Origin of the sequence: Mesorhizobium neociceri, assembly GCF_013520985.1 — a bacterium.
Classification (GTDB): domain Bacteria; phylum Pseudomonadota; class Alphaproteobacteria; order Rhizobiales; family Rhizobiaceae; genus Mesorhizobium; species Mesorhizobium neociceri.
Window position 1 is genome coordinate 55,044 of the sequence record NZ_JACDTY010000005.1, and the last position, 56,798, is coordinate 111,841.

48 protein-coding genes, 1 pseudogene and 1 riboswitch (2 of these 50 cut by a window edge) are annotated in these 56,798 nt (G+C 63.2%); of the genes and pseudogenes, 28 read left to right on the plus strand and 21 right to left on the minus strand.

Translation table 11 applies throughout. The features are described from left to right. Both H0241_RS12565 and serA read left to right on the plus strand, forming a co-directional pair. Positions 1-356, plus strand: the 3' portion of a protein-coding gene (locus tag H0241_RS12565) for a phosphoserine transaminase (RefSeq protein ID WP_181057811.1). The gene continues 820 nt to the left of window position 1, outside the view; the window shows 356 of its 1,176 coding nt (coding positions 821-1,176); its start codon lies off the left edge, out of view; the stop codon is at positions 354-356. 59 nt (positions 357-415) lie between these two features. Beyond that, positions 416-2,017, plus strand: a complete 1,602-nt coding sequence (serA, locus tag H0241_RS12570; protein ID WP_181057813.1) for a phosphoglycerate dehydrogenase — start codon at positions 416-418, stop codon at positions 2,015-2,017. Positions 2,018-2,064: 47 nt separating this feature from the next. Here the strand turns inward: serA and H0241_RS12575 are convergent. Next, positions 2,065-2,962, minus strand: a pseudogene (locus tag H0241_RS12575) (DMT family transporter). 209 nt (positions 2,963-3,171) lie between these two features. Between H0241_RS12575 and H0241_RS12580 the strand changes: the two are divergent. Both H0241_RS12580 and H0241_RS12585 read left to right on the plus strand, forming a co-directional pair. After that, positions 3,172-4,470, plus strand: a complete 1,299-nt coding sequence (locus H0241_RS12580; protein ID WP_181057815.1) for an adenylosuccinate synthase — start codon at positions 3,172-3,174, stop codon at positions 4,468-4,470. A 78-nt stretch (positions 4,471-4,548) separates the two neighbouring features. After that, positions 4,549-6,234: a hypothetical protein gene (locus tag H0241_RS12585; protein ID WP_181057817.1), complete on the plus strand. Its 1,686-nt coding sequence runs from the start codon at positions 4,549-4,551 to the stop codon at positions 6,232-6,234. A gap of 28 nt (positions 6,235-6,262) precedes the next feature. Here the strand turns inward: H0241_RS12585 and H0241_RS12590 are convergent, their stop codons facing one another. From H0241_RS12590 to H0241_RS12605, 4 genes are all read right to left on the minus strand, one after another. Next, positions 6,263-6,562 carry a CcdB family protein gene (locus tag H0241_RS12590; RefSeq protein ID WP_181057820.1) on the minus strand — a complete coding sequence of 100 codons (300 nt, stop codon included), beginning with the start codon at positions 6,560-6,562 and terminating at the stop codon, positions 6,263-6,265. Then, the gene (locus tag H0241_RS12595) at positions 6,562-6,804 is read right to left on the minus strand and encodes a type II toxin-antitoxin system CcdA family antitoxin (protein WP_181057822.1); all 243 of its coding nucleotides are present in this window, start codon (positions 6,802-6,804) and stop codon (positions 6,562-6,564) included. The genes H0241_RS12590 and H0241_RS12595 overlap by 1 nt, the downstream gene beginning before the upstream one ends. Positions 6,805-7,037: 233 nt before the next feature. Continuing rightward, entirely contained in the window at positions 7,038-8,858 is a 1,821-nt protein-coding gene (locus H0241_RS12600; RefSeq protein WP_181057824.1) for an ABC-F family ATP-binding cassette domain-containing protein, read from the minus strand. Position 8,859: 1 nt separating this feature from the next. After that, a complete protein-coding gene (locus H0241_RS12605; protein ID WP_181057826.1) occupies positions 8,860-9,519 on the minus strand; it encodes a thiamine diphosphokinase in 660 nt (219 codons plus the stop codon). 229 nt (positions 9,520-9,748) lie between these two features. Further along, positions 9,749-9,862: riboswitch (TPP riboswitch) on the plus strand. Between the two features lie 43 nt (positions 9,863-9,905). On the opposite strand from H0241_RS12605, the gene thiB reads away from it, so the two are divergent. The 4 genes from thiB (at position 9,906) to H0241_RS12625 (ending at position 15,342) form a co-directional block, all read left to right on the plus strand. Further along, positions 9,906-10,913, plus strand: coding sequence for a thiamine ABC transporter substrate binding subunit (thiB, locus tag H0241_RS12610; RefSeq protein ID WP_181057828.1), 1,008 nt, complete (start codon positions 9,906-9,908; stop codon positions 10,911-10,913). A gap of 323 nt (positions 10,914-11,236) precedes the next feature. Further along, positions 11,237-12,838, plus strand: a complete 1,602-nt coding sequence (gene thiP, locus H0241_RS12615) for a thiamine/thiamine pyrophosphate ABC transporter permease (RefSeq protein WP_181057830.1) — start codon at positions 11,237-11,239, stop codon at positions 12,836-12,838. 8 nt (positions 12,839-12,846) lie between these two features. Continuing rightward, on the plus strand, positions 12,847-13,599 hold the full coding sequence (gene thiQ, locus H0241_RS12620; RefSeq protein ID WP_181058225.1) for a thiamine ABC transporter ATP-binding protein: 753 nt from the start codon (positions 12,847-12,849) through the stop codon (positions 13,597-13,599). 336 nt (positions 13,600-13,935) lie between these two features. Continuing rightward, complete coding sequence (locus H0241_RS12625; protein WP_235984270.1) at positions 13,936-15,342, plus strand: M48 family metalloprotease; 1,407 nt, start codon at positions 13,936-13,938, stop codon at positions 15,340-15,342. 61 nt (positions 15,343-15,403) lie between these two features. Here the strand turns inward: H0241_RS12625 and H0241_RS12630 are convergent, their stop codons facing one another. Beyond that, positions 15,404-17,776, minus strand: a complete 2,373-nt coding sequence (locus H0241_RS12630) for a caspase family protein (RefSeq protein WP_181057835.1) — start codon at positions 17,774-17,776, stop codon at positions 15,404-15,406. A gap of 164 nt (positions 17,777-17,940) precedes the next feature. Beyond that, a complete protein-coding gene (locus H0241_RS12635) occupies positions 17,941-18,804 on the minus strand; it encodes an RNA polymerase factor sigma-32 (RefSeq protein ID WP_181057837.1) in 864 nt (287 codons plus the stop codon). A 446-nt stretch (positions 18,805-19,250) separates the two neighbouring features. On the opposite strand from H0241_RS12635, the gene H0241_RS12640 reads away from it, so the two are divergent. The 3 genes from H0241_RS12640 to H0241_RS12650 all read left to right on the plus strand — a co-directional run bounded on the left by H0241_RS12640 (position 19,251) and on the right by H0241_RS12650 (position 21,607). Further along, positions 19,251-20,024 carry an amino acid ABC transporter substrate-binding protein gene (locus H0241_RS12640; RefSeq protein ID WP_181057839.1) on the plus strand — a complete coding sequence of 258 codons (774 nt, stop codon included), beginning with the start codon at positions 19,251-19,253 and terminating at the stop codon, positions 20,022-20,024. A 144-nt stretch (positions 20,025-20,168) separates the two neighbouring features. After that, on the plus strand, positions 20,169-20,849 hold the full coding sequence (locus H0241_RS12645) for an amino acid ABC transporter permease (protein ID WP_181057841.1): 681 nt from the start codon (positions 20,169-20,171) through the stop codon (positions 20,847-20,849). Next, positions 20,846-21,607, plus strand: a complete 762-nt coding sequence (locus H0241_RS12650) for an amino acid ABC transporter ATP-binding protein (RefSeq protein ID WP_181057843.1) — start codon at positions 20,846-20,848, stop codon at positions 21,605-21,607. Before H0241_RS12645 ends, H0241_RS12650 begins: the two co-directional genes overlap by 4 nt. 75 nt (positions 21,608-21,682) lie before the next feature. On the opposite strand, the gene H0241_RS12655 is transcribed toward H0241_RS12650, so the two are convergent. From H0241_RS12655 to H0241_RS12680, 6 genes are all read right to left on the minus strand, one after another. Then, on the minus strand, positions 21,683-22,264 hold the full coding sequence (locus H0241_RS12655) for a CarD family transcriptional regulator (protein WP_023673664.1): 582 nt from the start codon (positions 22,262-22,264) through the stop codon (positions 21,683-21,685). Between the two features lie 371 nt (positions 22,265-22,635). Continuing rightward, entirely contained in the window at positions 22,636-22,974 is a 339-nt protein-coding gene (gene fdxA / locus H0241_RS12660) for a ferredoxin FdxA (protein WP_027031582.1), read from the minus strand. A 149-nt stretch (positions 22,975-23,123) separates the two neighbouring features. Then, on the minus strand, positions 23,124-23,510 hold the full coding sequence (locus H0241_RS12665; RefSeq protein ID WP_181057845.1) for an RNA-binding S4 domain-containing protein: 387 nt from the start codon (positions 23,508-23,510) through the stop codon (positions 23,124-23,126). A 76-nt stretch (positions 23,511-23,586) separates the two neighbouring features. Next, positions 23,587-27,039, minus strand: a complete 3,453-nt coding sequence (locus H0241_RS12670; protein ID WP_181057847.1) for a helicase-related protein — start codon at positions 27,037-27,039, stop codon at positions 23,587-23,589. 659 nt (positions 27,040-27,698) lie between these two features. Further along, positions 27,699-28,424 carry an acetoacetyl-CoA reductase gene (gene phbB / locus H0241_RS12675; protein ID WP_181057849.1) on the minus strand — a complete coding sequence of 242 codons (726 nt, stop codon included), beginning with the start codon at positions 28,422-28,424 and terminating at the stop codon, positions 27,699-27,701. Between the two features lie 130 nt (positions 28,425-28,554). After that, positions 28,555-29,739 (minus strand): acetyl-CoA C-acetyltransferase, encoded by a 1,185-nt coding sequence (locus tag H0241_RS12680; protein WP_181057851.1) that lies wholly within the window; start codon positions 29,737-29,739, stop codon positions 28,555-28,557. 303 nt (positions 29,740-30,042) lie between these two features. On the opposite strand from H0241_RS12680, the gene phaR reads away from it, so the two are divergent. Continuing rightward, complete coding sequence (gene phaR, locus H0241_RS12685) at positions 30,043-30,657, plus strand: polyhydroxyalkanoate synthesis repressor PhaR (protein ID WP_181057853.1); 615 nt, start codon at positions 30,043-30,045, stop codon at positions 30,655-30,657. A 47-nt stretch (positions 30,658-30,704) separates the two neighbouring features. Here the strand turns inward: phaR and H0241_RS12690 are convergent, their stop codons facing one another. Together H0241_RS12690 and H0241_RS12695 are read right to left on the minus strand one after the other, a co-directional pair. Further along, on the minus strand, positions 30,705-31,166 hold the full coding sequence (locus H0241_RS12690) for a GNAT family N-acetyltransferase (protein WP_181057854.1): 462 nt from the start codon (positions 31,164-31,166) through the stop codon (positions 30,705-30,707). 77 nt (positions 31,167-31,243) lie between these two features. Further along, positions 31,244-31,663, minus strand: coding sequence for a rhodanese-like domain-containing protein (locus tag H0241_RS12695; protein ID WP_181057856.1), 420 nt, complete (start codon positions 31,661-31,663; stop codon positions 31,244-31,246). Positions 31,664-31,749: 86 nt separating this feature from the next. On the opposite strand from H0241_RS12695, the gene ftrA reads away from it, so the two are divergent. Further along, positions 31,750-32,739, plus strand: coding sequence for a transcriptional regulator FtrA (ftrA, locus tag H0241_RS12700; RefSeq protein WP_181058226.1), 990 nt, complete (start codon positions 31,750-31,752; stop codon positions 32,737-32,739). 29 nt (positions 32,740-32,768) lie between these two features. Here the strand turns inward: ftrA and H0241_RS12705 are convergent, their stop codons facing one another. Further along, complete coding sequence (locus H0241_RS12705; protein ID WP_181057858.1) at positions 32,769-33,908, minus strand: citrate synthase; 1,140 nt, start codon at positions 33,906-33,908, stop codon at positions 32,769-32,771. 90 nt (positions 33,909-33,998) lie between these two features. On the opposite strand from H0241_RS12705, the gene H0241_RS12710 reads away from it, so the two are divergent. Then, on the plus strand, positions 33,999-35,087 hold the full coding sequence (locus H0241_RS12710) for a citrate synthase/methylcitrate synthase (RefSeq protein WP_181057860.1): 1,089 nt from the start codon (positions 33,999-34,001) through the stop codon (positions 35,085-35,087). 218 nt (positions 35,088-35,305) lie between these two features. Further along, complete coding sequence (locus tag H0241_RS12715; RefSeq protein ID WP_181057862.1) at positions 35,306-36,436, plus strand: patatin-like phospholipase family protein; 1,131 nt, start codon at positions 35,306-35,308, stop codon at positions 36,434-36,436. Here H0241_RS12715 and H0241_RS12720 read toward each other — a convergent pair. Further along, complete coding sequence (locus H0241_RS12720; protein ID WP_181057864.1) at positions 36,427-37,023, minus strand: TetR/AcrR family transcriptional regulator; 597 nt, start codon at positions 37,021-37,023, stop codon at positions 36,427-36,429. The genes H0241_RS12715 and H0241_RS12720 overlap by 10 nt on opposite strands. A gap of 119 nt (positions 37,024-37,142) precedes the next feature. Here H0241_RS12720 and H0241_RS12725 point away from each other — a divergent pair, with 119 nt between their 5' ends. The 7 genes from H0241_RS12725 (at position 37,143) to H0241_RS12755 (ending at position 45,914) form a co-directional block, all read left to right on the plus strand. Further along, complete coding sequence (locus H0241_RS12725; protein ID WP_181057865.1) at positions 37,143-37,604, plus strand: (2Fe-2S)-binding protein; 462 nt, start codon at positions 37,143-37,145, stop codon at positions 37,602-37,604. 2 nt (positions 37,605-37,606) lie between these two features. After that, a complete protein-coding gene (locus H0241_RS12730) occupies positions 37,607-39,880 on the plus strand; it encodes a xanthine dehydrogenase family protein molybdopterin-binding subunit (RefSeq protein ID WP_181057867.1) in 2,274 nt (757 codons plus the stop codon). Beyond that, complete coding sequence (locus H0241_RS12735) at positions 39,877-40,485, plus strand: hypothetical protein (RefSeq protein ID WP_181057869.1); 609 nt, start codon at positions 39,877-39,879, stop codon at positions 40,483-40,485. The genes H0241_RS12730 and H0241_RS12735 overlap by 4 nt, the downstream gene beginning before the upstream one ends. A 192-nt stretch (positions 40,486-40,677) precedes the next feature. After that, positions 40,678-41,859, plus strand: coding sequence for an efflux RND transporter periplasmic adaptor subunit (locus H0241_RS12740; protein ID WP_181057871.1), 1,182 nt, complete (start codon positions 40,678-40,680; stop codon positions 41,857-41,859). Positions 41,860-41,930: 71 nt separating this feature from the next. Beyond that, positions 41,931-45,101, plus strand: a complete 3,171-nt coding sequence (locus tag H0241_RS12745; protein ID WP_181057873.1) for an efflux RND transporter permease subunit — start codon at positions 41,931-41,933, stop codon at positions 45,099-45,101. 97 nt (positions 45,102-45,198) lie between these two features. Then, on the plus strand, positions 45,199-45,357 hold the full coding sequence (locus tag H0241_RS12750) for a DUF3309 family protein (protein WP_181057875.1): 159 nt from the start codon (positions 45,199-45,201) through the stop codon (positions 45,355-45,357). 128 nt (positions 45,358-45,485) lie between these two features. Continuing rightward, positions 45,486-45,914 carry a DOPA 4,5-dioxygenase family protein gene (locus H0241_RS12755; RefSeq protein WP_328824672.1) on the plus strand — a complete coding sequence of 143 codons (429 nt, stop codon included), beginning with the start codon at positions 45,486-45,488 and terminating at the stop codon, positions 45,912-45,914. A 132-nt stretch (positions 45,915-46,046) separates the two neighbouring features. Here H0241_RS12755 and H0241_RS12760 read toward each other — a convergent pair whose 3' ends face one another. Further along, positions 46,047-47,114: a cyclic nucleotide-gated potassium channel gene (locus H0241_RS12760; protein WP_181058227.1), complete on the minus strand. Its 1,068-nt coding sequence runs from the start codon at positions 47,112-47,114 to the stop codon at positions 46,047-46,049. A 292-nt stretch (positions 47,115-47,406) separates the two neighbouring features. Between H0241_RS12760 and H0241_RS12765 the strand changes: the two genes are divergently transcribed. The 6 genes from H0241_RS12765 to H0241_RS12790 all read left to right on the plus strand — a co-directional run bounded on the left by H0241_RS12765 (position 47,407) and on the right by H0241_RS12790 (position 53,487). After that, positions 47,407-48,288: a metal-dependent phosphohydrolase gene (locus H0241_RS12765; RefSeq protein WP_181057879.1), complete on the plus strand. Its 882-nt coding sequence runs from the start codon at positions 47,407-47,409 to the stop codon at positions 48,286-48,288. Positions 48,289-48,442: 154 nt separating this feature from the next. After that, entirely contained in the window at positions 48,443-48,751 is a 309-nt protein-coding gene (locus H0241_RS12770; RefSeq protein ID WP_181057881.1) for an EthD family reductase, read from the plus strand. 28 nt (positions 48,752-48,779) lie between these two features. Next, the gene (locus tag H0241_RS12775) at positions 48,780-49,202 is read left to right on the plus strand and encodes a DOPA 4,5-dioxygenase family protein (protein WP_210284889.1); all 423 of its coding nucleotides are present in this window, start codon (positions 48,780-48,782) and stop codon (positions 49,200-49,202) included. Between the two features lie 256 nt (positions 49,203-49,458). Continuing rightward, a complete protein-coding gene (locus H0241_RS12780; RefSeq protein ID WP_181057883.1) occupies positions 49,459-50,238 on the plus strand; it encodes a hypothetical protein in 780 nt (259 codons plus the stop codon). Continuing rightward, the gene (locus H0241_RS12785; RefSeq protein WP_181057885.1) at positions 50,231-52,309 is read left to right on the plus strand and encodes a DEAD/DEAH box helicase; all 2,079 of its coding nucleotides are present in this window, start codon (positions 50,231-50,233) and stop codon (positions 52,307-52,309) included. The genes H0241_RS12780 and H0241_RS12785 overlap by 8 nt, the downstream gene beginning before the upstream one ends. After that, positions 52,276-53,487 (plus strand): P-loop NTPase family protein, encoded by a 1,212-nt coding sequence (locus H0241_RS12790; RefSeq protein ID WP_181057887.1) that lies wholly within the window; start codon positions 52,276-52,278, stop codon positions 53,485-53,487. The genes H0241_RS12785 and H0241_RS12790 overlap by 34 nt, the downstream gene beginning before the upstream one ends. 178 nt (positions 53,488-53,665) lie before the next feature. Here H0241_RS12790 and H0241_RS12795 read toward each other — a convergent pair whose 3' ends face one another. The 3 genes from H0241_RS12795 to H0241_RS12805 form a co-directional block, all read right to left on the minus strand. Continuing rightward, positions 53,666-53,911, minus strand: a complete 246-nt coding sequence (locus tag H0241_RS12795) for a MoaD/ThiS family protein (protein WP_023828363.1) — start codon at positions 53,909-53,911, stop codon at positions 53,666-53,668. Between the two features lie 171 nt (positions 53,912-54,082). Continuing rightward, the gene (locus H0241_RS12800) at positions 54,083-56,347 is read right to left on the minus strand and encodes a xanthine dehydrogenase family protein molybdopterin-binding subunit (protein WP_181057889.1); all 2,265 of its coding nucleotides are present in this window, start codon (positions 56,345-56,347) and stop codon (positions 54,083-54,085) included. A gap of 3 nt (positions 56,348-56,350) precedes the next feature. Continuing rightward, positions 56,351-56,798 carry the 3' portion of a (2Fe-2S)-binding protein gene (locus H0241_RS12805; protein ID WP_181057891.1) on the minus strand. The gene runs 32 nt beyond the window's last position, so only the last 448 of its 480 coding nucleotides appear in the window; its start codon lies beyond the right edge, outside the window — the gene reads right to left on this strand; its stop codon occupies positions 56,351-56,353.

Consider the following 56,798-nt stretch of genomic DNA (forward strand, 5'->3'; position numbering starts at 1 on the left):
TCGCTAGAGCGGATGCCAATGCCGCCGTGCTCGACGGTTTTGTCGACAGATCCTCATGGCTCGGCCATCTCGCAGTCGATGCGGCGACACGGTCCAACACGTCCGTGTGCCTGTCCTTCACCGACCAGCAAGTTGCGGCGCTCGACGCCGACGGACAGGCGGCTTTTGCGAAGGCGATCGTCTCAGTGCTCGACAAGGAAGGCGTCGCCTACGACATCGGCTCCTACCGCGACGCACCGTCCGGCCTGCGCATCTGGTGCGGCGCGACCGTCGAGACGTCCGATCTCGAAGCGCTGCTGCCCTGGCTCGACTGGGCCTTCGCCACGCAGAAGGCGTCGCTGAAGGCCGCGGCCTGAGATTGCATGGCGGCCTGCGGGCCGCCATTTCCCCGACAATCCATTTGAAGGAGGCCGCCATGGCGCCCCGCGTTCTCGTTTCCGACAAACTCTCCACTACCGCCGTGCAGATATTCAAGGACCGCGGCATCGAGGTCGACTATTTGCCCGATCTCGGCAAGGACAAGGAAAAGCTGCTCGAAGTCATCGACCAGTATGATGGCCTTGCCATCCGTTCGGCCACCAAGGTCACGGAAAAGCTGATCAACGCCGCGACAAAACTCAAGGTCGTCGGCCGCGCCGGCATCGGTGTCGACAATGTCGACATCCCGGCGGCAAGCCGCAAGGGCATCATCGTGATGAACACGCCCTTCGGCAATTCGATCACCACGGCCGAGCATGCGGTGGCGATGATCTTCGCGCTCGCCCGCCAGATTCCGGAGGCCAACGCCTCCACCCATGCCGGCAAATGGGAAAAGAACCGCTTCATGGGCATCGAGATCACCGGCAAGACGCTGGGTGTCATCGGCTGCGGTAACATCGGGTCGATCGTCGCCACGCGCGGCGTCGGCCTGAAGATGCATGTCATTGCCTTCGACCCGTTCCTGTCGGACAGCCGCGCCGAGGAGCTCGGCGTCGAAAAAGTCGAGCTCGACGAGCTGTTCGCGCGCGCCGACTTCATCACCTTACATACGCCGCTGACCGACAAGACGCGCAACATTATCGACGCCGCCGCGATCGCCAAGATGAAGACCGGCGTGCGCATCATCAACTGCGCGCGCGGCGGGCTGATCGTCGAGGCCGATCTGGTCGCGGCGCTGAAGAGCGGCAAGGTGGCAGGCGCCGGCATCGACGTGTTCGAGATCGAACCGGCGGAGAACCACGAATTGTTCGGCATGGAGAATGTCGTGGCGACGCCTCATCTCGGCGCTTCGACCACCGAAGCGCAGGAGAATGTCGCGCTGCATGTCGCAGAGCAGATGTCGGACTACCTGATCAAGGGTGCCATTTCCAACGCCATCAACATGCCGTCGATCACCGCCGAGGAAGCGCCGCGGCTGAAGCCTTTCGTCAAGCTGGCCGAAGTGCTCGGCGCCTTCGTCGGCCAGGTCACCGAGGATCCGATCAAGGAGGTCGAGATCCTGTTCGACGGCTCGACCGCGACAATGAATACGCGCGCGCTGATCAGTGCGACGCTCGCCGGACTGATCCGGCCGCAGGTCTCCGACGTCAACATGGTCTCGGCGCCGATCATGGTGAAGGAGCGCGGCATCATCGTCGCCGAGGTCAAGCGCGACAAGTCGGGCGTGTTCGACGGCTACATCAAGCTGACGGTCAAGACCGAGCACATGACGCGCTCGATCGCGGGCACCTGCTTCTCCGACGGCAAGCCGCGCTTCATCCAGATCAAGGGCATCAATCTCGACGCCGAGGTCGGCCAGCACATGCTCTACACAACCAATGCCGATGCGCCCGGCATTATCGGCCTGCTCGGCACGGTGTGCGGCGAGAACGGCGTCAACATCGCCAACTTCCAGCTGGGACGTAACCGACCAGGCGGCGATGCGATTGCGCTGCTCTATCTCGATGCGCCGTTTCCGGAAAATGTGCTGGAACAGGTCAAGGCGCACAAGTCGATCGACTCGGCCAAACGGCTGCAGTTCGACGTCAACGCGATGTGATCCTGACCTTGGGATTGAGGGGCGCGCCTTTGTCCGCGCCTTTTCGTTCAGACCGGCTGCAAGTCCGCTATTTTGCGTCCGCTATATTCGGCGAGCGAAATGCCGCCCAGCACAAGGACGAGTGCCAGTGCCTGGTAGAGCTGGAATGTCTCGCCGACAATCAGCACTGAAAGCAGAGTGCCGAAGATCGGCACCAGGTTGATGAACAGGCTGGCGCGGTTGGCGCCGATCAGTTCGTTGCCCTTGATGTAGAGGATCTGCGAGATGACCGGGGCGCCGATCGCGGTATAGACGATGACCACCCAGCCGCTGATATCGGGGACGATGACCTTGCCGGCCGCGACCTCCCACAGGAAGAAGGGCAGCGAGGTGATGAGTGCCGCGACCGCCAGAGACAACATCAGGCTCTGCCAGCGCATCACCGGCTTCAGCCGCAGCCCGAGCGAATAACCGCTGCAGAGGATGACGGCGACCAGCATGATGGCGTCGCCGAAATTGAGTTCCAATGTGAGCAGCCGGCGCGGATCGCCGTGGCAGGCAGTCAAGATAACGCCGAAGATGGTCAGCACTACGCCCGCAATCTGCGCCCAACTCACGCGCAGGCGGAAGAAGATGAAATTGGCAACGATGATCAGGACCGGCATCGCCGCCTGTTCGATCGAGACATTGATTGCCGTCGTATAGTTGAGCGCTGTGTAGAAAATGGTGTTGAACAGGGTGAAGCCGCTGGCCCCAGTGCAGCCAGGACGAGCCAGTGTTTGCGCACCACCGGCCAGTCCTCCTTGATCGTGCGCCAGCCGATCGGCAGCAGGATCGCAACCGCCAGCACCCAGCGCAGGAAGACCAGCGTCATCGGCGAGACATGGTCGACCGCCAGCTTGCCGGCGACGGAATTGCCGCCCCACAGGTGGTAACCAGCAGGAACAGATAGGCGCGTCGATGCATTGCAGGATTCCGGCCGCCGGAGGTGCGATGTTTGCCGGCCTAAGGCCCCCGCCGGCCCAAGTAAATGATGTCAAAGCCGAAAATTGTTGTGCCTCAGGGCGTTTTCGGCGGCAAAGAAAGGTCGCACTTGCGAGGTCTTGACGCTATAGAGGCCTGTCGTTTCGAACCATATCCAGGCCGCCAGGGCGGCATCTCAAGGGAAATGAAACATGGCCAATGTGGTGGTCGTCGGCTCGCAATGGGGCGACGAAGGCAAGGGCAAGATCGTCGACTGGTTGTCGGAGCGCGCCGACGTGGTCGTGCGCTTTCAGGGCGGCCACAATGCCGGCCATACGCTGGTCGTCGACGGCAAGGTCTACAAACTGTCGCTGCTGCCGTCGGGCGTGGTGCGGCAAGGCAAGCTGTCGATCATCGGCAATGGCGTCGTCTTCGACCCGCACGCCTTTGTCGCCGAAGTGGCGAAACTCAAGGCGCAAGGCGTCGAGGTGACGCCGGACCGCCTGAAAATAGCCGAAAACACCGCGCTTATCCTGTCGCTGCACCGGGAGCTGGACGGATTCCGCGAGGATGCCGCCTCCAATTCCGGGACGAAAATTGGCACGACCCGTCGTGGCATCGGCCCTGCCTATGAGGACAAGGTGGGCCGGCGCGCGGTCAGGGTGATGGATCTGGCGGATTTGGAAACGCTTCCCCTCAAGGTCGACAGGCTGCTGACGCATCACAATGCGCTGCGTCGCGGGCTTGGCCATGGCGAAGTCACGCATGAGGCGATCATGACCGAGCTGACCTCGGTTGCCGATGAGATCCTGCCCTATATGGACCGCGTCTGGAAAATCCTCGACGACAAGCGCCGCGCCGGCGAGCGCATCCTGTTCGAGGGTGCGCAAGGCACGCTGCTCGACATCGACCACGGCACTTATCCGTTCGTCACCTCGTCCAACACAGTCGCCGGCCAAGCCGCCGCCGGCTCAGGCGTCGGCCCGGGCGCCATCGGCTATGTGCTGGGCATCACCAAGGCTTATACGACACGTGTCGGCGAAGGCCCGTTCCCGACCGAGCAGAAGAACGAAATCGGCGAATTCCTTGGCACGCGCGGCCACGAATTCGGAGTCGTCACCGGGCGCAAGCGCCGTTGCGGCTGGTTCGACGCCGTGCTTGTGCGCCAAGCCGTCGCCGTCAACGGCATCAAGGGCATCGCGCTGACCAAGCTCGACGTGCTCGATGGGCTGGATGAGATCAAGGTCTGCACGGGTTACCGGCTCGACGGCGAGATGATCGACTATCTGCCGGCCAGCCAGGGTGCGCAGGCGCGCGTCGAAGCGGTCTACGAGACGCTCGAAGGCTGGAAAGGCACCACCGCCGGCGCGCGCAGCTGGAACGACCTTCCGGCGCAGGCCGTCAAATATGTCCGTTACATCGAGGAGCTCATCGGCGCACCCGTCGCGCTCCTTTCCACCAGCCCGGAACGGGACGACACAATACTTGTGACCGATCCGTTTCAAGACTAGTTTCTGAAGCCTTTCCGGGGCATCGCGGCCGATTTGCGGGGGCCGGCCCGGGGGAACAAAATACAGGTCGACTGAAGCATGGCAGATTTCGTTGCTATTCTGAAAAAGGCGCTCGACAAGCACGGCGACGAGACGCCCGAAAAGCGTACGCGCATCTATGACAGCGTTCGTACCATGCTGGCGAAGAAGCTTGCGGAGTATTCGCCGCCGCTGGCCACCGAAGCCATAACCACGCAGAAGCGATCCCTGGAAGACGCTATCGCAAGTGTCGAGCGGGACTATGCCAAAGCGATGCCCGCCTCCGATCCGCTGGCGGAATTGGAACACATTTTTTCCTCCATCGACCGTAACAAGAACCAGCCCAGTCATGTAAAGCCGTCCACCACGCCTGCATCGGCACCCGCGCCGGCATGGCAGCCGGCGAAACCCGTGCAGCCGGCGCCGGTTGCCCGGACGGAGCCGAGCTGGCAGCGGCCCGCGCCGACACCGCCGCCGCCTGCGGCGCGCGCAGAAACCACCCAAGCCGCGGAGATGGACGTCGACGACGATAGCGCCGACGTGTTTGCCAACAACGAGCAGCAGGCCGCTGACACATTCCAGCGCCTGCGCCCGGCCGAGCGCAAGCGCAGCTATGGCGGGCTGATCGCCGCTATCATCGCGCTGCTGGTGGTCGCGGGCGGCGGCTACGGTATTTGGCTGAACAAGGATGCGTTTGGCTCGATGTTCGGTCTTGGCGACACCAAGACAGTTTCGACCGAACCGCTGGTCAAGCCGGCGCCGGCCAAGCCCGCGGCTGACGCCCCGGCACCGGCTGCTGCCGGCGAGGGAACGAAATTCACGCAGCGGCTGACGCCCGAAGGCAGTGAGACCGACCCAGGTCCGGCAGCCGGCCAAAGCGGCATTGGCGAGGGCGAATCCGTCGCCGCGCTGACCACGCCACCGCCACCGGCTCCAGCCCCTGCTGCGGCTCCGCCCCCTGCTGCGGCGCCAGCGCCTGCGACCCCGCCGCCCGGCGACACCGCAGCCACGGCGGCGCCTGCCACGCCGGCGCCTGACGCTTCCGCCACGCCACCGGCAACGCCGCCAGCCGATGGCGCCGCACCGCCGGCCAATGGGGCAGCACCGGCTGATGCCGCTGCCACCCCGCCGGCGCCCGCGACCGGGACGCCACCGGCAGCACCGACGGCCGCCGCTCCCGAGCCGACCGTTGCGGTCGGCCAGAAGGCAATCTTCTACGAGGAACGCACCTCGACCGCGCAGGGCTCGGCCGAGCCTGGCAGCATCGTCTGGTCGCTGGTGCAGGAATCGCCCGGCGGCGACCTGCCGCCGGAACCGGCGATCCGCGCCGAGGCGACCATTCCCGGCAAGGACATCCAGCTGCGCATGACCATCCGCCGCAACACCGACCAGACGCTGCCGGCCAGCCACATTATCGAGATGATCTTCCTGACTCCCGAGGGCTTTGACGGCGGTGGGGTCGACAACATCTTGCGCGTCGCCATGAAGAGCTCCGAGCAGGATGCCGGCAGTCCGCTGATCGGCATCCCGGCCAAGATCGCCGACGGCTTCTTCCTGGTGGCGCTCAACGACACCAAGGCCGATGAGGACGCCAATCTCACCTTGCTCAGGGGACAGGACTGGATCGATGTGCCGGTGGTCTACAAGACCGGACGCCGGGCGCTGCTGACCATGGAAAAGGGCATTCCCGGCGAGAAGGTGTTCGACGAGGCGCTGAAGGCCTGGCAGGCGAAGACGGCGGGCTGAGGTGGGCCGCTACAGCGGCTACCATCGCTCAGAAGCCTTGAAACAGCATGTCGAGCGCGGCGACGATGTCGTCGTGATGTTTCGTCAGGTTCAGCCGGCTTTCACCCAATTCGCTTGCGGGAACAGTAGCAATCAGGTGTGTGGCCATAACCAGCTTGCGGCCGTTGATCTCGAAGATCGGATGAAGCTTTCGCATCGGCGGCGGGACTGCTGTGACCGGGAGTAGCGGGACGACTACCCGCGTCTTGAAATTGTCGAGCAGGTCGGATTGAACGTCGAGCAAATAGTTGCCTTCGCTGCGGGCAGCAAAGACATCGTAGCGGGCCATCAGAACTGCCGGTACTCTTCCAGCGGGATGCCGGCCTTGTCGATATAGTCGTTCCACGCATCCATAGTGGCGCGGTTCTCAAGCTTCCATAGCCGCGTTTTTTCAGCCGCCACCGCCTCCGCTATACCGGCCTCAGCGGCGCGCGAGACATTCACATCGAGCCCCTTGGCCTCTCTCATGAGGTTCGAATCGATCGACAGGTTTGCTGGCTGACGGATCGCATTCAAGGCAATCTTACGCATAATGGCCTCCGCAACATGCGCATAATGTATGCGCATCTCGGCATAGGGGCAATGGTCAAGCGACAACTGCGAACGAGTCGGCCCTACGCTATGGCACCCAGCCCTTCGGGCGTTCAATCCCTTCGAAAGGTCCACTGGACCTTTCGATCGCCCGAAGGCGAATCGGGCCTTCACCGTTCGTCGCTTCAATCGACAAATCGTTGTCGATTGATCGGTCTACGGCCGAACGTTCCTCACCCTTCCATTTCTTCCCGCAGCATTTCCAGTTCCAGCCACTCTTCCTCGAGCGCCGCAAGGGTGACGCGCTCCTTGTCGAGGGCGGCGATGGTCTTTTGGAACGAGGCCGGATCGCGCTCGTAGTAGGCGGGATCGGCGATGTTGTTTTCAAGCCGCGAGATCGAGGCCGTCACCGCCTCGATTTTCTTGGGCAATGATTCCAGTGCGAATTTCTGCTTGAACGACAGTTTCTTCGCCGGTGCTTTCGGCGCCGCCGACTCACTCTTGCCGACTGGCGGCGTCTCACCATTCTCGGCCTTAGCCCGCGCCTTGCGGTCGTCGAGCCGGGTGCCGCCGCGCTGCGCCAGCATGTCGGAATAGCCGCCGGCATATTCGATCCAGCGGCCATCGCCATCCGGCGCGATGATGCTGGTCACGGTACGGTCGAGGAAGTCGCGGTCGTGGCTTACCAGGATGACGGTGCCGGCAAAACCGGCGACCAGTTCCTGCAACAGTTCCAGCGTCTCCATGTCGAGATCGTTGGTCGGCTCATCAAGCACCAGAAGGTTCGCCGGCCGCGCCAGAACGCGGGCCAGAAGCAGCCGCGCCCGCTCGCCGCCTGAAAGTTCGCGCACCGGGGTACGTGCCTGTTCCGGCTTGAACAGGAAATCCTTCATGTAGGAAACGACATGGCGCTGCTCGCCATTGATGACGAGGTTTTCGCCGCGCCCGTCGGTGAGATATTGCGCCAGCGTCTCGGCCGGGTCGACCGACTCGCGCTTCTGGTCGAGCGTGGCGATCTCCAGATTGGTGCCGAGCCGCACCGAACCGGCGTCGGGCTTCATCTCGCCGGTCAGCATCTTCAACAGCGTCGTCTTGCCGGCGCCATTCGGCCCGACCAGGCCGACGCGATCGCCGCGCTGGATGCGGGTCGAAAACCCTTTGACCACGGTAAGGTCGTCAAAGCTCTTTTCGATGTTCTTGGCCTCGATCACCAGCTTGCCGGATTCGGCGGCGTCGCTGGCCACCATGGTGGCCGAACCTTCGGCGCCGCGATGGCCGCGAAAACGCTGACGCATCGTCTGCAATTCGCCGAGGCGGCGCATGTTGCGCTTGCGCCGCGCCGTCACGCCATAGCGCAGCCAGTGCTCCTCGCGCACGATCTGCCGGCCGAGCTTGTGCTGCTCGCGCTCTTCCTCTTCCAGCACAAGGTCGCGCCATTCCTCGAAATGGCCAAAGCCCTTGTCGAGGCGACGGGTCTGGCCGCGGTCGAGCCAGACGGTTGCGCGCGAGACGCGCTCAAGGAAGCGACGGTCGTGCGAGATGACGATCAGCGCCGACGAGGTGCGGACAAGCTCCTCTTCCAGCCATTCGATGACCGACAGATCGAGATGGTTCGTCGGCTCATCAAGCAGCAATATGTCGGGCTCGGGCGCCATGACACGGGCGAGAGCGGCACGTCGCGCCTCGCCGCCGGAGAGGTCGTTGGGGTTCTCCGTGCCGGTGAGGCCGAGATGCTCCATCAGATATGTGGCACGGTACGGGTCGTCGGCCGGCCCGAGTCCCGCCTCGACATAGGCACGGACATTGGCAAAGCCGTCCATGTCGGGCATTTGCGGGAGATAACGCACCGTCGCCGAAGGCTGGCGGAAGACTTCGCCGTCCTGCGGCTCGATCAGCCCGACGGCGATCTTGAGCAGCGTCGACTTGCCGGAGCCGTTGCGGCCGACCAGTGCGATCTTGTCGCCGGCGGATGCCGTGAGTTCGGCACCGTCGAGCAGTGGTGTACCGCCGAAGGTCAGTTTTATCCCGTCGAGGTTGAGAAGAGGCGGGGCCATGTCAGCTTTCAGGCAAGGGATAGGGATGAGCGAGCAGCAGCGCGCGGCCATGACCGAGCGCTATTTCGAGCCGGCCCCCGGTTTTCTGTGACTTGACCTCGTTGGAGATGGTCAGCGACGAGCCGAAGGCAACCTCGACATGGTCGAGCGGCCATTTGGCGCCGGTCACGGTGAGGCCCGAAAGATCGGAGAAGCCGAGCACGGAAAAGAGCGTGCCATCGGCATAGTCGAAGCCGGCCTTGCCGGGCAAAAGGGGAACACCCTCCTGCGCGCCGCTGGTCAACAGCACTTTTGTGCCGGCCTCGGCCAGCCGCAGGCTGAGCGCCAGGTGCAGATACGCATGGTCGGCGCGCTTGCCGCCGAAAGCGCCGGCCAGCACCAGGCTGGTGGCGCCACGCTCCAACGCCGCTGCGATCGCCAGCTCGCCATCGGTTTTGTCCTTTTCGGGCGGAAATACCTGGCGCGGCACGGCGGCGAGATCGGCGGGCAGGTCCGCCGGCACGGAATCGAAGTCGCCCACCCAAAGCTCCGGCATCAGGCCGAGCATCCGGGCATGGCCGATGCCGGCGTCGGCGGCGATGACGCGCGTGCTTTCGACCTGGCGGTCGAGCCGCGGCGTGCGGACGAGATCGCCGCCAAGCAGGATGGTGAATGTGCTCATATCCGGTGGCCCTTACCAGCCCTGCCGGCGAAACGGAAGGCCGAGCCCCACCGCCGCTAGATCAGGATGACGTTTGGTTGAATCGTCATCCTGATATGGCTCCTTTTTTGGAGCATGATCTCCGGACAAAACGGTTCCCGTTTGTCCGAGAAAACCGGTTCCCACTTTTCGGAATCATGCTCGAGCAAACTTCCGCTTGCGTGGCACCTTGGCCGGGCCTATGTGTCGAAACGCTCTAACGGGGTGCCGGACGCGATCTCGCGGACCGGCTGAGAGGCAGTCTCGCCAACCCGCTGAACCTGATCCGGTTTGTACCGGCGGAGGGATTAGACGCTTCGGACAGACCGGCGCCTCAATTCCTTTCAACACCAATGAAGGAGGCGCCGATGCGCATGTTGTTGTCCCGTCTTGTCCCAGCCCTGGGTCTTGCTGTTTCGCTTTTGGCAAGCCCTGCGTCCGCGCAGGACAAACTCACCATCTATACCTATGAGAGCTTTACCGCCGACTGGGGTCCAGGCCCTGCTGTGAAGAAGGAATTCGAAGCCGAATGCGGCTGTAATGTCGATTTCGTCTCGGTCGCTGACGGCGTCGCGCTGCTCAACCGCGTCAAGCTCGAAGGGGCGTCGACCAAAGCCGATATCGTGCTTGGCCTCGACACCAACCTGACCGCCGAAGCCAAGGCCACCGGGCTGTTTGTCCGGCATGGCGCGGTGGCTGAAAACAGCGTGCCGGGCGGTTGGAGCGACGATACTTTCGTGCCCTATGACTATGGCTACTTCGCCGTCGTTTACGACACCGAGAAGCTGAAGAGCCCGCCCAAGAGCCTCAAAGAACTGGTCGAGGGTGACGCCATCGACAAGATCGTCATCCAGGATCCGAGGACATCGACGCCGGGTCTCGGCCTGCTGCTCTGGGTCAAGTCGGTCTATGGTGACAAGGCGCCGGAAGCCTGGGCCAAGTTGAAGCCGAAGGTGCTGACGGTGACGCCGGGTTGGAGCGAGGCCTATGGCCTGTTCACCAAGGGCGAGGCGCCGATGGTGCTGTCCTACACGACCTCGCCGGCCTACCACATGGTTGCCGAAAACACCGAGCGCTACGAGGCGGCGTCCTTCGAGGAAGGTGAGTATCTGCAGATCGAAGTCGCCGGCATCACCACCACGGGCGCGAAGAACCCGCTGGCGGCAAAGTTTTTGGCCTTCATGACCGGACCGAAGTTCCAGGGCGTCATTCCCGAGACCAACTGGATGTTCCCGGCTGGCAAGACCGACAAACCGCTCAACCCGGCGTTCGATAAGTTGGTCAAACCGGCCAAGACGCTGCTGTTCAGCCCGGAGGAGGTTGCGGCCAACCGCAAGGCCTGGGTCGATGAGTGGCTGACGGTGATGAGCAAGTAGGTTTTGGCTGTATGATCAGAAGATGAGTGCCCTACGGCGCCCCCCTCTGTCCTGCCGGACCCAGCCCTTCGCTATCGCTTCGGGCGTTCGTCGTTCGGAAAGCCAAGCAATTGGCTTTCCGTCCGCTGCGCGGACCACTCCTCACCCCCCTCAAGGGGGGAAATTGGGTGTCGCCTCGGCCTTCGCTAACCTCCAACGTTTTGAGCGGAGCGCGGAAACTGCTGATCTCCCCCCTCGTGGGGGAGATGTCCGGCAGGACAGAGGGGGGCGCGAAGGAACGCGGCGCTCGCTAAGCTCCGCCAACCGCCCGACGCAGGTGCAGCGTGCAGCGCGCGCGCTCTGACCCCCGCATCACCGCCGGCATCGTCGCGCTGGCGGCGATCGCGCTGCTGATCGGCGGCGCCTTTGCCGGGCTCATCCGCGAAGGCGCACACGATCTCTCAGGCGCTGCGTCCGCCTTCGATCTCTATCTCCTGCGCGTCGTCCGCTTCACGCTTTGGCAGGCTGCGCTCTCGACGCTGCTTTCCGTCGTGCCGGCGCTGTTCGTCGCCCGCGCTCTGTCGCGGCATCCGCGCTTCTTCGGTCGTGGCTTCATCCTGCAACTGTTCACCGTGCCGCTGGCCTTGCCGGCCATTGTTGCGGCGCTGGGCATACTGGCGCTCTATGGCCGCGCCGGCTATTTCGCCGCGATTGGTGGTCAAAGCTGGCCCGATATCTACGGCCTTTCGGGCATCCTCGCTGCGCATGTCTTCTTCAATCTGCCGCTGGCAACGCGGCTGTTCCTGGAGGCGCTAGGGACGGTGCCTGTCGATCAATGGCGGCTGGCAAGCCAGCTCGGCATGGGGGCGAGACCAGCTTTTCGACTGGTCGAATGGCCGGTGCTGCGCGCATCCCTGCCGGGCGTCGCCGGACTTGTCTTCATGCTTTGCATCACCTCCTTCACCGTCGTGCTCATCCTGGGCGGCGGGCCGGCGGCGACGACGCTGGAGGTCGCCATCTACCAGGCGCTGCGTTTCGACTTCGACCCGGCAAGGGCAGTCACACTGACGGTGCTGCAGATTGCGCTGACCTTCGCCGTTGTACTGGCGCTGACGCGGCTTGGCGCCAATGTGACCGGCGACGCCAACCTGCCGGTGGCGCCGCGCCGCTATCTCTCGGCCGGAACAACTGAAACGGCGTTCAATGCCATCCTGATCGTGCTCGCCTTGCTGTTCGTCGCTGGGCCGATGGCGGCAACCGTCGCATCCGGCCTTGGCGCCGATCTCAGCCGGCTGGCCGGCGAAAGTGCTGTGCGCCAGGCGACGCTGACCAGCGCCGGTCTCGGCCTGCTGGCGGCGCTGCTTTCGGTGGCGCTGTCGCTGTCGCTGATCATGGCGCGCCGGGCGCTGGCCCTGCGCCGCCGTGGCGGCCGGTCGCTGCTCGAACATGCCACCGACACCGGCGCCGGTTTTGTCCTCGTCGTGCCGCCCATCGTCATCGGCGCCGGCTGGTTCCTCTTGCTGCGCACGGTCAGCGATGTCTTTGCCATCGCGCCGGTCATGGTCGTCACCGTCAATGCGGTAATGGCGATGCCTTTTGCCATCCGCGCGATGCGTCCGGCCTATGATGCAGCGAGCGAACGCCACGAAAAGCTGTGCGCACAGCTCGGCATTTCTGGCTGGAACCGGCTACGCCTGGTCGATTGGCCGTCGCTACGGCGGCCACTGGCCACCGGCTTTGCCTTCGCCATGGCGCTGTCGCTCGGCGATCTCGGCGTCATCGCGCTGTTCGGCAGCGATTCGGTCCAGACATTGCCTTATCTCCTGCTGGCGCGCATGGGCAGCTACCGCACGGCCGATGCCGCCGGGCTCGCATTGCTGCTCGGGGCGGTCTGCCTCGCTCTGGTGGTCGCCGCGGATTGGTTGGGACGAGGAGAAAGATCGTGACTTCCGCCATGGAAAAAGGCGTGGCCGTGCGGCTGGACAAGGTCTCGTTCAGCTATGGCGAGGCGCCGTTCCTGTTCGATGTCGAATTCGCGGCGTCGAAGATCACCGCCATCATGGGGGCAAGCGGCTCGGGCAAATCGACCTTGCTCAATCTGGTGGCCGGCTTCGAGACGCCGCAATCCGGCCGCGTTCTGATCGGAGGCGCCGATGTCGGCGCTTCCGCGCCGTCGGCGCGACCAGTCTCGATGGTGTTCCAGGAAAACAATCTGTTTGCACATCTCTCGGTCGAGAAGAATGTCGGCCTCGGCCGCTCGCCCTCGCTCGGCCTGACCGAGGCCGACCGCGCCGCAATCGCCGAGGCACTAAGCCGTGTCGGCCTTGCCGGCAAGGAAAAGCGCCTGCCGCGAGAACTCTCCGGCGGCGAAAGGCAGCGTGTGGCGCTCGCCCGCGTGCTGGTGCGCGACCGGCCGGTGCTGTTGCTCGACGAGCCGTTCGCGTCGCTCGGACCCTCACTGCGTGACGACATGCTCGACCTGGTGGCCGGCGTCCATGCCGAGCGGGCGATGACTGTGCTGTTCGTCACGCATCAGCCGGAAGACGCGCGGCGCATCGGCGAGGACATGGTTTTTCTGGACAATGGCAGGGTTGCCGCAACGGGAACTGCGGCCGATTTTTTCGATGGCACTGGCCCTGAAGCGTTTCGGCGCTATATCGGCGCAAGTTCGGGCGGATCACGCGATATTGCCCGGAAGCGGACATAATTTACGACCAAACCGGCTACAGGTGATGTGGCGCTTGCTTGCCATGGTCCAGTTGATGTGGCTAGGTCCGCTCAGTACTGGTCCGGCACGAGCTGTGATTTGCCGCCTACAGCGCCGCATCCATCCGGATGTGTAAAACGCTGTAGGTTTTTTGATTTGTGCAGGATTGCCACCGAAAAATTCGATTTTTCGCTGGCGCGGACCCGTGGGTCCAGGTCATGCGCCGAGAGCTGAAGGGACGCCGTGCTGTCGACCGGCACTGACACTTTGAGACGCAGACCGCTGGCGCGCTTCCTCGCGCTGGCCGGCCTTGCCGTGGCGCTGGCCAGTTGCCAGATGTTCACGCCTCCGGAAGTGCAGGAATCCGGCTTCCAGCCTTCCGACAAGCCGATCACAGTCGACAATGTCGCCGCCAACAGCAAGCTCGCCGAACTGGCAAAGGCCCAGCATCCGCGCATCCTCGCCACCTATGGCGGCGAGTATTCCGATCCGAAGCTCGAGCGGATGGTGGCCAAGGTCGTCGGCAGCCTGACCGTGGTGTCGGCCAATCCGACCCAGACCTATCGCATCACCATTCTCAATTCGCCCAACGTCAACGCCTTCGCGCTGCCGGGCGGCTATCTCTACGTCACCCGCGGCCTCTTGGCGCTGGCCAATGATTCGGCCGAACTCGCCGCCGTCATCGCGCATGAGATGGGCCACGTCACCGCCAATCACGGGCTGCAGCGCCAGCAGCTCGAGGCCGAGGAAGGCCTGGCGACCAAGGTGGTCTCCGACGTGCTCGGCGACAGCCCGACCGCCAAGGCGGCACTCATCCGCGGCAAGCTCAGGCTGGCGCAATTTTCGCGCAACCAGGAGCTGGAGGCCGACGCCATCGGCATCAAGTCGATCGGCGAGGCCGGCTACGATCCCTATGCCGCCGGCCGCTTCCTGCAGTCGATGTCGGCCTATACCGATTTCCGTTCGATCAGCGGCGCGACCGATGCCAGCCTCGACTTTCTGGCCACGCACCCCAACACGCCGCAGCGCATCGACCTGGCGCAGCGCCACGCCCGCCAGTTCGGCGCGCCCGGCGTCGGCACGCGCGACCGCGATTCCTTCCTGGCCGGCATTGACGGCCTGCTCTACGGCGACACGCCGGAAGAGGGCTATGTGCGCGGCCAGACCTTCCTGCATCCGGGCCTCGGCGTGTCGTTCACGGTGCCGGACGGTTTCATCATCGACAATACGGCCGCGGCGGTGACGGCGACCGGCCCTGGCGACATGGCAGTCCGCTTCGACGGCGTGTCGATCGACAAGGACCGCGCGCTGACAGACTATATCAGAAGCGGCTGGGTGGCCGGTCTCGACGAGACCAGCGTGCGCCAGGAGACGATCAACGGCAACGAGGCGGCGACCGCGCATGCCGGCGCCGACGGCTGGCAGTTCGACATTGCGGTGATCCGTGCCGGCGGCCAGGTCTACCGGCTTTTGACGGCGGCCCCGTCGGCCAGCATGACGCTCGATCCGGTGGCGCGCTCGGTCAGCGGCTCGTTCCGCATCCTGAGTGCTGCCGAGAAGGCGGCGCTGAAGCCGCTGCACATCCGCGTGGTCACCGTTCAGGCCGGCCAGACGATGGGCTCGCTTTCTGCGCAGATGGTCGGCGTCGACCGCAAGCTCGATCTGTTCCGGGTGCTCAACGCGATGTCGCCGGGAGCCTCGGTTTCGGCCGGCGACAAGGTCAAGATCGTTACGGACAAGTAGCAGCGCAGTCCGGTTCGATAGGGTCTGCCCGTGCGATGTACGGCTGCGGTCACTGGTACCCTCAGAAGTTGCTGTTAGTGTCGGTATCGGTGCCACTGTCGCCATCGGTGCCTTCGCTGGTGCTGCTGTCTGTGCCCTCACCGCCGCCCAAATTTGCAGAACCGCGCTCGGAACCATTACCGTTGTTGCCGGCCCATGCGGCCCTGCCGTTTTGCTTCTGCACGGGGTTGTCCGGGATTGCTGCGGCTGTCCGCTTGCCTGGCTTCGGGGTCTTCGGTCTTGGCGCGGGTATGTGAACTACCTTTATTCTAGTGATGATTTTCGGGGGCTGGACCTTGCATGCCGGAATCGCCAAGGCGACCTGCTTTGGGGTGCTGAGAACACCCAGGGAATACATCTGTTGCCGCTCGATCCCGGCTCTGAAGAAGGCGAGCGCGCGGTCCGGATCAGCTGGAACACCATTGCGACCTTCCATGAAGATCGATGCGAGATCGTTAATGGCATCGATATGCCCCATCGCCGCCGATTTGAGCAGCAAGTCCAATCCCTTGGCGGTATCGCGCTGGACGCCGCGCCCATTGAACAGGGTGCGTCCCCACGCGGTCATGGCGTAGGGATCACCCTTGTCGGATGCTTCTGAATAGGAGCGGTTGGCCTGTTCTGGATTCGCGGCCGTTCCTATTCCAGACGAGACGATGGAGCCGAGCGCGAAAACCGCGCGGACATATCCCTTGTCGGCGGCCTCCTGGATTGCCTGCCTGGCCTCGTCGACCTTGCCGGCGGCCAGCAATGCCCGTCCGAGTTCGTAACGGAAGCGGGCAATCTCTGGATAGGTCTTCACGGAGGCCTGGCAGAGCTCAACCGCGTCATCGCCCATCTCGTTCGCCAGCCGGCCGGGGATAACGCCTTGCAGGTCGAGAGGTTCGCCCGCCGCTCGATCGCAGGGATCGACGCTCGGCGACAGCTTCAGCGTCGCCTGCCTCGATGCGTCGTCGGCACGGATCTGAAAGCCTATCTCGACGGGCGTCGCGGAGCCGATTTGCGCCTCGTAGCGCAATTTGTCGACATCGTCGGCCATCAGGCTCGATTGAGGCGACAGGATGCGGTCCGGCAGGGACAGCGTCCCCGTTGCCGGATAGTTTGCGAGCGTCAAGCTGATCGACGGGTCCTTGGCCGGGAAATCCAGCTTGAGCGGAACCGGGCCGACGCCGACGGGAATTTCGATGTCGCGGTTCTCGATCGCCTCGGCGGCGTCGGCGATACGAATGCCGCGCTCAACCACCGCCTGCTTCTGCTCGGCCGCGAGTGAGGCCACGAGTTGCTTGCCCTCGGCGCCCGCGCCGTTCCTGATCCGCAACAGCAGAACGCCCTGGGATTCGCCACCCCACTCGTTGTGCGTGGTGTAGGCCAGCGTATCCACCTGCTCCTGCCCGCTCGCCAATTCGGGGGCGTCCATGCGCAGACGCGACAGGTCCTTACCATCGATCCTTTCGCCCATGGCCAAGGGCTTGCCATCAAGCGTCAGCCGTCCGAGTGCCGGCAGGCTTTCGATGCTGACACTGACTGCGCCACCGTCGACGTCAACCGGCGCCGGCAGATCCAGAGCGACTGGCCCGATGCCGGACGGCACGATTTTCTCCAGCACCGGCGGCAGCGCCGGGCGGTTGGCGCGGGGCATCAGAAAGACATCGTCGAGAAGCGAGGAATTTTCCCATGGAACCTGCTTGCCATCGGTAGCCTTGACCACGTCGCGGCGCACGGCGGACATGACGGCCCTTATCTCCTGGTTCGGCGCCAACGCACGACGGGAGAAGGCGGAGGAAAATGGGCTGAGATTGCCGCTCCCGTCATAGGCAACGGCTCCCGGCTCGGTGGCAAAGGCGATCAGCGCGTTCTCAGAACCCTTCACCTGCGCCAATCCGCTACCGCTGGCGACGATCAGCTGGTCGCGAAGCCAATAGTTCTTGCGCGGAAAAGGATTGTTGCGGCAGGCGTCGAGGATAATCACCTGGATTTTCGATTTCGATCGCAACTGCAGCAACATGTCATCGAGCTTGATTGCCTGAACTTCCACGTCGGCCGCGTCCTTAAGCGTGGCGTCGACCGGGATGAGAAAGTTCTCGCCGCCGATCTGGAAGCCGTGGCCCGAATAATAGACCACTGCGAGATCAGCACCGTCGGCCGCCGCGAGATAGGTGCGGAAACGCTCCTCGAACTGAAGCCTGGCCAAATCCTTGGCAACGAAAACGTCGAAGCCGGCCGTCCGGAACGTGCTTGCGATGTCTCCGGCATCCTTGTCCGGGTTCTTGAGCGCCGGAAGTTCCCGGTATTCGGAATTGCCGATCACAAGAGCAACCCTCCGATCGGCGCTAGCCTCGAAAGTCGTCAGGGTCACAAGGATCAAAGCTGCAAGAAACACGCAGAATCGCGACATGGCAAAATCCTCATCCGCTATGGTCTGAAACCCCAAAAGACACCCCTCAGCTAAGGGGGTCTGTTAAAGAATTCACAATCTGGGCATGAGGCAGAAGGAAATCAGGCGTGCTGATCTTATTTTTTGGTTGGCAATTAAATTAATACTGCTGACAACAAGATATTTCAGGCTGCCTGCGTCTCGAACTCAGGGTTCTGCTTGACCAGCGCCACCTTCAACTTTTCCATGGCGCGAGCCTCGATCTGGCGGACGCGCTCCTTGGAAATGCCGAGCGTCTCGCCGAGCGCTTCGAGCGTAGCGCCTTCGTCCCTCAGCCGGCGTTCCTCGATGATCCTGAGTTCGCGCGCATTGAGTGCTCTGAGCGCTGCCTTCAGCCACACCAGGCGCCGCTCGACATCGATGGTGTCGCCGGCGACCTCATCCGGTAGCGGATCGTCCGAGACCAGGAAGTCCATCCGCTCGGTGGTGCCGGTATCGTCGGCGAGCGGCGCGTTGAGCGAGGAGTCAGGCGCGGAAAGCCTGGAATCCATCATGGCCACATCGGCCTCGGAGACGCCGAGCGCTACGGAGACTTCGCGATAGAGCGTGGCGTTGGAGATCGGCTCGGCGCCATTGGCCAATCGGGCGCGCAAGCGCCGCAGGTTGAAGAACAGCGCCTTTTGCGCCGAAGAGGTGCCGCCGCGCACGATCGACCAGTTGCGCAGGATGTAGTCCTGCATCGAGGCGCGGATCCACCATGTCGCATAGGTCGAGAAGCGCACCTCGCGCTCCGGCTCGAAGCGCGCCGCCGCTTCCAGCAGCCCCACATGGCCCTCCTGGACCAGATCGCCGAGCGGCAGGCCGTAGTGGCGGAATTTCGAAGCCATCGAGATAACCAACCGCATATGGGCGACGGTGATCCGATGCAGCGCCTGCTGGTCCTGGTCTTCCTTCCAGCGCAATGCGAGAACATGTTCCTCGTCGCGCTCGAGGTAGGGCGCTTTCATCGCCGCGCGGACCATGGACCGTCCTGCCGTGTCTTCGATCATGCCGCGCTCCTGCTCCCGGACATTTTCGGACGGCCTGGCGGCCGCTATCTCCAGAGTGGTTCATCGTTTCGAGGAAACGACGACCTGCTCGATCTCCTTGTCTTGAAGCAATTCCCGACGGAAAACCGTTTCACACTTTTCCTGGAATTGCTCCGGTCTGGCGCAGCTGGGGTTCTTGAAATGGAAACGCAGCGCCCTACAACACGGCATGAACGTGCCATACCGGGGATTGGTTCCGCCGCCGATGGCGGTTGTTTTGTGCTGTGCGACAGCGTGCGTCGACTCCGCAAAAGCGGGGCGATTGGCACGGATCGGGCCTGTTTTGAGAATCTGATTTCTGGATCGCCGCTTTTTTGAAATCTGGTTCCTTATTTTGCGTCTCTCTATCTGTCAGTTTCCGGCTCTCACAAGTGCCGGACACCGGCCAAGGACGGGATCACACAAAAATGAAATGGCTCAATTCGCTCATCGTCGCCGGAACGCTGCAGGTTCTGGCTGTCACATCAGGCCACGCCGGCGCCAATCTCGACCAGATCAAGCAGGCCGGCACCATCAAGGTCGGCACGGAAGGCACCTACGCGCCCTTCACCTATCATGACGCGTCCGGTGCACTGGTCGGCTTCGACGTCGAGATCGCCAAGGCGATCGGCGACAAGCTCGGCGTGAAGGTCGAGTTCCTCGAAGGCAAATGGGACGGGCTGATCGCCGGTCTCGACGCCAACCGCTACGACGCCGTCATCAACGAGGTCGGCATCACCGACGCGCGCAAGGCGAAATACGACTTCTCCGACCCCTACATCGCCTCCAAGGCGGTGCTGATCGTGCGCGGCGACAACCCCGACATCAAGACCTTCGCCGATCTCAAGGGCAAGAAGTCGGCGCAGTCGCTGACCTCGAATTTCGGCAAGCTCGCCGAGACCAACGGCGCCGAACTCGTCGGCACCGACGGCTTCGACCAGTCGATCCAGTTGCTGCTTACCGGCCGCGCCGACGCCACCATCAATGACAGCCTGTCCTTCCTCGACTTCAAGAAGCACAAGCCGGACGCCAACGTGAAGATCGCCGCGCAGGAAGAAAACGCCGACTATTCCGGCGTCATCGTGCGCAAGGGCGATCCGGAGCTGGTGGCAGCCATCAACAAGGCGCTGGCCGATATCAAGGCCGACGGCACCTACAAGAAGATCGCCGACACCTATTTCGGCCAGGACGTTTCGCAATAACGAAAGTCCCCCGGCGATCGCCGGCGGCAATGAAACAACAGCGGTGGGCTGTCTTTGACGGCTCGCCGTTTTTTCGCATGATATGACAAACCGCACAATTGCACTGCCGGTCATCGCCGGCAGTCTGTGAGGGAAGGAGCCGTCGTGCCGCACTGGCTATACCTGATGCTGGACTCGTTGCCGACGCTGCTGTGGGCGGCGCTGGTCTTCACCGTGCCGCTGACGCTGCTGTCGTTCGCGCTCGGCCTGTTCGTCGGGCTGGTTGTCGCTGTGGTGCGGCTATTCGGGCCGAAGCCCTTGGTCCTCGTGGTCCGTTTTTATGTCTGGATCTTTCGCGGTACGCCGCTGCTGGTGCAGCTGTTCCTGATCTTCTACGGCTTGCCCTCCGTCGGCATATTGCTCGATGCCTTCCCGGCGGCGCTGATTGGCTTCACCCTCAATATCGGCGCCTACAGTTCCGAAATCATCCGCGCCGTGATCGGCTCGGTGCCCAAGGGGCAGTGGGAGGCGGCCTATTCGATCGGCATGACCTGGAGCCAGGCCATGCGGCGCACCATCCTGCCGCAAGCCGGCCGCGTCGCGGTGCCGCCGCTGTCCAACACCTTCATCTCGCTGGTCAAGGATACGTCGCTGGCCGCGGCCATCACCGTGCCTGAAATGTTCCAGGCAGCACAGCGCATCGTCGCCACCACCTATGAGCCGCTGATCCTCTATGTCGAAGCAGCAATCCTTTATCTGGCGATGAGTTCGGTGCTGTCGGCCTTGCAGACGCGGCTGGAGGAGCGGCTCAACCGCTATGGCGGCTTTCTGGAGGCGCGCTCATGATCGGCCTTACCGACATCGAAAAGCGCTTCGGCGACAATCTGGTGCTGAAGGGTGTGACTGTCACCATCGCCGAAGGCAGCGTCACCGCGCTGGTCGGCCCGTCCGGCGGGGGGAAAAGCACGCTGCTGCGCTGTATCAACCTCCTGGAGATCCCGACGTCGGGCACGGTGCGCATCGGCGATGAGACGCTGGAGTTCCGTCCCGGCATCAAGATCCCCAGCCGGGACATCCAGCGCCTGCGGCTGCAGACCGGCATGGTGTTCCAGAATTTTCAGTTGTTTCCCCACCGCACCGCCATCGAGAACGTCATGGAAGGGCTGGTGACGGTGCTGAAATGGCCAACGGCGAAGGCGCACGAGCGGGCGCTGGCGCTGCTCGAAAAGGTCGGGATGGCGCATAAGGCCGATGCCTGGCCGGCGACGCTGTCGGGCGGCCAGCAGCAGCGCGTGGCGATCGCCCGCGCGCTGGCGCCGTCGCCCAAGGTGCTGCTTTGCGACGAACCGACCTCGGCGCTGGATCCCGAACTGGCGCAGGAAGTGGTCGACGTGCTGGGAAAGCTGGCCAGCGAAGGCACGACCATGGTGATGGCGACCCACGATCTCAGGCTCGCCTCCAAGATCGCTCAGGAAGTGGTGTTCCTCGATGCCGGCGTGGTCGTCGAGAAGGGGCCGTCCGCCGTGGTGTTCTCCAACCCGGAGCGCGAACGGACGAAGCGCTTTATCGCGACACTGAAGCAGGAGGCCGAGAAGGAAGCTTAGGCAGACGTCACCGGCAGCAAAAACAAAAAACCCGGCGCAAGGCCGGGTTTTTCATGAATTCAAATTCGAGAGCGATCAGGCAGCTTCTTCCTGCTCGGCTTCCTCATTGTCGGCCTTGGCGCCGCGCTTAGGGCCCTTGTTGAGGTTGACCTCGATCAGGCGCACGGCTTCGGTTTCCGACATGCGGTTGACGGCGGCGATCTCGCGGGCCATGCGGTCGAGTGCCGCCTCATAGAGCTGACGCTCGGAGTAGGACTGCTCCGGCTGGTTGTCGGCGCGGTAGAGGTCGCGCACGACTTCCGAGATCGAGATCAGATCGCCCGAATTGATCTTGGCATCATATTCCTGGGCACGGCGCGACCACATGGTGCGCTTGACGCGGGCGCGGCCCTGCACGACCTTCAGTGCGCGCTCGACATAATCCTCTTCCGACAGCTTGCGCATGCCGATGGAGGTCGCCTTGGCGACCGGCACCTTCAGCCGCATCTTGTCCTTCTGGAAGTCGATGACGAACAGTTCCAGCTTGTGGCCCGCAACTTCCTGCTCGTCGATCGAGACGATCTGGCCGACGCCGTGCGCCGGATAGACGATGTACTCGCCGGTCTTGAAACCGTGACGTGCCGAGGTGGACTTCTTCTGCGGGGTGATCGTAGCCATTACGCCCTGAACTCCTTGTTGTGGTACCGGCGGCCTGCCGGTCCGAACGCGTGCGACCGGGGACACCGATCGTTAGCCGCACAACAGATGAACCCATCGGAAAAAGCCGGGACCGGCAAACCGCATATATAGCGACTGCCTGGCCCAGATCGCTCTGGTCCGATTGGGGATTTCACCTTTCAGTGATTTGGGGCGCTTGCGCCATAAATCGACGTTGTGTCACCGGCATGTTTCAACTGATGTAGCACAAAAAGTCGGAAGAATCAAGGTTTTGCTGCAAACGCGAAGGTCGAGCGACATCGCCGCCTGTCAAGGCAGTTATTCCATGATGCGCGTTACGCAGCGTTATGACGGCCAAGTCGGCCGTAGCATCAGTCGCCTTCACCCGGCTCGGCGGAGAAGTATTTCTCGAACTTGCCGGCCTCGCCGTCGAAGGTCTTGGCATCTGCCGGAGGCTCCTTCTTGGCGGTGATGTTGGGCCATTTCTCGGCGTATTCGGTGTTGACCTGCAGCCATTTGTCGAGGCCCGGCTCGGTGTCGGGCTTGATCGCATCGGCCGGGCATTCCGGTTCGCACACGCCGCAGTCGATGCACTCGTCGGGATGTATGACGAGCATGTTTTCGCCTTCATAGAAACAGTCGACCGGACAGACCTCGATGCAGTCCATGTACTTGCATTTGATGCAGTTGTCGGTCACGACATAGGTCATTGGTCGGCTCCGGGACGTCCCGTCCTCGCTAGGCTTTTTTGGTGAGGTAACGCCTTTGCCTGCCGCTTGCAAGGGCGGCTGTTCCCGGCGGGACCGGCGCGTCCGGAATGGAATTCCAGATCGCCGGCATGGCGGAGGGCGCCAACGCCTCAGTCTTCGCCGAACAGCCGGTCGGTTTGCCTGCGCTCTTTCTTGGTCGGCCGGCCGCTGCCGGCGTCGCGCAATGCGGGAATGGCATCGGCAACAGCCTCACCTTTCGGCGCGGGTGGCGGCGACATGTCCTCGTAGAGGGTGCGCGCTTCCTCGGCCGGACCGCGCCGCACGCCCGTGCCGAGCACCTTCCAGACGACGATGCGGCGCTCGAGCGTGATGGTCAAAACGTCGCCGGGTTTGACCAGATCCGATGCCTGCGCTGCTTTGTCGCTGTTAACGCGGACGCGTCCGGCAACCACCAGCTTGGCCGCCAGCGAGCGCGATTTTACGGCGCGTGAGAAGAACAGCCACTTGTCGATGCGCTGACGACCTTCAGCAACCATCGCAGCGAGTTATCTCTTGTTGGAGCATGATCTTGTCCGAAAACCGGTTCCCACTTTTCGGGATCATGCTCAGAGCCTACTTCTTCAGCTGGTCGCGCAAGGCGGCGAGCTTGGCGAAGGGCGAATTCGGATCGAAGCGCACCGGGCGTTCCTCGCGCGGCTTGGCCTGGAAGGCCGGCTTGCCGCCTTGCGGGCCGGCTTTGCCTTCCGGCCTGCCGCCTTTCCAGTCGGGGCGGCCTTCGCGGGGACGCTCGCCTTGCGGCTTGCCGTCGCGGCGCTGTTCGCCCTCGGCCTGCGGCTTGGGCTTGAACTTCGAGCGGTCGAAGCGCGGCTTGGCAGCCCCGTCACGTTGGTCGCGCCGACCCTGATAGGCCGGCCGCTCGCCAGTTGCGGGCTGTCCGCCGGTGGCGTCGGCAGGCGCATCGGTGCGCGCCGCCTGGCCGTTGCGCGGACGATTGTCCCGGCGGCTTTCGTGGCGATGGCGCGGGCGCTGCTCAAAACGGCCCTGCCGCCACAACAATATCGGCTTTGGTTCTTCTGCCTCAGGGGCAGGCTCAGCGATTCCACCCTCCCCCTCGTGGGGAGGGTCGGCGCGCAGCGCCGGGGTGGGGGCAGCGCCGGCTTCAGCGGTTGCACCTGCATCGTTTATGCGGTCTGCACCATCTGCTTCGTCAGCGCTGTCACCCCCACCCGCGTCGCTTCGCGCCGCGACCTCCCCCATCGAGGGGGAGGTAAGGGCGTCAGCGCTTTCGGCGGGAGTGACTTCAGCAGCGGCTTCCGCCACTTGTGTCTCTTCCGAGACTTCGGCAGGCGTTTCCGGTTGGGCGTCCGCGACAGCTTCCGATGCAGCTTCGGCGACGGGCTCCGCAGCAGCCTCGGCTGCAACGTCTGCGGTAGGCGCATCCGGCTCCGCACCCTCCGCCGGCGCGTCGACAACGGCGTCGGCATTGGTCGCAGCTTCCGCCGCCTGGGCCTGCTCGGCCTTTGCAGCTGCGTCCGCAGCCAGCTTGGCGGCAGCCGCTTCCCGCGCGGCGTTGTCCTGCGCTTCCAGCCGCGCCTTCACCTCTGCGGGCGGCTTCGGCTCGGCGCGGTAGCCGAGGCCTTTCAGGATCTCTTCCATGTCGTCGGCAGTGGCGCCGAGGATCGACATCATCGGCGGTGTCACCATGAAGGACTGGCCATCATAGGCGCCGTCGGGGCGTTGGCCGAGGCCGGGCTTCCAGTTGGTCGCCGGCCGGATCAGGTCTGCCAGCCGTTCCAGAATGTCGATGCGCACGGCGCGGCGGCCGAGATTGCGGTAGCCGGCGAGCTTGTAGAAGGTCTTGTCGAAAGCCGGGTCGATGACCACCGAAGTGCGGCCGGAGGCCAGCGCGTGGACGACGTCGCCGTAGCCGGGCTTGTCCTTGCCGTCATTCTTCAGCGCCCACAAAAGCGTAATCAGTCCAGCGGGCGCTGGCTTGATCAGTGCCGGCACGAAGACATGGTAGGCGCCGAAGCGCACGCCGAGCCTACGCAAGGCGGCGCGTCCCTCCTGGTCGAGCGACTTCATCTCCTCGGCGATGTCGCGGCGGTTGATGAGGCCAAAATGCTCGACGAGCTGGAAGGCGATGCCGCGGCCGATGCCGGTGATCTGATCGGCGTTCTTCAAGTCGACCAGCGGCTTCAGCAGCGACTCGATCTGGAAATTGACGAAGCGCTCGGCGCGCGCGGCGACCTTGTCGCGGGCGGGGCCGGTCAGCTGCTCGTCGGCCAGCAGCACCAGACGCGGCTTCAGCGCGTCTTCGCCGGCAACCAGCGTGCCGATCGGTGCGCCGATCCAGCGCAGCGTGCCGTCGGAGCCGAGCGCGAGGTCGCCATTGGCGCAGGCGCCAAAGCGTTCGGCGCGCGCCTCGAACTCGGCGGCCAACGCTTTTTGCGCTGCCGTACGCACGGCCTTGGCGTCTTCGCCGCCGGCGCTCTGGTCGGCGGTGAAGCGGAACCCTTGCAACTCGCCGACATGATGGCCTTCGACAAGGACGGTTCCGGTAGGACTGATTTCGGCTTCAGGCATTGTATTTTCTCTAAGGCGCCGCATGAGGACGGAAGTCCTGCGGTCTACAAACCGTTTCGTCAACCGCTCATGCAGCGCATCCGACAATCTGTCTTCGATTTCGCGCGTCTTTTCCTGCCAGTGTGCCTGATCGGCCAGCCAGCCCGGTCGGTTGGACACGAATGTCCAGGTGCGGATCTGGGCAATCCGGTGCGACAGCGTGTCGATATCGCCTTCGGTGGTGTCGGCCCTGCGCACCTGCTCGGCCATGTAGTTCTCGTCGACATGGCCGTGTTTGGCGAGGTCCGTGTAGATCGAGGCGATCAGGTTGGAATGCTGGGCCGGCGCGATTTTGCGGTAGTCGGGGAGAGCACAGGCCTCCCACAGCAGCGCCACGCGCTTGGCATTGGTGGCCAGCGCGCGGATGTCCTCGTCGCGGGAGAGATGTTCGAGCGCCTGCGCATCGACCGCCGGCAGCGCCCGCGTGAGGCCTTCGACCGGCGCGTTGGTCTCGATCGAGCGCTTCAGTGCATCAAGGCTGGCGAAATCGAAATGGGCGGTGCGCCATTGCAGCACCTTCACCGGATCGAACTCGTGGCCTTCGATGCGCTTGACCAGTTCCTCGTCCAGCGGATCGACCTGGCCGGTGACGCCGAAGGTGCCGTCGCGCAGATGCCGGCCGGCGCGGCCGGCAATCTGGCCGAGCTCGGCCGCAGTCAGATTGCGGTACTGGTAGCCGTCGAATTTGCGGTTCTGGGCAAAGGCGACATGGTCGAGATCGAGGTTGAGACCCATGCCGATGGCGTCGGTAGCGACGAGATAGTCGACGTCGCCCGCCTGGAACATTGCCACCTGGGCGTTGCGGGTGCGTGGGCTGAGCGCGCCGAGCACGACGGCGGCACCACCTTGCTGGCGGCGGATCAGCTCGCCGATGGCATAGACCTCGTCGGCGGAGAAGGCGACGATGGCGGTGCGACGCGGCAAACGGGTCAGCTTCTTCGAGCCGGCATAGGCGAGGTGCGACAGCCGTGGCCGCGTCACCACCGAAACGCCCTTCAACAGCCGTTGCAGGATGCCATGCATGGTGGCGGCGCCAAGCAGCAGCGTTTCCTGGCGGCCACGCAGGTGCAAGATGCGGTCGGTGAAGATGTGGCCGCGCTCGAGGTCGCCGGCGAGCTGCACCTCGTCGATGGCGACGAAAGCGGCGTCGGTCTCGCGCGGCATCGCCTCGACGGTACAGACCGAATATTTCGCGCCGGGCGGTTGGATTTTTTCCTCACCGGTGATCAGCGCGACCTTGTGAGCGCCGACCTTTTCGCAGACGCGGGCGTAGACTTCTCGCGCCAGAAGGCGGAGCGGCAGGCCGATGATGCCGCTCTCATGCGCCACCATGCGCTCGATGGCGAGATGGGTCTTGCCGGTGTTGGTCGGGCCCAGCACGGCGGTTACGTCGCGGCCCGACAGGATCAGCGGCTCGGTGTGTTTCGGCTGGATGTTCATCGGCCCGGAAATGAGGCTTTCTGCATCGTGTTGTCGGGAGCGCGCCTCGCGTGGCGCGTATGACAGGCGACACATAGGGATTTCAGGCGCGAAGCGAAAGCGGAATGTTCCGGCCGGCAGTTCTGAGGTCTCCTTCGAGGTCCGGATTGCTCCCGATTAACAGTTGGAACGAGTCTGGAACGAAACGGCGACGAATCAGTGACTCCGGCAGATTCAGCTTTTGTTCACGGCTACATATGGATTTTGCGACTGGGAGTCTCACCACATGCTGAATCCATTGAACTGGCCCGATTCCTGCAGGGCGAGCTTTGCCATTAACCTTTGCCGATGAAGCATGGTCGCCGCTCAACGCGCCTTGGCCAAGATTGTGAAATTGTTGACTTTTCCTAATCGGCCTTAACCATTTGGCCGATGTTTTCCGCCGTCGCCACTAACGTTTCGGTCAAAGCCGGAACGAATCGGCGACGAATCAGCGATGGCGGGATTTTCCCGTTCTGTTCACCCCAACATGTTGTGTTACCCACAGCTTGCCCACCGAGAATCCACAGCTTGTGAAGCAGGTTTTGCACAGGGCGCCTGGAAGCCGTTAATCTTTGCGTGCCGGAACGGGGCAGCACCTCGGTCCGCGAACCGCCCGTCTCCTCACGAAGGCCCGTTGCTCAGACGAAATACTGGCCGCCATTGGCGGTGATGGTCGATCCGGTGATGAAGCCGGCGTCCTCGGAGGCGAGGAAGACGACGCAGCGCGCGATCTCTTCCGGTTCGCCGAGGCGGCCGACCGGGATCTGCGGGATGATGCGTTCGTTGAGCACCTTCTCGTCGATCGCCTTGACCATCTCGGTGGCGATGTAGCCGGGGCAGATGACGTTGACGGTGATGCCTGCGCGAGCCCCTTCCTGGGCCAGCGCCTTCGAAAAGCCGATGTCGCCGGCCTTGGCGGCGGAATAGTTGACCTGGCCGGCCTGGCCCTTCTGGCCGTTGATCGACGAGATGGTGATGACGCGGCCGAACTTGCGGTCACGCATGCCGCCCCAGAGCGGATGCGTCATGTTGAAGACGCCCGAGAGGTTGGTGTCGATGACCTCTTTCCACTGCTCGCGCGTCAGCTTGTGGAACATGGCGTCGCGGGTGATGCCGGCATTGTTGACCAGCACCGAGACCGGACCGAGATCAGCCTCGACCTGTTTGATCCCGGCCGCACAGGCGTCGTAGTCGGCGACCGACCATTTGTAGGTCTTGATGCCGGTTTCGGCGCTGAACTTCCCTGCTGCCTCGTCATTGCCGGCATAGTTGGCGGCAACCGTATAACCGGCATTCTTCAGGCCGATCGAAATGGCGGCGCCGATGCCGCGCGATCCACCGGTGACGAGCGCTACTTTGGTCATGAAAGTTTCTTCCTCCCTTTGGTCGGAAGAGCGAGTAGGGAGTAGCGAATAGCGAGTAGGGTACGATGTCCCGCCGCGCTGAAGCCATTCTTCCCTATTCGCTACTCCCTATTCGCTACTCACTTCTTTCTCAGAGCGCTTCCACGCACAGAGCGACGCCCATGCCGCCGCCGATGCACAGCGTGGCGAGGCCTTTCTTGGCGCCGCGGCGGCGCATTTCGAAAACCAGCGTGTTGAAGACGCGGGCGCCGGAAGCGCCGATCGGATGGCCGATGGCGATGGCGCCGCCATTGACGTTGACGATCGACGTATCCCAGCCCATGCCCTTGTTGACGGCGCAGGCCTGCGCGGCGAAGGCTTCATTGGCCTCGACGAGGTCGAGGTCCTTGACCGACCAGCCGGCCTTCTCCAGCGCCCGCTTCGAGGCGGGAATAGGTCCGGTGCCCATGATCGCCGGATCGACGCCGGCGGTCGCCCAGGACGCGATGCGCACCAGCGGGGTGATGCCGCGCCGCGATGCTTCGGCCTCGGTCATCAGCAGCGCGCCGGCAGCGCCGTCATTGATGCCCGACGCATTGGCGGCAGTCACCGTGCCGTCCTTGTCGAAGGCCGGCTTCAACTTGGTCATGGCGTCGATGGTGGCGCCGTGGCGGATGTATTCGTCCTGGTCGACAATGGTGTCGCCCTTCCTGCCCTTGATGGTGACGGCGACGATCTCGTCCTTGAACTTACCGGCCTTCTGCGCGGCTTCGGCCTTGTTCTGCGAGGCCAGCGCGAACTGGTCCTGGTCGTCGCGGGTGATCTGGAACTGGCGGGCGACGTTCTCGGCGGTGTTGCCCATGTGGTAGCCGTTGAAGGCGTCCCACAGGCCGTCCTTGATCATGGTGTCGATCATCTTGTAGTCGCCCATCTTGACGCCGGCGCGCAGGTGCTCGGCGTGCGGCGACAGCGACATCGATTCCTGGCCGCCGGCGATGATCACCTTGGCGTCGCCGGTGGCGATCTGCTGCATGCCAAGCGCGATGGCGCGCAGGCCCGAGCCGCAAACCTGGTTGAGGCCCCAGGCGGTGGTCTCCTTGGGCAGGCCGGCATTGATCGACGCCTGGCGGGCGGGGTTCTGGCCCTGTGCCGCGGTCAGCACCTGGCCGAGAATGACCTCGTCGACTTCGCCCGGCTCGACACCGGCGCGCGACAAAAGCTCCTTGATGACGACGGCGCCAAGCTCATGCGCCGGCGTGGCGGCGAAGGCGCCGTTGAAGGAGCCGACAGCGGTGCGCGCCGCGCTGGCGACGACGATTGAATTGGAAGCGGACATTTTTCTCTCCAGACTTCGAGGTGTCGTGTTCTTGGGTGCTTGTTGGGACTTTTCTTGCCCGTTCCACACCCCAAGTCAAACCGGAAATGGGCATGCCGGCCATGCGCCGCAAGCAGAGCATGGGCGGGCGGCGCGATCGCCCGGCCTTTGCTGCGCAGCATATTTAGCCCGCCATGCAGCATTAAATGATGCCGCACTGCACAAAGCGCTTGGAATTATGGAGCTTTTGCGCATATCCTCAAAAAAGGCGCAATCGTTACCGGCGGCTTACTCAGGCGCGCCGGTGTCCCCGGGAGGATGCTGATGGCCGCGAAAGACGACCCGATCATTATCAAGAAATATGCCAACCGCCGTCTCTACAACACAGGCACCAGCACCTATGTGACGCTCGAGGATCTGGCCGAAATGGTCAAGAAGGGCGAGGAGTTCACGGTCCAGGACGCCAAGACCGGCGACGACATCACCCATCCGGTGCTGACGCAGATCATCTTCGAACTGGAGAACAAGGACGGGCAGAACATGCTGCCGATCCCGTTCCTGCGCCAGCTGATCGCTTTCTATGGCGACCAGATGCAGATGATCGTGCCGAGCTTCCTTGAACAGTCGATGATCGCCTTCTCCAAGGAACAGGAACGGTTCCGCGAGCAGATGAAGGGCGCGATCGGCAAGTCGCCGCTCGACGTGATGAAGATCGCCACGCCGATCAAGGCGCTGGAAGAGCAGACGCGGCGCAACATGGAAATGTTCCAGAACGCCATGCGCTTGTTCACGCCGTTCCCGGCAGCCGGATCGAACGGCGCTGCCGCGGCTGCGCCCGAGCCGGCCCGCAAGGAAGCGCCGGAAAAGAGCGGCGACGACCTTCAGGAGTTGAAGGAACAGATCGCCGCCATGCAGCGCAAGCTCGACACAATGTCGTAGGACGGGCGTGGCATGGCCTGACCAGATCTACCGGTCGGGCCTTGCCGTCACGGGTCAATTTTCAGCTGCCACGGTTCCCATATGTCGTCGGGCTGCCCGCCGAGTGCGTGGTAGAAAGCCTTCGCCGACAGGTTGGACTTCAGCACCGTCCATTTGATGGCCGACGCGCCAATGCCGGCGGCGTATTGGCGGAGGTGTTCAACAAGCGCATGGCCAACCGCCATACCGCGAGCCGCCTCGGCGACATAGAGTTCCTTCAGCCACACAACCGGCTTCAGATCGTAGGTCCACGGGATGAGGTAGTGGACGGCGATGCCGACGATGACGTCTTCTCGTTCCGCCACGAACACGCCGAACCGTGGCGATGGCCCCAGCCCATGTTCGACGAGGTCCGCTTCGGTGAGGCGGAACTTATCGTCATAGCCCTCGAATGCGGCCAGCGCCCGCATGAGGACGAGCACCGCGCCAACATCCTGCTGCTCGAACGCACGGACCTTAATCGCCGCCATCTGCTTGCTTTCCCTTGTCTGCAAGGTTGACCATATAGCGAGGACGCTCCCGCGCCAGCCTGGTCTTGAATCAAAGGTCATGCCTGCAAGACACCGGGCTCCTTGCCGGTCGCGAAGGGAGCGCCTTCGTCCTGCCAACCGGTTATGCCGCTGATCATGATCTTCACGGGCCGGCCGAGGCTGGCCAGCTTGAAGGCCGCCCGATCCGCGCCGTTGCAATGGGGCCCCGCGCAATAGACGACGAACAGCGTCTGCGCCGGCCACTGCGCCATCCGCTCGGCCGATATCTCGCGGTGCGGCAGATGCAGGGCGCCCGGCACGTGGCGGTGCTCATAGGCTTCCGGCGAACCGACCACATGCAGAAGAACAAAATCCGGCTCGCCGCTGCGCAGTGCTGTGGCGACGTCGGAACAGTCGGTCTCGACGGAAAGCTTGTGTGAGAAATGGTCTCGGGCGATTTCCGGCGATGCCACCGGGATGTCTGTCACGTAGCTCATCGCTTCTCTCCATTGCTGATGCGCTGGAGATAAAGCAGGAAGCAGAGCGATTGCAGCTGGCAGCTTTGCCATATATCGTCAAGATCATGCCAAATGCATCCTCCCATGCTGTCGATCCGCTCGTCGTTGCCATTGCGTATGACGGGCTGTGCACGTTCGAGTTCGGCGTGGCGGTCGAGATCTTCGCTCTGCCCAGGCCGGAAATGGGCAAGGATTGGTACCGTTTTGCCGTAGCCGGTATCGACGCCGGTGAAATGCGTGCGCTGGGCGGCGTGCGCATCGTTGCCGATGGCGGGGTGGATCTGATCGGCGAGGCCGACACAGTGATCGTGCCTGGATGGCGCGGATCGCAGGCTCCGGTGCCGCCGTCGCTGATCGAGGCGCTTCGCAAGGCGCACGAGCGCGGCGCCCGGATTCTTTCGATCTGTTCGGGCGTGTTCGTGCTTGCCGCCGCAGGGCTGCTTGCGGGCAAAAAGGCGACCACGCATTGGCGCTACAGCGAGAAGCTCAGGGAGTTGTACCCCGACATCACCGTGGTTCCTGACGTTTTGTACATTGATGAGGGAAATGTCCTGACATCGGCCGGCAGTGCCGCGGGCATCGATCTTTGCCTGCACCTGGTCCGGCGCGACTTCGGCACCAAAGCCGCCAATATGGTGGCGCGTCGTCTGGTAGTGCCGCCGCATCGCGACGGCGGTCAGGCGCAGTATGTCGAGAGTTCCGTTCCCGAGCCGCACGAGCGCAGCCGGCTTGGACCGTTGATCGACAGAATGCGCGCCAATATTTCGGCCGACTATCCCGTTGCCACACTGGCCGAACTTGCCGGGATGAGCGAGCGGACATTTCTGCGCCGCTTCGCCGCCGCAACCGGCGTCACGCCGGCGCGCTGGTTGCTTTCCGAACGGCTTTCGCGGGCGCGCACGCTGCTGGAAGACACCGCCATGCCGATCGAGAGGATTGCCGAGACCGCCGGCTTCGGCGCGGCAGGCACGCTGCGGCACCACTTTCGTCGACAGTTTTCCACGACGCCAGTCGCCTACCGTGCGCGGTTCGGGACCAATGCCAGGTCGGCCTGACGCAGATCAAACCACGAAGCAATGCGCAGTCAGGTCAGTGATCCGACATAGCGGCCACGCGGCCTGATGATGCTACCGCTCATGATCTGTTCGACCATATGCGCGGCCCAGCCGACGCTGCGTCCAAGCGCAAACAGCTGGAACGGTGCATCGCGCGGCAGGCCAAAGCGGCGCGTCAGCACGGCCAGGGCAAAGTCGATGTTCGGGCGTGTCCCGGTCGCGGCGACGGCGGCATCTTCCAGCTCCTGAAGTGTCTCGTCGACGGGGATGGCCGTCAGAAGTGCGGTGGCTCGCGGGTCGCCCTCGGGATAGAGCGGATGGCCGAATGCCGGCAAGGGCCGGTCGTGGCCGAGCCAGCGCCGGATCGCCGCCTCGGCGCCATGCCGAGCCGCATCCTCCGCCAGTTGCATCACCGCTTCGCCGGCGCCGCCATGGCGCGGGCCGGTCAGTGTCGCCAGGCCAGCCAGCAGGCATGCGGCGGGCGAGGCCCCGGTCGAGGCCGCGACGCGAGCAGTGAAGGTCGATGCGTTGAGTTCATGATCAGCGAGCAGGACAAGGGCGCAGCGGATCGCTTCCGCGCCGGCACCATCCACCGACCAGCCCTGCGCCAGGCGTTGGTGAACAGGCGCCGTGCCGGACCCGGCACCCAGCGCCTGCGCCAGCGCCCCGATTGTTTGCGCGGCCTCAGTGCACAGCGAGGCGGCGCTGCGGCCGAGCGAAGGCCGTCCCTGGCCGGCAAGCGTGGCCAGTTGCGTAAAGGCCGAGGCTCGGCCGACTTGAGTAGAGGCATCCTGCGAACGTGCCTTGAAAGTCACCGGTTCAGGCGAGGCCCAGAGCAAAGCGGCGGTTTCTTCCAGTGTGGCCGACCTGGAAAGCGCTACAGCATCCTGACCGCGATAGATGAGGCGACCGTGCAGAACGGTCGAAATCGAGGTCGCGATCGATGGTTCGCCCCAGGCGATCGCGCTTTCTGCAATGGCAGACGTACTGCGTCCGCGCGCCCGGCGGGTGGCTAAGGCTATGATATCGTCAACGCGGTACTGGCTGCGGCGCGGGTCGTTCTCATCCGGCCGCATGCCGATGCGACCGCGGCTGACATAGGCGTAGAGCGTCTGGGGCCGGACTTTCAGCCTTTCCAGCGCCTCTTCCCGTGACAGCCATTCGGACATTTCGAGCTCTGATATTGATTGTATTGATCAAGATTGATGCGTGTGGCCAATCTTTATATTTTGTGCAGGAAAGCTGCAAGGAGATGAGACATGGCAAATGGGCTCGATGATGTGGTGGCGGCTGAGACGGTGCTCTCCGATGTCGATGGCCTTGGCGGTCGGCTGACGATCCGGGGCCATTCGTTGCCGGAACTGGCAGGCCGATGGAGTTTCCCGCAAGTGGTTCGCCTGCTGCTGGACGGTTTCTTCGACGACCTTCCCGACGATGTCGAACTCGCAGCGCGACTGGGCAAGGCCCGCGTCGAGGTGTTCGAGCGGCTTGCGCCTTCGTTGCCGCTGCTGGCGCCGCTTGATGTCTACAGCGCCATGCGCGTCGGTATGGCGCTGCTGCCGGACGGCGAGACCTTGGCAGACGCCTTGCGGCTGATCGCGGCGCCGGCGATGCTGACGCCGGCCCTGCTGCGCCTCAAGCGCGGCGAGCAGCCAATCACGCCCGACGCCGACGCCGATCATGCCGCCGACATGTTGCGGATGCTCAAGGGGTCGGTCCCGTCGCCGGCATTGGCCAAGGCACTCGACACCTATCTGGTGACGGTCTGCGACCATGGCCTCAACGCCTCGACCTTCGCCACACGCGTCGTCGCCTCGACGCAGGCCGGGCTGACGTCGTCCGCACTGGCCGGGCTCGGCGCGCTCAAAGGGCCGCTGCATGGCGGCGCGCCCGGCCCGGTGATCGAGATGCTGGATGCTATCGAGGCGCATGGCGATGCCGCCGGCTGGCTGCGCGACGAGGTGGCGCATGGCGAGCGCATCATGGGCTTCGGCCATCGCATCTATCGCGTGCGCGACCCGCGCGCCGATGTGCTGAAGGCGGTGGTGCGGCAGCTCGGCGGCGACGGCGAGACCGGCCGCCGGCTGGCCTTCGCCGAAAAGGTCGAGCAGACGGCGCTCGAGGTGCTTCGCATCGCCAAGCCGCAGCGCTCGCTGCAGACCAATGTCGAGTTCTACACCGCGCTGGTGCTGGAAGCGGCGGGTTTTCCGCCACAGGCGTTCAGCAACGTCTTTGCCGCCGGCCGCGTCGCCGGCTGGATCGCTCATGCGCGCGAACAGCAGACCACGGGCCGGCTGATCAGGCCGCAGTCGCGCTACGTCGGGCCTGTGCCGAAGCTTGTTGCCTGAGGCTTCAAGCCTGTTTCGGAAGAAACATGGCCTCTCCACCTCACGGCGGAGGGGCTTTTTCTTCATGACCAAAATTTCATGTGATCACGCGACCGTGTTCGTGTTCTTGCCTCGGTCATCACTTATATGCTGCACTGCAACATAAGTCCGCTGCGGTTGAACCCGACCGATTCCCGGGCGGGATAAGGCAGCAGCGACCAAACCGATACAGGAACGCCATGACGAAAAACGGCAAGGCGGAGGAAACGAAAAAGATCAACATTGCGCTGCAGGGCGGAGGCTCGCACGGAGCTTTCTCCTGGGGCGTGCTCGACCGGCTGCTGGAGGATGGCAGGCTGGAGATCGCGGCGGTGTCCGGCACCAGCGCCGGCGCCATGAACGCGGTGGCGCTGGCCGACGGTTTTGTGCGCGGCGGCGTTGAAGGCGCACGCAAGAAGCTCGACGATTTCTGGCGCGCGGTGGCGGCGAAGGGCCGCTTCAGCCCGGTGCAGCGCATGCCGTGGGACGTCGCCTGGGGCAATTGGTCGATCGAGAATACACCCGGCTATTTCTTCTTCGACACCATGTCGCGGGTGTTTTCGCCCTATGTCGCCAATCCGCTTGGGCTCAACCCGCTGCGCGACGTCGTCGAGCAAGAGATCGATTTCGCCAATGTGCGTGCCTGCAAGTCGATGGAGCTGTTTATCTCGGCGACCAATGTCGAAACCGGACAATTGCGCGTGTTTTCCGACGGCGAGATCGACCTCGACACGGTGATGGCCTCGGCCTGCCTGCCGCAACTGTTCCGCGCCGTCGAGATCAAGGGCGTGCCCTATTGGGATGGCGGGTATGGCGGCAATCCGGCGCTATTCCCGTTCTTCAAGACGGCGGCGACCGAGGACGTGCTTCTGGTGCAGATCAATCCGGTGGTGCGCGAAGGCACACCGAAAAGCGCCAACGAAATCCAGAACCGCATCGACGAGATTACCTTCAATGCCGGGCTGCTGAACGAATTCCGCTCGATCGCCTTCGTCAAGGAGCTGATCGCCGCCGGCCGGCTGCCGCGTGGCGAGTACCGCGACATCCGCATGCACCGCATCGACGCCGACGAGGCGTTCAAGGATCTGTCGGCGTCGTCCAAGGTCAATGCCGAATGGGCCTTCCTGACCTATCTGCGCGACCTCGGCCGTACGGCGGCCAGCGACTGGCTGGAGGAGAATTACGATGCCGTCGGCAAGCGCCCGACGCTCGATCTCTCCGGTGAGCTCGACGACGGTTTCAAACCGGTGCGCGGTCCGGCACCGGGACGACGGGTCAAGGAATTCCTCGCGGCGCGCAAGAAGCCGGAGGCGGAGCGGCGTCACGCCTGAAGGGCGAGGTCGATCACCTTGACCAGCGCGGCCGCGGCCTTGCGCTGGTCATCCGCATCGCTGATGCGCGCCTTCATGCCTTCCAGCCCGTCGAGCAGCATGTCGGCGAGCAGGCGCGCCGACAGGCCCTTGGCCGCCAGGTCGGCGCCGTTGCGCCTGGCCTCTTTCTCGATCGCCGCAGCGATATGTCCGCCAAGGCCGTCGCGCCAGCAGACGACGAGATCAGCAAGGCTCGACTTCATGTCGAGCAGTTCGGCGCCGTGCGGCGATGAAACGACGCCTCGCATCATCGAGATCAGCGCCTCGTCGATGGCCCGCGTCATGCGCTCCATGAAGGCGCCATCGCCGGCCAGCGCCACCTTTGCCGCCTCGACCGAGCGCGACAGAAGCATCATGGCTATGGCACGGAAAATGTCGTTCTTGTTCTTGAACAGCAGATAGAGCGCCGGCCGCGACATGTCGGCGGCGCGCGCAATATCGTCCATCGTGGTGCGCGAAAAACCATAGGCCAGAAACACCTTCATCGCGCCGTCCAGAATGCGGATGCGCCTCGGGTCTGTGGTGGTGATGTCTTCGATCTGATTCACGGCTGCGACACTATCTGCGGAACCTCTATTGACAAAATTACGAAATTTGTCAACTTGTATAAAGCGCGATGGCGTACCATTTCGCTTCAGGCTATGGATGACAACGAAGGGGTATCCCCATGCGCCTCACCGTCGACGGTCAGTCGTTCGACATCGATGCCGATCCCGAAATGCCGCTGCTATGGGCGCTGCGCGATCTCATCGGCAAGACCGGGCCGAAGTTCGGCTGCGGCATCGCCGCCTGCGGCGCCTGCACGGTGCATGTCGATGGCCAGCCGGTCCGCTCCTGCTCGTTGCCGGTCGGCCAGGCCACGGGCGCCATCACCACGATCGAAGGCATCGGTGCGCCCGGCAAACTGCATCCGGTGCAGCAGGCCTGGCTGGAAGAGCAGGTCGCGCAATGCGGCTACTGCCAGGCCGGCCAGATCATGAGCGCGGTGGCGTTGCTCGACGAGGTCGCGGATCCGACGGATGCCGACATCGACAACGCCATGGGCGGCAATCTCTGCCGTTGCGGCACTTATCCGAAGATCCGCGCGGCTATCAAAAAAGCTGCGGCACTCAAGACGGCGGGGCTCTGAACATGGCCAGTGTCGGAAAGATCGCCCGCCGCACGTTTCTCATCGGCGCGGCCGCTATCGCCGGCGGCGTCGCCGTCGGTTATTATTACTACCGCAAGCCTTTCGCGAATCCGCTGGAAGGCGATCTCGCCGCCGGCGAAGCGACCTTCAACCCCTATGTGAAAATCGGCGCCGACAACACCATCACCATCGTCGCGCCGCGGGCCGAGATGGGGCAAGGCATCTCGACGACGCTCGCCGTCATGGTTGCCGAAGAACTCGATGTCGGCCTCGACCAGGTCAAGGTCGAGCACGGTCCAGCGTCCTATGCCTATTACAATGCGGCGATTCTGGAGGAAGGCGGTCCCTTCGCCTTCTTCGATGAAAGCAGGACCGCTGAGGCCGTGCGCGCCGGCCTGGGCGTGGTCGGCAAGTTCCTCGCTTTGCAAGGCACCGGCGGCTCGGCTTCGACGCGGGACGGTTTCAACAAGATGCGGCAGGCTGGCGCTGCCGCGCGGCAGATGCTGATTGCGGCGGCGGCGCAGAAGCTTGGCATAGACGCTGCCGATCTTGAAACCGCCAACGGTTCGATCCTGCACAAGGCCTCAGGCAAGTCGCTGACCTATGGCGAAGTGGCGGCAAACGCTGCCGCGATGCCTCCGCCGGCGGAAGTCCGGCTCAAGGACAAAGCCGATTGGAAACTGCTGGGCAAGCCGCAAAAGCGGATCGACATGCTTGCCAAGGTCACCGGCGCGCCGATCTTCGGCATCGACGTCAGGTTGCCGGACATGCTCTACGGCACGGTGAAGATGAGCCCAAGATTCTGGTCCAGGCCGGTCGGCGCTGACCTTGCCAAGGCGGAAAAGATGCCCGGCGTGATCAAGATCGTGCCGCTCGAAACGAACTATGGCCACGGCTTCGGCATCATCGCCGAAAACACCTGGGCGGCGTTCAAGGCGGCGGAAGCGATCGAGACCCAATGGGCCGAGCCGGAATATCCGCCGGACAGCGCAGCGATTGCCGGAGTGCTGAAGCAGGCGCTTGGCGCCGAGGGGTCGGCGATGCGCGACAATGGTGATGTCGCCAAGGCCTTTGCCGACGCGCCGCGTGAAAAAATCATCGAAGCCGACTATGCCGTGCCCTATCTGGCGCATGCGACGATGGAGCCGATGAATGCAACGGCGCGGCTGAAGGACGGCGTGCTCGACATCTGGTGCGGCAACCAGGCGCCGACTTTGGTGCGCCAGCTCTGCGCCAACGTCCTCGGCATGGAACAGGACAGAGTAACGGTTCACACCACCTTCATGGGCGGCGGCTTCGGCCGCCGTGTCGAGATGGACTATGCGCTGTGCGCGGCGCTGATGGCGAAAGCGGCCGAGGGACGGCCGGTCAAGGTGACGTGGACGCGCGAAGAGGACATGCGTCACGACGCCTATCGGCCGGCGGCTGTCGGCAAATTCCGGGCGCGGCTCGGCGACGACGGCCTGCCGGTCGCCGTCGACATGACGATCGCCTCGCCATCGGTGATTGCCGGCACCTTGCGCCGGCTGTTTCCCTCGATATCGCCGCTCGGGCCTGACAAGACCATCGTCGACGGCGCCTACGACCAGCCCTACACCATCCCGAATTACCGGGTGAGCGCCATTGCCGCCCCAGTCACCATCCCGGTCGGCTCATGGCGCTCGGTTGGCAGTTCGATCAACGGCTTCTTCCACGAAGGATTTCTGGACGAAATCGCGGTGGCCGGAAAGACCGACCCGGTCGAGTTGCGCAAGACACTGATGGCCGCCTATCCGGCGGCGGTTGCGGTGGTGGAAAAGGTCGCCGCGATGGCGAAGTGGAGTGAGGCGCTGCCGGCCGGCAAGGCCAAAGGCATGGCGTTTTCGTTGTCGTTCGGCAGCTGGGTCGGCGAGATCGTTCAGGTTGCGGACACGCCGGCCGGCATCCGCATCGAGAAGGTTTGGATCGCCGCCGATGTCGGCACCGCGCTCGACCCAGGCATCATCGAGGCGCAGCTGATCTCCGCGGCCATTTATGGCCTGTCGGCGGCGATGGGTCAGGAAATCACCTTCGCCGATGGCATGGTTGAACAGTCGAATTTTCACGACTTCGATGCCATGCGCATCTTTCAGTGCCCAGCCTTCGAAGTCGCGATATTGGAGAATTTCCACAAGATGGGCGGCGTCGGCGAGATCGGCACGCCGCCGGCCGCTCCCGCACTTGCCAATGCCATCTTCGCACTCACCGGCAAGCGTATCCGGACGCTGCCGCTGTCGAAGGCGGTGGCCTTCGCATGACAAAGTTCCTCATCATGCTGACGTCTCTTGCCATCATGTTTTCGGCGGCGCCCTTCGCAACCGCACAAGAAGGGCAGGCACCGGTGCCGGTGGCAGTCGACGCCGCAAGCGGCCTGCCCGAATGGGACAAAATCTACGCCGTGTTCTCGCACCCGCGCTGCGCCGACTGTCATGTTGCCGACGACCGGCCGCGCTGGTCCGGCGCTCACTATGGCGGGACGCGCGTCCATGCCTTCAACGTCCAGCGCGGCGCCGACGGCTCCGGTCTCGGCAATCCGGGCCTGCGCTGCACGACGTGTCATTTCGCGAGCAATTCCAGTGCATTGCACGGACCACCCGGGGCCGATAACTGGCATCTGGCGCCGGCCGAGATGGTCTGGTTTGGCAAATCCTCGGCGGAAATCTGTGCCCAGATCAAGGATCGCAGCCGCAATGGCGACCGCAGCCTGGAGGATGTCGCGCTGCATGTGCGCGACGACAAACTGGTCGCCTGGGGCTGGGCCCCGGGTGCCGATCGTGAGCCGGCGCCCGGCTCGGCCGAAGCGACCTATCAAGCAATCGAGAACTGGATGGCGGCAGGCGCACCTTGTCCCGTGACGCAATGATCGCGCAACTTTTGTGGCTATTTTGCGCTGCAACTTTGATGTAGAACCACGCTTCGCCGTTCACGGCAAATTGAACACGGCCTAGCGCGCACCCATATCGGCGACGCGCCCGAGTTGGAAGACACGGTAGCCCTCAAAAGACGGGCCTTGTTAGAAAACGGTCTGGCCGAACCCCGCAGTGGAAAAACAATGATGCCGAAAATCAGGTTTCACAAGCTTGCCGCTATAGTCGTGCTCATCGGCTTCGCCGCCTGGATGGGAACGGGCGCGTTTTCGTCGGTCGGCAGCGCCGCTGTCGAAGGCGCGGCCAAGACCAGCCAGGCTAAGCCAGACGATCAGGCCAAGGCGCCGGATGCAGCCAAGCCGAAGGCCGCCGAGGCAGAGCCGAAGGCGCCGCTGCGCACCGTTGCGGTGATCACGCCGCCGCGCAAGACCTATGCCCGCGCCATCCGCATTTCCGGGCTGACCGAGGCCGACAAGCGCGCGGTGCTGGCGACGCGCGTCGCCGGCGTCATCGAAAAGCTGCCGGTCAAGCAGGGCGACCACGTGAAGACCGGCGACCTGGTGCTGATGCTGGCCGCGGAAGAAAAAATCTCGATGGTCGACAACGCCAAGCAGCTTGTGGTGCAGCGCCAGGCTGAACTCGAGGCGTCGCTGCGGCTGATGAAGTCAGGCAATCTGCCCACGCTGCAGCTCGACACCGCGCGCTCGAACCTGACCGCGGCGCAGTCGCAGCTGGAAACGGCCCAGGCTGAACTCGACCGCAATCTGGTCAAGGCGCCGTTCGATGGCGTCATCGACCGGGTGCCGGTGGAACTCGGCAGCTCCGTCATGCAGGGCGGCGAGGTGGCGACGATCCTCAAGCTCGATCCGGTGATTGCGCGCGGTGAAGTCAGCGAACGCGACCTTGGCTATCTCAAGCTCGGCGACAAGGCCACTGTCCGGCTGGTCAGCGGCCAGACCGTCGAAGGCACCGTGCGCTACATCAGCCGCGACGCATCGTCGGCAACCCGCACCTTCCGCGTCGAGATCGCCATCCCCAATGGCGACGGCTCGGTGCCGGCCGGCATGACGGCCGAGATTGCGCTCAGCGCGCAGCCGACCGACGCCGTCATGTTGCCGCGCTCGGTGGTGACGTTGGGCGACAAGGGCGACCTCGGCATCCGCGCCGTCGACAAGGACAACAAGGTGGTGTTCTTCCCGATCGACCTGGTCGACGACTCGCCGAAAGGCCTCGTGCTTGGCGGCATTCCCGCCGATGCCCGCGTCATCGTCGCCGGCCAGGAACTGGTCAAGGAAGGCGACGTCGTCAAACCGGTCGAGGCCGACCAGGCGACCATCCAGAAACTGTTGGGCGAAGCGACAACGCAGTAGCGCCGGGACGGCCCCGGGCGGGGACAGCCGGCTGCAATGCGGCTCCTGAAATCTGAGAACAGGCGTTAGCCATGGATATCGTCAAACTCGCGATCAACAATGCCCGCCTGACCATCGCGGTGCTGGTTTTCCTCTTGGCTGCGGGCTGGGTCGCCTATGTGTCGACGCCGAAGGAAGCGGAACCCGACGTTCCGATTCCGATGATGTATGTCAGCCTGATCTATCAGGGCATCTCGCCTGAGGATTCGGAACGCCTTTTGCTGCGGCCGATGGAAAGCAAGCTGAAAAGCCTGAAGGGTCTCAAGGAAATGCGCTCGGCCGCCTTCCAGGGCGGCGGCTATGTGCTGGTCGAGTTCCAGCCGCAGACCAATCTGGCCACCGCGCTGCAGGACACGCGCTCCAAGGTGCAGGACGGCAAGGCAGATTTGCCGCAGGCGGCCGAAGAGCCTGTCGTCACCGAGGTCAACATTTCCGAGTTTCCGGTGCTGGTGGTGACGCTGTCGGGCGAATTGCCCGAGCGCGTGCTGACGGCCGCCGCGCGCGAATTGCGCGACCGTATCGAGGAAGTGCCCGGCGTTCTCGAAGGCTCGCTGCAGGGCTCGCGCGACGACCTCGTCGAAGTCGTCATCGATCCGATGAAATTGTCGTCCTATGGCTTGCAGCTCGATCAGCTGATCGGCGCCGTCGGCGCCTCCAACAGCCTGGTCGCCGCCGGCAACATTGAGGGCTCGGAAGGCAAATACGCGGTCAAGGTGCCGTCGCTGATCGAGACACCCGAGGATGTGGCTTCGCTTCCGGTTGTCGCGGGACCCAATGCCGTGGTGCAGGCCAAGGACATCGCGACGATCCGCTCGACCTTCGCCGATGCCGAAACGATCACCCGCCTCAACGGCAAGCCGGCCATCGCCATCGAAGTCAAGAAGCGCATCGGCGCCAATCTGATCGACACGCTGGCCAAGGTGCGGGAGGTGTCCGACACCTTCGTCAAGACGATGCCGGAAGGCATGAACATCACCTACACGCAGGACAAGTCGGTCTTCGTCAATCAGTTGCTGGGCGACCTGCAGAACCACGTGATGATCGCCGTCATCCTGGTGTTCATCGTCATCCTCTATGCACTGTCCGGCCGCGCCTCGCTGCTGATCGGGCTTGCCATTCCGTCATCCTTCCTGATCGGCATCCTGTTGCTGGCGATGATGGGCTACACGATCAACATGATCGTGCTGTTCAGCCTTATCCTGGCGGTCGGCATGCTGGTCGACGACGCCATCATCGTCACTGAGTTCGCCGAACGGCGCATGGGTGAAGGCATGCCGAAGGCCGAAGCCTTCACGCTCGCCGCCAAGCGCATGGCCGGTCCGGTCATCGCCGCGACGATGACGCGCATCGCCGCCTTCTCGCCGCTGCTGTTCTGGCCCGGCATCATCGGCGACTTCATGAAATACATGCCGATCACGCTGATCGTCACCCTGTCGGCCTCGATGCTCTATGCGCTGGTGTTCGCACCAACGCTGGGTGCGATCTTCGCCAAGGCGCCGGAACATCACGAGGGCGACAATCGCGACGGCTGGTACATGGCCTTGGTCAAGCAGGCGGTGCGTTTCCCCATCACCGTGCTGGTGCTCACCGTCGTCCTGCTGGCCGGCGTCTTCGTTGGCTATGTGAAATACGGCGCAGGCGTCGAGTTCTTCCCGAGCGTCGAACCGGATTACGGCCTGCTCTATGTGCACGCCCGCGGCAATCTTTCGCTGGACGAAATGGATACGGCGACCAAGATCGCTGAAAACCGGCTGCTCGGCTGGCCCGGCGTCAAATCGGTCTACACCCGCGTCGGCAAGACGCAAGGCGGCGGCCAGGATGTGCCGGAAGACGTTGTCGGCGTCATCCAGTATGAATTCATCGACTGGCGCGAGCGCAAATCGGCGAACCAGATCCTGGATCAGTTGCGCACCGTCATGGCCGGCATTCCCGGCGTCGATGTCGAGGTGCGCGTCCCGGAGGCCGGCCCGCCCACCGGCAAGCCGATCCAGATCCGGCTTTCGGCGGTCGATCCCAAGGGGCTCGACGACCAGGCCCGCGCGGTTGCGGCGCGCATCGCCAAGGTGCCGGGCGTCATCGATATTTCCGACGGCCTGCCACCGCCCGGCGTCGACTGGGCGATCGAGGTCGACCGCGCCAAGGCGGCGCAATACGGCATCAGCCCGACCGCGGTTGGCACCGTGGTGCAGCTGGTGACGAACGGGTTGAAGCTGTCGGAATACCGGCCCGCCGGCGCCGACGATGCCGTCGACATCCGGCTGCGCCTGCCCGAGGACCGGCGCACGCTGTCGACGCTCGACGAGCTCAGGGTGCAGACGCCGCAAGGCTCAGTGCCGATCTCGAACTTCGTCGTGCGCAAGCCGGAGCCGACGGTCGGCATCCTCAACCGCATCGATGGTGCGCGAACGGTGGTCGTCCAGGCCAATGTCAGCGCCGGCGCCCAGGTCGCGGCGGTGCAGGCGGAGGTCACCAAGGCGGTCACCGACATGAAGCTCGACAACGGCATACGCTGGAAGCTAGCGGGCTCCAATGAGGACAGCGCGGAAGCCGGGTCATTCCTCATGAAGGCATTCGGGGCGGCGATCTTCCTGATCTTCCTGGTGCTGCTGATGCAGTTCAACAAGTTCACCAGCGTGCTCTTGGTGCTGTCCTGCGTCGTCATGGCGACGATAGGCGTGCTTCTCGGATTGCTGTTAACAGGCGAGGCGTTCGGGATCGTCATGTCGGGCATCGGCGTCATCGCGCTGGCCGGCGTGGTGGTGAACAACAACATCGTTTTGATCGACACTTACGACCGGCTGCGCGAAGAAGGCTGGGACAAGATGGAGGCGGTGCTGCAGACCTGCCGCGAGCGCGCCCGCCCGGTCGTGCTGACGGCGGTGTCGGCCATCCTCGGCGTGCTGCCGATCGCTTTCGGCCTGGGGTTGGAAATCTTCCATCACGAGACGACGATCAATGCGCCGTCGACGCAATGGTGGATTTCGCTGTCCTCGGCGATCGTCTTCGGCCTGTCCTTCGCCACTCTGCTGACGCTGGTGGTGACGCCGTCGATGTTGATGATCTTCACGCGCAGCAAGAACAGCCGTTTCTATACGTTCTTCCGCAGGATATCCGGCCGCGACAAGAAGCCCGATGGGCCCACAGGGCCGAAGCCAGGCCCGCTCGACGAACCCGCAATCGCCTTCCCGAAAGCCGCCGAATAGCTGCATTCGACCAGTCAGACAGAAAGGCCGTCCGGAACAACCGGGCGGCCTTTTGCATTGTCCCCTCGTATCCGAATAGCAAGGCGAGGGATTCTTAATGACCGTCAGCACCATCCTTATCATTATTTTGATCCTGATCCTGATCGGCGCCGTGCCGACCTGGCCGCATTCGCGCTCGTGGGGCTACGGCCCCTCGGGCATCGCTGGCGTCGTCCTGGTGGTGCTGCTGATCTTGGTGCTGATGGGCAGGATTTGATCACGTGTAGCGGTCGGAGCTGGGGCCGACGCTGCAATATGCGATTGCCCTGCAATGGCGCGTAGATGACGGGCACCTGCCTTGCGTATACGCTGCCAGCACGACAATCATCGAGGGGGACTATCGAGGTGAATACAGACACCGCCAGCCCAAGCGCACCAAGACCCCTCGCCGAGATCGCCAGCTATCACGCCCACATCTACTATGACGGGCAGGCCGAGCGTCAGCACGCCGAATGGCTGCGCCAGCGCATCGGCGAACGGTTCCGGGTGCGGCTGGGCAATTGGCGCGACGAGCCGGTTGGCCCGCATGAGCAGGCCATGTATCAGGTCTCCTTCGCCACCGAGATTTTCGCGTCGCTCGTTCCATGGCTGATGCTGAACCATGGCGGCCTGAGCATCCTCATCCACCCAAACACCACCAATCCCAAGCGCGACCATCTCGTCGACCCGATCTGGATCGGCCGCCCGCTGGGGGTGCACGGCGAAGTGCTCGGCGAGGAACATGAGGCGGAAGAGGCGCTGGAGGTGAATACGGAGCCGACGCTGAGGGCTTAAGGTATGAGCCGAAGGCGGATGGCTGCTTCTGTGAGCAACTGGTGGGTAGCCGACATTCAGACGTTAGATGCTGGCTGTCACTCACGCCGTACCCTTGTTGGCGGCGCTCGGTTCTCCGGGGCTGCAGTACGGTCAAGCCATCGGCGCCGCGCCGCGCCGTTCGAGCGCGGTCTTGCGGATGATTTCCGCGATCTCCGGGCTGCTGCTGCACAGCATCTGGAAATCCACCACGTGCAGCGACAGGAGGGAGACCGCCGTTGTGGCGCTGACGGTCGCCATACGCGGTGCGCCGCTGATCAGCGCCATCTCGCCGAAGAAGGCGCCAGGGCCAAGCTCCACCGGGTTCGGCGTCGCGACGCTGACCTGCCCTTCCACGACGAAGAACATCCGATCCCCGGTCTCGCCACTGCGGCAGATCACGGCGCCCGCCGGCAAGGTGCGAGGTCTCAACGCGCGCACGATCTCGACCAGCGCGGCCGGGCCGAGCTTCTGAAACAACGGCACGCCGGCGACCAATTGCCAATTGCGGACGAAATCCTCGCGACGGATTTCTTGATAGAAGCCGGAGGCAAGAATGCCGGCCCAGAGCGCGAAGACGCCGATGCCGCACATCATGACCGCCCCGGCGAGGACGCGGCCGGCGAAGCTTTGCGGAATGGCGTCGCCATAGCCGGTGGTGGACAGCGTGACCACCGCCCACCACATTGCCTGGGGGATGCTGCCGAACTTTTCCGGTTGGATGTCGCGCTCTATGACATAGGCCACGAGGGCGACACCGAACAGAACGACGCCGAAGAGCGTGGTGACGCCGATCAGGTTGCGCGCTTCGTTGGCCAGCACCCGGCCCAGCACCGGGAAGAAGGTCGAGTCGCGCAGCGGTTTCAGCAGCCAGACAGCACAGTAGAGGCTCCAGTCGGGCGTGCCGGCGAGCAGAAATGCGGCGAGTGGAACGAAAACCGCGAGCACATCGATTGCGATTGCCGGCGTCCTGTCCCGAAGGTCTCCCGCCCAGTGTTTGAGCAGCGTCTCGGCCATCTGCAGAAGATAGGCGCCCCAAATGACCGCGAGCACGGCAGTCAGTGCCAGTCTGCTTCGTCCGGACATGCCTGGTGTCGTGAGCGCGGCCACCGCCAGAAGCCCAGGCGCAGCCAGCACCGCGTTGAGCGGCGCGTAAATTCTCAGGAAAGGCAGTACCGACATTTTATGCCCACGTGCGGCTACTATCCTCCAAACTAGGATGCCTGCGAGGCAGGCGTAAAGGTGCTTACTGTCGCCGCGATGTGCAATTGCAAGAAGTTCCGCGAAAGTCAGCTTCCGACGAGCGTCGCTTAACTTGAGCCCGATCCACACAAAGCCGTCCTGCTTTCGGCGGGATATACCGACTTGGCCAACTCCCTGATTTCGGTCCCAAGATAAAATCCGCGCCGGAACCGTGCTAGGATGGCCGCCGCACGCGACTTGTCGTGCTTAAAACAGGCCAGGAACGATTGTCATGCTCAATCCGATTTCCATCATGGCCGACCGGCTCGGCGACCATCTGTCGGAACTCTATCTCCAGTATTTCTCGCATCGCAATCCGGAGTATGCGAGCTACATAGGCGGGGCGGCCCGCCTTGTCCTGGAGCGCATCGGCAATTCGAACGCGCTTTATCACAACATCGAGCACACGCTGATGGTTACGCTCTGTGGCCAGCAGATCATCCGCGGCCGGCTGCTTTCGGAATCCCTGACCCCTGATGACTGGCTGCATTATACCTGCGCGCTGCTTGTCCACGACATTGGCATGGTGCACGGCATATGCCCGGGCGACACCGACGACAGCTTCGTCATCAACGAGGCCGGTGACCGCCATACGCCACCGCGCGGCGCCTCCGACGCTGTGCTTGCGCCCTATCATATCGAGCGCGCCAAGATCTATGCGCGCCAACGGTTTGCCTCCTCGAAGATCATCAACGACAAGCGCATTATCGAGGCCATCGAGATGACGCGCTTCCCCGTACCGGACGATCCGGCCTACCAGGCCACCAACACCGAGCCGGCGCTGGTCAGGGCCGCGGATCTGATCGGCCAGCTTGCCGATCCCTTCTACCACCGCAAGCTGCCGGCGCTGTTTGCCGAGTTCACCGAGACCGGGATGGTGGAAAAGCTCGGCTGCAAGACCGCCGCCGATCTCGGCGCCATCTTCACCGATTTCTTCACGCTGAAGGTCGAGCCCTATATCGGCGACGCGATCCGCTATCTGGAGCTGACGACCGAAGGCAAGCAGTGGGTCGCCAACCTCCACAGCAACCTCTTCCAGTCCGGGCATCGCCCGGCCAGGATCGGGCCGTTCCCCGGCGTGTCGCAGCCGGCGAGCCTTGCGGTGGTGACTTAAGAGCCGGGGATTGTTTCCTTTTCCGCCGGTGCCAGGCCCGGCAGAGGTTGCATGCGGTGGCTGTCGACGGAAGAGGGTCGCCACCATTTGCCCGCGTCTTCGCTGAGGGGTACACTTTTGCGCAAATAGGGTGTCGGTTCAAAAAGGGGGACGCATGGCCAGACTTGTCGCACTCTACAAGACGCCGAAAGACCTGGCCGCATTCGACCGATACTATTTTTCGACTCACATTCCGCTGGCCAAAACGATTCCCGGCTTGACGAAATACGAGATCAGCGATGGCGGGGTCCATTCCCCGGAGGGGCCTTCAGACTATCATCTGGTGGCTATCCTCCACTTCGGTTCCGTTGCGGACATTCAAGCCGCGTTTGCCTCTCCCGAGGTGCAGGCCACTGCGGCCGATCTTGGCAATTTCGCAGACGGCGGCGTGGAGCTTTTGCTCTTCGAGACCAGGGAAGTCTGAGCCTCGCCCCCTTCAAGAGGTTTGTCCGTTGTCGCAGCGATGTGAAAGCGGATGCGCCCGAACGACAGGATGGCGGCTCTCTGACGAGCCTGTACCAAAAACAGACCGTCAACTTCCGGGCGGCAGCATTCCGAAATCGCTGCGGCTTCGCATCGGCGAACGCTTCTGCGTACGCCTGGGCAATTGGCACGACAAACAGGTCGGCCCGCACGAGCAGGCCATGTACCAGATCTCCTTCGCCACCGAGATTTTCACATGGCTGGTACTATGGCTGATGTTGAACCATGGCTGCCTGAGCATCCTCATCCACCCCACCGACCCCAAGCGCGACCATCTGGTCGACCCGATCTGGATCGGCCGCCCGCTCGGGGGCCATGGCGAGGTGCTCGGCGAGGAGGATGAGGCGGAAGAGGCGCTGGAGGTGAATACCGAGCCGACGATGGGGGCTTAGGTGGTGACCGAATTAGGCCGGTGGAGACCCGATGCAGTGGAAGACAAGTGTCAGCTTTGGGCCGGAAGCGCAGAAGCAGCTTCCGGTACTAACAATCAAATTACGAACATTGAGGCACAGCGAAACAACTGGAATCAGTCCCTAGGGGCCTGTTCGAATGTTGCAGTTCGAGCCATTGGGTGTCTCTGAGACTCCCCGAAACGTCAAGTATTGCGGCGACTTAGATTGCCGCCTACACTTTCCTGCGGGGGAAAGCATGCTGCTGGAATTTACAGATATAACGAGTGATCCGGCCTGGGCTGGAAGCAGCTGGAAGGTCGTAAGCGGCGACGAACTTGCGAAGCTGGTCGCGCGTGTGGCTCTAGGGCAGAGCCGATACGCTTTGCATGTACTGGAGCAGATCGGTTTCGTCTCCCCTAAGGCCGCCGCGAGCACGCTCACAGGTGCAATCAAGTTGCTAACGGCGCCTGATCCTAAAAAGCCCTATCAGCGGGACGGATGGATATTTCAGGTGCTTTCCTGGATAGCAGCTCACCTCCAAGATCGAAGCGCGCTTATCCGCGAGCCTCATATGTACCACGCCCACAAAGGATTTGACGGCATTCACGTGAAGGTCGACGCCGACACCAAACGGGTGATGTTCGTTGTGGTATGCGAAGAGAAGGCGACAGAGAATCCCCGCAAAACCGTTCGTGAGAAGGTTTGGCCTGAGTTCGAAGGATTGGAAAAAGCAGAGCGCGACCATCAGCTTCTGTCCGAGGTTATCGCTGTCCTTCGAACAGATCCTGAGGTCGACGTTGACCAGGCCATTGAGGAGATCGTTTGGAAAGACGCGCGGAGCTACAGGGTAGCAGTGACCGTGGGGGATACTGACGACCCGGCAGATACCTTCGATGGCTACCCTGGCGTCGTTGCTGGCGAGATCGTCAGAAGGCGCGCAGAGGTTCTGCCGCTCAAAGAACTTAGGGCATGGATGGCCGACATCGCCAACAAAGCCATCGCGCATGCCAAGGAATTGACGGCCCCCAATGTATGACCCGGAAACAGCCGCGCTTATCCGAACGGCACCGAGTTTCAGCGGCCTAGACATTGGTCGGTTGCCGGAGCTGCTGACTGAGGCATTCGCGAAGATTGCTGCGGCTCGCGTGAGATTGCGTGACGGCAGCATCGGTCAAGACGAGGACGTGGTACGACTTGTTCGCGACATGCAGCGACTGGCGTTGGCGAACGAGGCGTTGGTTTCAATCACCCCAGAAAGGGAAGATCGTGCCGCCGCTGCTTTCGTGGCAGGATCGGCACATCAGTTGTGTTTCAACGCTCGAGCAATCGGACGCGAGGACGGCGAATCTCCGACATTTCTCGGTGCTGAAAGCATTTCGCCCAACATCGCCGCCGTCCTGCTATTCCTAATTGCAGAGGCCACCGCCGACGCGAGTGAAATTGCTGACAGGTTCGATACAGGCGGCGCGTCGGTTGTGGAACAGACTCTGATTTCCGCGATCAGGTCCTTGGCTAAGGGAAATCTGCTTGCGATCGTGCCGGCAGCAACGCCGCCGCGCGATGCGGTGAGAAGTGCCTCCGATATTGGGCGGGCCGCGTCCCTTGCCCTATATTATACGCTTCTCAGGGGCGTGCGAGAGTTGGCAAATGAGCTTTTGGGGGCTGACAACGCCGAATCTGGACTTGCTATTGCCACCTTCAGAAGCGTGATCGACCTGTCCTTCCCGCAGATGGAAAAAGACATCGCGGCATGGGACAGGCAGCAGATTGGTCTTTTCGCTGGCCCATACCATTTGGCATCGCTTCTCGTCTCGGTCGCCCGGGACCTGGGCGAAAGCGCCGTGATCAGAATTACTCCACCCGGTGGGGTCGACGCAGATAAATGGTCGCGAGCAATGAAGCGCGTGGCGCGCAGTCGTCCGTATCTCTGGCGCAACCATCGGCAGGCCGTTGCAGCAGGGTACCTTGAATTAGACAAGTCAGCAGCCGTCAGCTTCCCAACAGGGGCCGGGAAATCGACACTGGCGGAACTGAAGATCAATGCGACGCTGCTCGCTGATCGCAAGGTGATCTTCCTTGCGCCGACAAATGCCCTTGTGGGGCAGACGACCAGAGCGCTGCGACGCGCCTTTAAGAATACCAACGTGGGCCAAGAGCGCTTCGACGAGGTTGGGTTCCTCAGCGAGGAGGACGACCTGCCGCAGATTTTCGTCATGACCCCAGAGTCCTGCCTAGCACAGATGAGCATTCAACCTGAGGTTTTCGAAGGCGTCGGGCTGCTGGTCTTTGACGAATGCCATCTATTGCACGCCAGGGATTTATCGGACAGCAGGAGAGCGCTGGACGCAATGTTGTGCGTGCTGAACTTCGGCGCGCTAGTACCGGAAGCTAGCATGTTGCTTCTTTCGGCAATGATGAAGAACACAGACGAGATTGCCGGTTGGGTTCAAGCATTGACCGGGCGGGATTGTCTTGCCCTCGATCTGCCATGGAAGCCTACACGCCAATTGCGCGGCAGCGTCGTCTATACGCAGACCGATATCGTGCGCTTGGGCGGGGGGTTACGGAAGGCGCAGGCAGCCAAGAGGACTGTCAATCCCTCTGTCAAGGACAAAGCCGCGTTGACAACCGAGGCACTTGCGTTCTTCGGGCTCAAGCAGACTTGGGCAACACGTAAGGCCACTGACTATTCACTGGTGAAGTTGCTCCAAGATCCTGTACAGCTTGGAGCAAATGGATACTGGAACCTCACCCCGAATGCCGGGGAGGTATCCTCGGCAATCGCTACTGCGGCTGCTCAGAGCGGGCTTAAGACGCTGGTGTTCTTTCAGACGATCCCGAATGCCAACGCCACTAAGAATCGCATTTCCCAACAATTGGGGACGGTAGCCATCCCGCTAACCGAAGAGGAAAAGGCGTGGATGAGCATAACCGCTGTGGAATTGGGACACGCTGCTCACAGTTTCCTCGACATCGTGGACGACCATCTGGTTTCGCAGTGTGTGGTACATCATGGCCTGAAGAACGGCAATTGTGCGAGTCGCTCTACCAGCGCGCAGATGGTGCGACTGTTATGGCCGCCACATCGACCGTCGCACAGGGAATGAACTTTCCAAGCGAGTTGGTGATCATTGCGGAAGACAGTCGTTTCGAGGCTGAGGCGAACAAGCGGGAAGTCTTGGAGGCGCAGGAACTGCTCAATGCAGCGGGACGCGCCGGGCGCGCCGGACAGCATGCGAACGGCATCGTGCTCGTAATCCCAGGCCGGGTTGTTGGTATTGATATAGGTGACGCAAAGATCGGTGCGCACTGGACGACGCTCCAGAAGATTTTCGGGCAATCCGATCAGTGTCTGGAAATCGACGACCCTCTAACGGCTGTTCTTGATCGTGTTCACGCGGAGGTTGCGGCTGCCGATGGATTTGAACGGTACGCGATCGCAAGGCTGGCGAGCGCTGGTATCGCGAACGCTCTCGTGAAGTCGCTGGCAGGATATCGGGCTCGAAAGAAAGGTGACGACAAGTGGCTCGATGAGCGAATTCAGGCTGCAGCCAGCTTCTACAAGGATCAGGCCGGGGAGTCGAAGGAGCAACTGGCCGAGTATCAGGTCTCATCAAAGCTGGGCGTGCCGCTAGCCGTAGTCACACGCCTGTCTCCAGAGATCATAGACGACGGTGCTATGACTATTATGCGGTGGATGGAGTGGCTCCTTGAGTGGGTTTCGAAGAACCTCGATTTGTTCGATCAGATGTTCCGACCCGCCACGATCGATGATCTCCTGGGCAGTGCAATTAATACGGTCGCCGATAGCAGTGAGCGCGGCAAGATCGCTCTACCGCTGCTAACGGAACTGACACGGTTGTGGCTGGCGGGGAAACCGCTGTCAGAGCTCCAGCTTGCCGTTGGAACCGATGCAGACAAGCTCAAGACATGTGTCGATGCGAGAAAGTTTGTTCTGCGTGTAGTACCGGAACTTGCCTACCTGTTCGGGATACCGGCCTTTCTGATCCAGAGTAGGCAGGCGCTTGAAGGAGATACTCCGAAGGAATTGGCGGCAAGTCTCGCCAAACTTGGTGTCTGCCTCAGGTTTGGCTTCGAGAGCGTGGAGCTGTTGGCCTTGGGCTACTACCTGCGTGCTCATAAATTGTCGCGCCGGCAGGTTCATGAGCAGTTTGAATCGGTCTCGCCTTACCTTAGGGAGGCGCCGGAGGGAGAGCACTGGGAGGGTACCATTGGAAGGGTGGAAGACGCCATTATTGCCGAACTGAACGGGCGTGGAATTTGACAGTTTCACAGGTACGCCGACTGCTCCCAACATAGCCGATTGATCGGATGTTCACTTTAAGATGTGTGTCGAAGAGGCGCTAAGCTGCCAGTCGCTACAAACAAATGCCTGATACGAACCACAACCTGGGGCATCGTTTAAAAATGCAGTTTGCTGCCCGGCACTGCGTTTACCCCACTCACCCCCCCGCCAACCTCGGCAGCAGAAAAATCTCCGCTCCCTTTGGCAATTCCTTCGACCACGTATCGCGATAGATCGTCCCGTCGATCGCCACCGCGATGCCCTTCTCGATCCAGGGCTCGATGCCGGGATACTGTTCAGCCAGCTTCCTGAACAGCTCCCTTATGTCCTTGGCCTCGACCTCGACCTTGCTCTGGCCACCGGCGAGCTGGCCGAGTGCGCCCCAGAGGGTGACTTCGACCATTAGCGCCTCGACGGTGTGTCGATATTCAGGTGAGGCCGGCCTGCAAATGGCAGGTTCCTGCGCTTCCGGTGCTCACGTACCTCAAGTACGCTCCGCTCCGGTTCCCGGAACCCGCCACTTTCGGCTCGGCCTGACCTGAATCTCAACATACCTTATCCTTGGCTTTCGACATCAGCCTCCCCGTTCCGCCTCGATCGCCGCCAGGATGCGTGGCGGCGACATCGGGATGTGGGTCATGCGCACGCCGGCGGCGTTCGAGACGGCATTGGCGATCGCCGCCAGCGGCGGCACGATCGAGGTCTCGCCGACGCCGCGCACGCCATAGGGGTGGTTGGGGTTGGGTATCTCGAGGATCTGCGTGTCGATCATCGGCAGGTCCGAGCAGACCGGGATGCGATAGTCGAGGAAGCCGGCATTCTGCAGACGCCCGTCCTTGCCGTAGATATACTCCTCGTTGAGGGCCCAGCCGATGCCTTGCGCCGCACCGCCCTGGTACTGGCCCTCGACATAGGTCGGGTGCACCGCCTTGCCGGCATCCTGGATCACGGTGTAGCGCACGACGCGCGCGGCGCCGGTCTCGGGGTCGACCTCGATATCGCAGATATGGGTGGCGAAGGAGACGCCGGCGCCGTCGGCGACGAGCTCGCTGTGGCCGGCGATCGGGCCGCCGGTCTTGCCGGACGCAGCTGCAATCTCCTTCAGCGACAGTGCTGCGAGGTTGCCGTACTTCTCGCCCTTGGCGATGGCGTGGCCATTTTCCCAGACCACGTCGTCGACGGGGATGTCCCACGTCTGCGCGGCGCGGTCGCGCAGGATTTTTATCGCGTTGCGGGCGGCCGAGATCGTCGCCATCGAGGACGAGAAGGTGCCGCGGCTGCCGTCGGTCATGTCGTTGTAGCCGAGGCTGGACGTGTCGGCGACCACCGCCTTGAGCTGGGCATAGTCGATGCCGAGCTCCTCCGCCGCCACCAGCGACAGCGACGCACGTGAACCACCTACGTCCACCGTGCCGACGGCCAGCGAGACCGAGCCGTCCATGCCGATGTTCAGGTCCACGCAGGTCTGGCCGCCGAAGTTGAACCAGAAGCCGCAAGCCATGCCGCGGCCCTGGTTTTTGCCCAGCGGCGCTTTCATGTGCGGATGGGTCTTCGCCGCCTCCAGCGTCGGGCCGATGCCGATCGGGCCATAGACCGGTCCATAGGAGGAGCGGGTACCTTCCTGCGCGGCGTTTTTGATCCGGAAGTCGACCGGATCCATGCCGATTTCCTTGGCCAGCTCGTCGACAGCGCTTTCCACCGCGAACGCCGCCATGGGTGCCGAGGGCGCGCGGTAGGCGGCGGTCTTCGGCCGGTTGACCAGCACTTCGAAGCCGACCGTCTTGACGTTATCGAGCTTGTAGCAGGCAAACGCCGTCATGGCGCCGATCTCGGCCCAGGTACCGGCATAGGGGCCGCTGGAATAGCGTAGCGTCGCTTCTGCCGCGGTGATGGTGCCGTCCTTGCGGGCGCCGATCTTGACGTCGATCGAGGTAGCACTGGTCGGACCCGAGGCGCGGAACACTTCGTCGCGGGTCATGACGAGCTTCACCGGCCGCCCCGCCTTGCGCGACAAGGCGAGTGCCACCGGCTCGGCCCAGACGTGGGTCTTGCCGCCAAAGCCGCCGCCGATCTCCGACGAGGTGACGCGCAGCTTCGAAGCTTCCAGCCCGAGCAATTGGGCGCAGTGCTGGCGGTAGACGAAATGCCCTTGCGTGCAGACCCACAGGTCGGCGGTGCCGTCGGAGCTGACGCTCGCCACGCAGGCATGCGGCTCGATGTAGCCCTGATGCGTCTGCTCGGTCTTGAAGGAGCGCTCGACGATGAAGTCGGCGTGGCCGAAACCCTGATGGACATCGCCATGGCCAAACTGGCTGCGCTTGGTGACGTTGGAAGGCTTTACCGGCTTTTCCTCGAGGCCCTCGGTGAAGAGAGTGTCGTTGATCAAGGGGGCGGTGTGCTTCATCGCCTCGTCGACATCGGTGACATGCGGCAACAGCTCGTAGTCGACCTCGATGAGCTTCAGCGCCTGCCTTGCCGTGCGGGCATCGACAGCAGCGACCGCGGCCACGGCATGGCCGTCATAGAGCGCCTTGGTGCGCGCCATGCAATTGTCGAGGACGTCGTACATGGCGCTGTCGCCATCGGTGAGGTCCGGCAGATCGGCGGCGGTAATCACGGCTTTCACGCCGGCCAGCTTTTCCGCTTTCGAGGTGTCGATCTTGAGGATCTTCGCATGGGCGTGCGGGCTGCGCAGAACACGCCCGACCAGTTGTCCGGCCATGTTGAAGTCGGCGCCATAGCGCGCGCGTCCCGTCACCTTGTCGACGCCGTCGGGGCGGATGGGGCGGGTGCCGACGGATGAGAATTTGCGGCCCGAAAAGCGTGGATCGAAATTCATGGCTTACACTCCCTTCTTCATCACGGTGGCCGCGTCCTGGACGGCGCGCACGATCTTGTCGTAACCGGTGCAGCGGCAGAGGTTGCCGGCTAGCCCGAAGCGGATTTCTTCTTCAGTCGGATCGGGGTTCTTGGCCAGAAGGTCCTTGGCCGCGATCAGGAAGCCCGGCGTGCAGATGCCGCATTGGAGCGCCGCGTGCTCGAGGAATTTCTGCTGCAGCGGATGCAATTGATCGCCATGCGCCATGCCCTCGACGGTCTCGACAATTCGTCCTTCAGCTTCAGCGCCCAACACCAGGCACGAGCAGACCAGCCGGTTGTCGAGGATGATGCTGCAGGCGCCGCAGTCGCCGGTGCCGCAGCCTTCCTTGGCGCCGGTCAGTCCGAGCCGGTCGCGCAGAACGTCGAGCAACGTCTCGTCGGGCTGGCAAAGGTATTCAACGTGATCGCCG

What these genes read in the sequence shown, in the direction of transcription:
- H0241_RS12680 (WP_181057851.1), bottom strand. Translation starts at nt 29,739, where the DNA reads ATGTCCGCTTCCAATTCAATCGTCGTCGCCAGCGCGGCGCGCACCGCT.
- H0241_RS12605 (WP_181057826.1), bottom strand. Translation starts at nt 9,519, where the DNA reads ATGAGCACATTCACCATCCTGCTTGGCGGCGATCTCGTCCGCACGCCG.
- H0241_RS12780 (WP_181057883.1), top strand. Translation starts at nt 49,459, where the DNA reads ATGCTGCTGGAATTTACAGATATAACGAGTGATCCGGCCTGGGCTGGA.
- H0241_RS12760 (WP_181058227.1), bottom strand. Translation starts at nt 47,114, where the DNA reads ATGTCGGTACTGCCTTTCCTGAGAATTTACGCGCCGCTCAACGCGGTG.
- H0241_RS12765 (WP_181057879.1), top strand. Translation starts at nt 47,407, where the DNA reads ATGCTCAATCCGATTTCCATCATGGCCGACCGGCTCGGCGACCATCTG.
- H0241_RS12595 (WP_181057822.1), bottom strand. Translation starts at nt 6,804, where the DNA reads ATGCGTAAGATTGCCTTGAATGCGATCCGTCAGCCAGCAAACCTGTCG.
- H0241_RS12590 (WP_181057820.1), bottom strand. Translation starts at nt 6,562, where the DNA reads ATGGCCCGCTACGATGTCTTTGCTGCCCGCAGCGAAGGCAACTATTTG.
- H0241_RS12800 (WP_181057889.1), bottom strand. Translation starts at nt 56,347, where the DNA reads ATGAATTTCGATCCACGCTTTTCGGGCCGCAAATTCTCATCCGTCGGC.
- serA (WP_181057813.1), top strand. Translation starts at nt 416, where the DNA reads ATGGCGCCCCGCGTTCTCGTTTCCGACAAACTCTCCACTACCGCCGTG.
- H0241_RS12690 (WP_181057854.1), bottom strand. Translation starts at nt 31,166, where the DNA reads ATGGCGGCGATTAAGGTCCGTGCGTTCGAGCAGCAGGATGTTGGCGCG.
- H0241_RS12665 (WP_181057845.1), bottom strand. Translation starts at nt 23,510, where the DNA reads ATGGTTGCTGAAGGTCGTCAGCGCATCGACAAGTGGCTGTTCTTCTCA.
- H0241_RS12650 (WP_181057843.1), top strand. Translation starts at nt 20,846, where the DNA reads ATGATCGGCCTTACCGACATCGAAAAGCGCTTCGGCGACAATCTGGTG.
- H0241_RS12715 (WP_181057862.1), top strand. Translation starts at nt 35,306, where the DNA reads ATGACGAAAAACGGCAAGGCGGAGGAAACGAAAAAGATCAACATTGCG.
- H0241_RS12785 (WP_181057885.1), top strand. Translation starts at nt 50,231, where the DNA reads ATGTATGACCCGGAAACAGCCGCGCTTATCCGAACGGCACCGAGTTTC.
- H0241_RS12625 (WP_235984270.1), top strand. Translation starts at nt 13,936, where the DNA reads ATGTTCACGCCTCCGGAAGTGCAGGAATCCGGCTTCCAGCCTTCCGAC.
- H0241_RS12655 (WP_023673664.1), bottom strand. Translation starts at nt 22,264, where the DNA reads ATGGCTACGATCACCCCGCAGAAGAAGTCCACCTCGGCACGTCACGGT.
- H0241_RS12740 (WP_181057871.1), top strand. Translation starts at nt 40,678, where the DNA reads ATGCCGAAAATCAGGTTTCACAAGCTTGCCGCTATAGTCGTGCTCATC.
- fdxA (WP_027031582.1), bottom strand. Translation starts at nt 22,974, where the DNA reads ATGACCTATGTCGTGACCGACAACTGCATCAAATGCAAGTACATGGAC.
- H0241_RS12640 (WP_181057839.1), top strand. Translation starts at nt 19,251, where the DNA reads ATGAAATGGCTCAATTCGCTCATCGTCGCCGGAACGCTGCAGGTTCTG.
- H0241_RS12705 (WP_181057858.1), bottom strand. Translation starts at nt 33,908, where the DNA reads ATGTCCGAATGGCTGTCACGGGAAGAGGCGCTGGAAAGGCTGAAAGTC.
- H0241_RS12585 (WP_181057817.1), top strand. Translation starts at nt 4,549, where the DNA reads ATGGCAGATTTCGTTGCTATTCTGAAAAAGGCGCTCGACAAGCACGGC.
- H0241_RS12735 (WP_181057869.1), top strand. Translation starts at nt 39,877, where the DNA reads ATGACAAAGTTCCTCATCATGCTGACGTCTCTTGCCATCATGTTTTCG.
- phaR (WP_181057853.1), top strand. Translation starts at nt 30,043, where the DNA reads ATGGCCGCGAAAGACGACCCGATCATTATCAAGAAATATGCCAACCGC.
- H0241_RS12725 (WP_181057865.1), top strand. Translation starts at nt 37,143, where the DNA reads ATGCGCCTCACCGTCGACGGTCAGTCGTTCGACATCGATGCCGATCCC.
- H0241_RS12750 (WP_181057875.1), top strand. Translation starts at nt 45,199, where the DNA reads ATGACCGTCAGCACCATCCTTATCATTATTTTGATCCTGATCCTGATC.
- H0241_RS12790 (WP_181057887.1), top strand. Translation starts at nt 52,276, where the DNA reads ATGGCCGCCACATCGACCGTCGCACAGGGAATGAACTTTCCAAGCGAG.
- H0241_RS12770 (WP_181057881.1), top strand. Translation starts at nt 48,443, where the DNA reads ATGGCCAGACTTGTCGCACTCTACAAGACGCCGAAAGACCTGGCCGCA.
- H0241_RS12600 (WP_181057824.1), bottom strand. Translation starts at nt 8,858, where the DNA reads ATGGCCCCGCCTCTTCTCAACCTCGACGGGATAAAACTGACCTTCGGC.
- phbB (WP_181057849.1), bottom strand. Translation starts at nt 28,424, where the DNA reads ATGACCAAAGTAGCGCTCGTCACCGGTGGATCGCGCGGCATCGGCGCC.
- thiQ (WP_181058225.1), top strand. Translation starts at nt 12,847, where the DNA reads ATGGAAAAAGGCGTGGCCGTGCGGCTGGACAAGGTCTCGTTCAGCTAT.
- H0241_RS12580 (WP_181057815.1), top strand. Translation starts at nt 3,172, where the DNA reads ATGGCCAATGTGGTGGTCGTCGGCTCGCAATGGGGCGACGAAGGCAAG.
- thiB (WP_181057828.1), top strand. Translation starts at nt 9,906, where the DNA reads ATGCGCATGTTGTTGTCCCGTCTTGTCCCAGCCCTGGGTCTTGCTGTT.
- H0241_RS12670 (WP_181057847.1), bottom strand. Translation starts at nt 27,039, where the DNA reads ATGAACATCCAGCCGAAACACACCGAGCCGCTGATCCTGTCGGGCCGC.
- H0241_RS12745 (WP_181057873.1), top strand. Translation starts at nt 41,931, where the DNA reads ATGGATATCGTCAAACTCGCGATCAACAATGCCCGCCTGACCATCGCG.
- H0241_RS12730 (WP_181057867.1), top strand. Translation starts at nt 37,607, where the DNA reads ATGGCCAGTGTCGGAAAGATCGCCCGCCGCACGTTTCTCATCGGCGCG.
- ftrA (WP_181058226.1), top strand. Translation starts at nt 31,750, where the DNA reads ATGCCAAATGCATCCTCCCATGCTGTCGATCCGCTCGTCGTTGCCATT.
- H0241_RS12695 (WP_181057856.1), bottom strand. Translation starts at nt 31,663, where the DNA reads ATGAGCTACGTGACAGACATCCCGGTGGCATCGCCGGAAATCGCCCGA.
- H0241_RS12630 (WP_181057835.1), bottom strand. Translation starts at nt 17,776, where the DNA reads ATGTCGCGATTCTGCGTGTTTCTTGCAGCTTTGATCCTTGTGACCCTG.
- H0241_RS12710 (WP_181057860.1), top strand. Translation starts at nt 33,999, where the DNA reads ATGGCAAATGGGCTCGATGATGTGGTGGCGGCTGAGACGGTGCTCTCC.
- H0241_RS12635 (WP_181057837.1), bottom strand. Translation starts at nt 18,804, where the DNA reads ATGATCGAAGACACGGCAGGACGGTCCATGGTCCGCGCGGCGATGAAA.
- H0241_RS12795 (WP_023828363.1), bottom strand. Translation starts at nt 53,911, where the DNA reads ATGGTCGAAGTCACCCTCTGGGGCGCACTCGGCCAGCTCGCCGGTGGC.